This window comes from Kitasatospora sp. NPDC059577 (assembly GCF_042735475.1).
In the GTDB taxonomy this organism is placed as follows: domain Bacteria; phylum Actinomycetota; class Actinomycetes; order Streptomycetales; family Streptomycetaceae; genus Kitasatospora.
Genome location: NZ_JBHWBZ010000051.1, coordinates 1 through 54,275, shown reverse-complemented (window position 1 = coordinate 54,275; position 54,275 = coordinate 1). Strand labels below are relative to the sequence as shown.

The following is a 54,275-nucleotide window of genomic DNA, read 5'->3' as shown; positions in this document are numbered from 1 at the left end:
ACCCGGCGGACCGCTCGCGCGCCCGACCGGCGCCGCCCGTCCCGGAGCCGTACCCCGAACCGTCTCGGGGTACGGCTCCGGGGTCGTTCCGGGTCGGACACCGTCCTGTGGAGCGACGGCGGCCGCCCGAATGTCTGAGGCGGCGTCAGAAACACGGTTCCGAAGCCTGGTTGACCGATCCCGCACCCCGGACAGGGAGGCGGGCATCACCGCCGCCCCGACCGCCGTCGGGACCGCTCCGACACCCGGGCGCCGCCGCCCTGCGCTGCGCACCGCCGTCGTCGCCGCCGGCTGCGGCGACGCCCACGGCCGGATCTTGGTGCTTCTTCCGCTGGATCAGCGACCGCTGTTAGCGTGCCATCCATGATCAAGGGCAACTTAGCGGGTCGAATAGGCCGGATGGCGGGGGACAGTAGGCCGGAGCGCGTGCTGGTCGCCGCCAGTTTCGTCAACCGAGTCGGCAACGGTCTGTTCAACGCGGCGTCAGCGCTCTACTTCACCTTGGTCGTGGGCCTGCCTGCGGTGCAGGTCGGTGCCGCGCTCACCATCGCCGGAGTGATCGGTCTGTGCGCGGGGATACCGGGCGGGCATCTCGCAGATCGGCGAGGGGCTCGCACGATCATGATGTCGGCCCTCGCGGTCCAGGCCGTATCGATGGCGGCCCTCGTCCTCGTCGAGAGCTGGGCCGCGCTCACGATCATCGCGACGGTCGACCAGATCGCCGCAGCTGCTGGTGGGGCGGCGTGGGGCGCGCTGGTGGTCCGGGTCGGGGGTGAGCGCCCGGCCCGGTTCCGTGCCAAGCTGCGCACGTTCGTCAACCTGGGCGTCATCCTGGGAACGGTGGGTGCGGGGCTGGCGCTGGCCGCGAACACCCGCGGCGCCTATGTCACGCTGATCCTCGGCAACGCGGCGAGCTTCGCCCTGTGTGCGGTGCTTCTGCTCCTGCTGCCCCGCTATCCGGTACTGGCAGCACCACCGCAACAGCGGCGCTGGCCCGTCCTCGCGGATCGTCCCTTCCTCGCGTTCACCGCCCTCTACGGGGCCATGGGACTGCAGTACCCGGTGGTCTCACTACTCCTGCCGATCTGGATCTCCCAGCACACCGAGGCGCCGCGCTGGACGGTGGCCGCGCTGTTCGCCGTCAACTCCCTGTTCTGTGTGCTGATGCAGACCAGGATCGGGTCGCGTATCGAGACCCCGCACGATGGCGGCCTGGCGTTTCGCACGGCGGGGCTGCTCTTCCTCGTCAGCTGCCCGATGATGGCACTGGCGGCGCACACCCCTGTCTGGGCGGCGGCGGGACTGGTCCTGGCCGCGATCTTCGTCCACAGTCTGGGAGAGGTTTGGGAGTCATCGGCGGCCTTCGCCCTGGGCTTCGGTCTTGCCCCCGACCACGCACAGGGCCAGTACCAAGGTGTCTTCGGTCTCGGCTTCAGCACGGGCCAGGCTCTCGCCCCCGCGATCCTCACCACGGTGGTACTCGGCCTCGGCACGACAGGCTGGCTGCTGCTGGCGGTGTTCTTCGCGGCACTGGGCGCTGTCGGTCCGTCTCTTGCCCGCTGGGGCATGCGGACCCGGCCGCAACCAGGTGGTGCTGCGGAAGTGACGGGATGACCGCGAGTCAGGTGTCAGAAGCCTTCTGCCTCGCCGTCCTCGACCGGCTCCGGCCCGTCCGGCCCGCGCAGCGGGCGTAGGGCGCCGACGGACGGCCCACCGGCGGTGAAGTTGTGGTCGTACAGCGTCTGGCGCCGTTCCGTGTACCTCCTGACCACCGACGGGTCCTCCACGACCGGCTGGAGTGCCGGCTGCCGGGCATCGTGCCGAACAGCACCGCGGTCGCCGTCCGGCAGCTGCTCGACCACACCAGCGGCGTCGCCGACTGCACCCAGGACCCGGCCTTCGACCACCGCCGCCCGGAGTGGCTCTCCGGCGGCCGCTACCGGCACTACGCCCTCCGGGACCTGGTCGACATCGCCCACCGGTACCCGTCGGCCTTCCCGCCCGGCATCGACTGGCAGTACTCCAACCCCGACCACGTCCTGGTCGGCATGATCATCGAGAAGCTCACCGGCCGCAGCCGGAACGAGGAGGCGACCCGCAGGATCATCCGCCGCTCGGCCTCACCGGCACCTCGATGCCCGGCGACTCGCCCGTCGTCCCCGGCCCCCACGCCCACGGCTACGACAAGGCGGACACCGGCCCGGCCGACGTCACCCTGCTCAACCCCTCCATGGTGGGGTCGTCCGGCGCCGGCATCTCCACCACCGCCGACCTGGCCACCCTCCTTGCGGCCCTGTTCGGCGGACGCCTGCTGCGCCCGGCCGAACTCGCCGCCATGGAGCAGACCACCACCCACGGCGACGGCCGGTCCTACGGTCTCGGCCTGCAGCGGGTCGACACCCCTGCGGCACCCTCTGGGGCCCACTCCGGCGGTTTCCCCGGCTACGTCACGATGGTGGTCGGATCGGCGGCCGGCAGGCGGCAGTACGCCGGGAGCACCACCATCGACGACACGCCGGACCCGGCCGCCGCCGTCGCCGCCTGGGACGAGGTGACCACGACCGCGCTGTGCGGACCCCAGCCCGCCGCCCCCGCACCCACCTCCGCCCCCGTGCCCGCCCCCGCACCCCTGCCCGACCTCGCCCGCACGCTGTGGTGACCGACCCCCTACGCTGACCGGCGACACCACGGCCCACCGTCACCAGGAGGACGAGACATGGCAGAGCCGCTGATCGCCGCAGTCGGGGGCAAGGCGCCCGCCGTCGACCCGGACGCCTTCGTCGCGCCGAACGCCGTCGTGATCGGGGACGTGACGGTCGGCGCGGGCGCGAGCATCTGGTACGGCGCGGTGCTGCGCGGCGACGCCGAGTCGATCAGCGTCGGCGCGGGGAGCAACATCCAGGACAACTGCACCCTGCACGCCGACCCCGGCTTCCCCCTGGTGGTCGGCGAGCGGATCTCGGTCGGCCACAACGCGGTGCTGCACGGTTGCGCGGTCGAGGACGACGTCCTGGTGGGCATGAACGCCACGGTGCTGAACGGCGCCCGGATCGGCACCGGCTCGCTGGTCGCGGCCGGCGCGGTCGTCCCGCAGGGCATGGTGGTCCCGCCCGGCTCGCTGGTCGCGGGCGTCCCGGCGAAGGTCCGTCGGGAGCTGAGCGAGGAGGAGCGGAGCGGCATCGAGGCCAACGGCGAGGGCTACCGGCTGCTCGCCGACGCCCACCGGGACATCGAGAGGCGGTAGCTCCCGGTCCTCGACAGCTCCGGCCCTCGGTAGCTCCCGGTCCTCGGACCCCGGCCGTCCGGGCGGACGACGGAGGGTCGACCACGGACCCTAGACCCCGGTCACCGCGGCAGGGGCCGGCGCAGGGGCGGCCGGCTCCGCGGCCACAGATGCGGGCCGCCGGCGGTCGGCCGCCCAGGCGAGCACCGCGACCAGCGCGCCCGAGGCGGCCAGGCCCGCGCCCACCAGGGTCGGCGAGGTCCAGCCGAGTCCGGCGTCCAGCGCCAGCCCGCCGAAGTAGGCGCCCTGGGCGTTGGCCAGGTTGAAGGCGCCCTGCACGGTCGCGGAGGCCAGCGTCGGCGCGCTGCGGGCCTTCTGCAGCACCAGGGTCTGCACCGCCGGCACGATCGCGAAGCCGAACAGCCCGATCAGCACCACCGTCACGGCCGCCGGCCACCGGGCGTGGGCGGTCACCGCGAACAGCGCCAGGGTGGCGGAGAGCAGCACGAAGGCCGCGCAGACGGTCGGCCGCAGGGCCCGGTCGGCGGCGAACCCGCCGAGCACGTTGCCGATCGTCATCCCGACCCCGAACAGCGCCAGCACCAGGGTGACCGAGCCGGTGGCGTACCCGGAGACCTCGGTGAGCAGCGGCGCGATGTAGCTGTAGCAGGCGAAGAAGCCGCCGCAGCCGAACACCACCGTGGCCAGGGCCAGCCACAGCTGCCCGCTGCGGAAGGCCCGCAGCTCGTGCCGCAGCCCGGACTGGGCGGGGGCGGGCAGCTCGGGCACCAGCCGGGCGATGGCGAGCGTCCCGGCGGCGGCGATCAGCACGACCACCAGCATGGTCGCCCGCCAGCCCAGGTGCTGCCCGAGCAGGGTCGCGGCCGGGACACCGACGATGTTGGCGACGGTCAGCCCGGAGAACATCACGGCCACCGCCCGGGCCCGCCGGTCGGGCGCGACCAGCTCGGCCGCGGCGACCGCGCCCGCCCCGAAGAAGGCACCGTGCGGCAGCCCGGTGACCAGTCGCGCGGCGGCCAGCGTCCAGAAGTCCGGTGCCAGCGCGCACAGCAGGTTGCCGGTCGCGAACAGCCCGGCCAGTGCCACCAGGACCGCCTTGCGGGGCCGCCCGGAGGCCGCCACCGTGAGCAGCGGCGCGCCGATCACGACGCCCAGCGCGTACGCGGAGATCAGCCAGCCCGCCTGCGGGATGGAGACGTGGAGGTCGTCGGCGACCTGGGGGAGCAGCCCCATGGCGGCGAACTCGGTGGTGCCGATGGCGAACGCGGTGACGGCCAGCGCGAGCAGCGCGAGAGGCAAGGCGGTGACTCCGGGGTGATGCCGACGACCGGGGAGCGCGCGGCGGACGAATTCGTTCGCCCGGCATCCTAATCCTGCCGGATGACGCCCCCGTGAGGAGTGCGTGACGATAGGGGGTCGCCAGTACGGCCCGCGCGCGCGAGACTGGGGGCATGTGCCGCAACATCAAGACGCTGCGACCGCCCGTGACGCCCGACGCCGACGAGGACGACTTCCGGGCCGCCGCGCTGCAGTACGTCCGCAAGGTGTCCGGGTTCCGCGCCCCGGCGGCGCACAACCGGGAGGCCTTCGACCGGGCCGTGGACGCGGTGGCGGAGGCCACCGCCCGGCTGCTCGGCGAGCTGGAGGTCCGCGGCTCGCACGCCCGGGCCGCCGAGGCCGCAGCCGGGTGACGGGCCCGGTGCGGCCCGCAGCGGACGCCGACGGCGGCCCGCGACACCCGCCGACAGGGAGCAGGAACCGGTGATGAACCCCGCCCAGCGTTATGCCCTCACCTTTCCCGGCAACCCCGGTACCCAGGCCCCGCAGGACGTCGTCGTGGTCACCCGCACCAGCGCGACCGGCCCGGGCGGCCACCCGGTGTACGAGGACGACAGCGGCATCGTCCGCGCCGAGATCAGTGACTCCGGCGAGGTCCGGATGCTCGCCAGCGGCGGCCACCAGAGCCCGCACCTGCCGGTCCACGCCCACCCGCTGCCCTGACCGCCCGCTGCCCTGGCCGCCCTCCGTCCCGCCCGCCCGCTGCGCCGCCCGCCCGCTGCGCCGACCCGGCGCCGGCCCGACCGCCCGACCGCCCGGTTTCCCGGTTTCCCGATTCCCCGGACCGCCGGTCGGGGTGATCGTCCGTGGGGCACAATCACCGCATGACCACAGCGAGTTGGCAGGGCGTCGTGATCGCCGAGAGCGCGGACACCGTCGTCGTCGAGGGCAACCACTACTTCCCGGCCGAATCGGTCCGCACCGAGTACCTGCGGCCCTCCGGGACCACCACGGTGTGCGGCTGGAAGGGCACCGCCGGCTACTGGACCGTCGAGGTGGACGGGCGGACCAACCCCGACGCGGCCTGGTTCTACACCGACCCGAAGCCGGAGGCGGAGCACGTGCGCGGCCGGGTGGCGTTCTGGCGCGGCGTGCAGATCACCGCGTAGCGCCCGGCCCGGGCGGGTACGTGATCCGCATGGCAGTCTTCCGCAGACCGCGGCGCTCGCCGCCGACCCCCGAGCCGGACCTGGGCGAACAGCTCGCCGAACTGGTCGAGGAGGCCGAGCAGCCCGTCGACGAGGGGCCGGCCGCCGCGTACGAGGCCGGGCAGCGCGGGCGCGGCCGGGCCGTGGTCGCGCACACCGCCCGGCTGCTCGGCAGCGGCGGCCGGGCCGCCAAGGGCGCGGCCAGGGGCGCCGCGTACGGCGGCCGGGCCCTCACCGAGCAGCTGGTGCGGGCCGCGCCGCGGATCCCGGTGCGCGACCTGGCCGCCCTGCGGGCGCAGCACCCGGGCGCGGGCTTCCCGGAGCAGCTGGCCGACCTGCTGGTCACCGGCGCCGTCCGGGCCTCCGGCGCGCTCGGCGCGGGCGTCGGTGCGGCGGCGATGATGCCGGTGCCGCCCGCGATGCCGGTCGAGATCGCAGCCGAGACGATCGCGGTGGCGGCCGTGGAGATCAAGCTGATCGCCGAGCTGCACGAGGTCTACGGCGTCCCGGCGCAGGGCACCGTGACCCAGCGCGCCGGCGCCTACCTGGGCGCGTGGGCCAACCGTCGCGGGATCGACGCGACGCTGCTGGTGCGCCCGGCGGGCTTCGCCGCGCTGGCGATCGGCGCGGAGGTGCGCCAGCAGGTGCGCCGCCGACTGACCCGCAGCTCGCTGCGCCACCTGCCCTCGGTGACCCCGCTGCTGGTCGGCGCGGGCATCGGCGCCACCATGAACCGCCGCGAGACCCGCCGGCTCGCCGACGAGATCCGGGCGGACCTGCGCGAGCGCCGGCCGGCGAGCTGGACCTACTGGACCACGGCCGCGCCGGTGGTGAAGGGCGAGACGGTGGGGAAGCGGGGAACGGTGGTGAAGGGCGAGTCGACGGGGAAGGGCGGAACGGCGGTGGCGGACGGGGCGGTGCCGGAGGACGAGGCCCCGTAGGACCGGCTGCCCCGGCACCGCCCGGAGCCTAGGTCGTCAGCGGCGGCGGGGCGCTGGCACCCCTGCCCGTTTTCACGCCGTTCACCATCGCCTGGTGGATGGCCCGCGCGGTGATCTCGTCGGGGGCCGGCACCGGACTGCCGGACACCGTGTACCAGTCCAGCGCGCCGGTGTACTGGACGGTCAGCCGCGCCTCGCCGTCCACCCAGGTGGTGTGCACGGTGAGGTCGCCGGAGATCGGGCCGACCTCGGCGGTGGTGACACCGCCGGGGCCGCTGATGATGGATTGGGTGGTCCAGGTCGCCCACGACGCGCGCGGGTCTGCGGGCGGTCGGGCCTGCCGATGGCCTTGGTCGTGTTCGGTCATGCGCCTATCCTCCCCCGCCGGTGATTCGCCACCAGGGCAGCGACACCTGCGGTCGCGGCGACCGCCCGGTCCCACCGGGCGGTCGAGTCGGTACGGTGGACGGTCAGTCGAGCCGGCCGGGTGCGTCCGGCACGGTGTCGCCCTCCGCCTGCGAGGTGTCCTGTGCGTGCAGGTTCTGCATCGAGGTGATGCCCTCCTCGGGGTCCGCGGCGCGGATGTCCTCGTCGCGGTCGGTGCTCACCTCGGACCGTTCGCTCATGTCGGTCATCGCGGGCTCCGTCTCCTCGGCCGGTCCGGCGGGCCGGGCGGCGGGTGCGGCCGGGCCGGGTGTCTCTTCGCCCTTCCAGCCTGCCTCCGCCCCGTCGCCGGGGCCAGCCGGGTGAGCGGAGTCCCGCGTTCCGGCGGCCGGATCCGGACCTGGTGACGTCACCAGGTCACGGGCAGTGACCGCATGCCGTAGATGAACGAGTCCGTGCGGAAGGCCGGCGTGCCGGGCGGGCCGGCCGGCCGCAGTCCGGGCAGCCGCCGGAACAGGGTGGCCAGGGCGATCTGCAGCTCGGCACGGGCCAGCGGCTGGCCCAGGCACTGGTGCACGCCGAAGCCGAAGGCCATGTGCCGCCGGGCGTCCCGGTCCAGGTCCAGTTCGTCGACCTGCCCGGGCCCGCTGCCGCCGAACACCGTCCCGTCCCGGTTGGCGGTGGAGATCATCGCGATCACGCCCTCGCCGGCCCTGACCGTCGTGCCGCCCAGCTCGACGTCCTCCAGGGCCACCCGGGGCAGGCCGGAGTGCACGATGGTGAGGTGGCGCAGCAACTCCTCCACCGCGCCGGGCACCGCGGCCGGGTCGGCCAGCCTGGCGGCCTGTTCGGGCCGGTCCAGGAGCAGGGCGGTGGAGAGCGAGATCATGTTCGCGGTGGTCTCGTGGCCGGCGATCAGCAGCAGGATGCCGGTGCCCGCGGCGTCGCGCGGGGTGAGGTCGTCCCGGGCGGCGAGTCGGCTGAGGATGTCGTCCTCCGGCTGCTCCCGTTTGCGGGCCGCCAGTTCGCTCAGGTAGTCGAGCATCTCGTCCTGGGCCGCGGAGAGCTGCTCCGGGGTACTGGTGTTGTTGAGCAGGGTCCGGCTGACACCCTGGAAGAACTCCCGGTCCTCGTACGGGACGCCGAGCAGCAGGCAGATCACCAGGGAGGGGACCGGCAGGGCGAAGTCGGGGACCAGGTCGGCCTCGGTCCGGCCCTCGGTCATCCGGTCCAGGGCGTCGTCGACGATCCGCTGGACGGCCGGGCGCATCGCCTCGACCCGCTTGACCAGGAAGTCCCCGGTGACCATCCGTCGCAGCCGGGCGTGCTCGGGGTCGTCGAGGCGCAGGAAGCTCGGGTTCTCGGTGATCAGCTTCCGGATGCCGGGGACCAGGAGCGGGAAGTTCGGGTGGCGGGCGTCCGCGCTGAACCGGCGGTCGGACAGGACGGTGCGGACCTCGGCGTAGCCGGTGGCCAGCCAGCAGGACTCGCCCCCGGGCAGGTCGGCGCGGGTGAGGGGTCCGGCGCCGGCGGCCTCGGTGTAGGCGGGCGGCGGGCCGAACGGGCAGGCGGCGGAGTGCGGGGCGGGAATCGGGACGGCGGTGGTGGGCGTGCTCGTCAAGGTGGGGGTCTCCTTGCGTCGCGGTGTTCTCCGGTGGGGGTGGGGTGCCGGGCGGTCCACCGGCTGCGCGGCGGTCCGTCGGAGACGGTGCGGTGACGGCGGTGAAAGCGGCCCGTCGGTGGTGGTCCGTCGGTGGTGGTCCCGCGGTGGGGGGCGTCAGCCGTCGATCTCGGCGGGCTCGTCCTCGGTGACGGTGATCGCGCCGCCCGGGCAGAGCTGGGCGGCCAGTCGCAGATCGGCGAACTGTGAGGGCAGGAAGGTGGTCTGACGGAGTCTCACCAGGCTGTCCTCGTCGTCCTGGTCGAACACCTCGGGAACGTTCATGACGCACATCCCGGAGCTGCAGCAGCGGTCCCGGTCGACGCTCACCCGCATGGTCGGGCACCTCTCGCCAGTGCGCCGCCGGCTGCCCGGCGGCTGCCTCTCGTTGTCATTGCCAACCTAACCGCCGCTGTTCCGTCCACGGAGGGTGCGGTGCGGGATCGTCGAGAATGGCCGATTCGGTCCCTGTCCCGGCGCCCGGGCGCCGCCGCAGGTTTGAATTGACGTCACCCCGACAAGCGGTGGCCGGGCCGTCCCGGACACGGGATCAGGAGGACAGCCCCTCGGCGGCGGCGATCTCCCGCACGGTCGCGACGGTGTCGGCCTCGGCGGCTGCCTTGTCCGGCCGGTAGCGCACCACCCGGGCGAACCGCAGGGCGAGCCCCGCCGGGTAGCGGGAGCTGCGCTGCAGACCGTCGAAGGCGATCTCGACCACCAGTTCCGGACGGACCCGCACCGTCCAGGCGTCCCGCTCGGTCTCCCGGGCCAGCAGTTCGGTGGTCTGCCGGGCCAGAGTCTCGTCGGTCAGGCCCTTGAAGGTCTTGCCCAGCATCACCCACGGGCCGAGCCCCGGCTCACCCGCCGCCCGGGCACCCAGGTGCAGGTTGCTGAGGAACCCGCGCCGCCGCCCGCTGCCCCACTCGGCGGCCAGCACGACCAGGTCCAGGGTGTGTCGGGGCTTCACCTTGATCCAGCCGATCCCGCGCCGCCCGGCCGCGTACGGGGCCGCCGGGTCCTTCACCAGGACGCCCTCGTGGCCGAGGGCCAGCGTGTCGCGGAAGAAGGCCAGCGCCCGCCCGGGATCCCCGGTCTCGGTGCGCGCCACCCGCAGATCCGGCGGCGCCGACCCGGCCAGCGCAGCCCAGCGCTCCCGGCCCGGACGATCCACCAGGTCCTCGCCGTCCCGGTGCAGCAGGTCGAAGAAGTGGACGCTGAGCGGGACTTCGGCGCGCAGCCGCTCCGTGTCCCGCCGGGCGGCGGCGCGCGCCGCGGTCTCCTGGAACGGGCGCGGCCGCCCGTCGGGACCGAGCGCGATCGCCTCGCCGTCCAGCACTACCGAGCGCAGCGGCAGCGCGAGCGCGGCCTGCACCACCTCGGGGACGCGCGCGGTGATGTCGTCCAGGCTCCGGGTGAACACGGCGACCTCGTCGCCGTCCCGGTGCACCTGCACCCGGATACCGTCCAGCTTCCACTCCAGCGCGGCCGGGCCGGTGCGCTCCAGTGCCGAGGCCACGTCCGGTGCGGAGGCGGCCAACATCGGGCGCACCGGTCGTCCGACCTCCAGCCGGAACGCCGCCAGGGCGTCCGCCCCACCGGTCAGTGCGGCCTGCGCCACCGCGCGCGCCGAGCCCCGGAACATCAGCGCCCGCCGCACAGCCGAGGCCGGGACCCCTGCCGCCTGCGCCACGGCGTCCCCGACCACCGCGTCCAACGCCCCCTGTCGCAGGTCCCCGACCAGCACTGCCCGCAGGAAGCCCTGCTCCGCCCCGGTCGCCCGGGCGAACAGCCCGTGCAACAGCCGGCGCCGCTCCGCCTGCGCCCCGGCCCCGTGCACCCCCGCGATCCGCTCCAGCTCCCGCTCCACCTCCCGCACCCCGAGCGACGCCTCGCCGGTCGGCGCCGGCAGCCCCCGCAGCGCCGCGGGCCCGACCCCCGTCCGCAGCCGCTGCGACTCCCCGGACAGCAACGCCACCGCCGCCGGCGCCTCCACCGGCCCCGCCTCGCCCAGGTACCCGGCCAGCAGACCCGTCTTCGCCCGCCGCCCCGGCTCCGCCGCCACCGCCCGCGACACCTCCGCCAACCGCAGCAACCCCGCCACACCACCACCTCCTTCCTCCAGCATCGGCGCCCCCGGCGGCCCGCGCCTCAGCAGCGCCGCGGGAGGGCGCTCCGGTGTGGCGACGAGCGGGGTGTGACGGGCCGGACGGCGGTCGGAGCGGGGCCGGACCGGGGCCGGAGCCGTCCGAAGCGGGGTCGGAGTGGGGTCGAAGCGAGCGTTCCGGCGGGCTCCGCCGCCGCGTTTCCCGAGGCGACCGACGCACGGGGTGCGCGCGGTGGCGGCCCGGGGCTGGTCCGCACCCGCGTGACGTCGGCACGGACGCACGCTGCCGGGCGTTCACCCGGGCCTCCACCGCGAGCTCTGTCCCCCTCGGCCTCACCACGCCCGGGGCCCGCTGGGCACGGTCCGGGGCCGGGCCGGGGTCGGCGGTCTGCCGTCCAGCGGAGTGCCCACGACGTCCGGGTGACGCCGGAGAGCACCCGGCCGCCGGGCACCGGGCATCGGGCGAGTGCCCCGTGCCGCGATACCTGGCGGCGGAGGCACCCCCGGGCGGACGGATCCGGTGTCGGCGCGGGTCCGGTGCCGCTCGGTTTCCAAGCGCCGGAGTGGAGCGGGCGGCCGTCGGTCTTGGCCGGGGTGGTGATCGGATCCGGGCCGACGGGACGTCATGCTGGGCACGCCCGTCGAGCCGTGACCCCGAGGAGACCGAGATGAGCAGCACCCCCGCCGACCGCTGGAGCGTCGGCGCGCCCGAGGCCGACGACTTCGCCGCCTGGCGCGAACTCTTCCGCGGGTACTGCGACTTCTACCGGGTGCCGTGCCCGGAGGAGAAGGCTGCGCTGGTGTGGTCCTGGCTCACCGACGAGGACCACGAGCTGTCGGGGCTGCTGGTGCGGGACGGCGACGGGCGGCCGGTCGGGCTCGCCCACTACCGGCCGTTCGCCAGGCCCCTGCACGGGGCCGTCGGCTGCTTCCTGGACGACCTCTTCGTCGCGCCGGACGTGCGGGGCGGCGGCGCCGTGGACCTGCTGCTGGCCGGGTTGCGGGAGATCGCCGCCGAGCGAGGCTGGAACACCGTCCGCTGGATCACCTCGGAGACCAACTACCGGGCGCGTGGAAAGTACGACCGGGTCGCCACCCGGACGCAGTTCCTGACCTACGACATGGCCCCGGACGCCCCGGTGCGCTGACGCGGCGACCGGGCCGCCGGACATTCGTTCGGACTTTCTGTTATCGGCGCGTCGCCGGGGGGTCTCCCAGGTGTCGGCACCCGACCAGCCGACCCGGAAACAGGAAGCGTGACCACGTGAACAGCGACGACAGGACGACCATCCTCCCGGCCACCGGCGGCGACGGCGGCGCGGATGGCGCCCACGGCCGGTCCGGTGGCCGGGCCGCGCGGCGGGCCGCCGACCGGCACGCGGGCCAGGGCCGCCGGGGTCGCCGGCGCGGTGGGTTCGTGCCGGTCACCGCGGTGGTCGCGGCCGTGGCCGGGACCGGGCTGATCGCCGCGCTGGCGGGCGCCGGGTACGCCGCGTACGGCGGCAAGCAGTCAGACCGGGACACGATGGGCCAGGCGATGGCCGCCGACGCGCTGATCGCCGCCGAGATCGGCACCCACGAGGGCATCCAGGTCCCCGGCGCCGGGGGAGCGAACCCGGCCGCCGCGGTACCGTCGGCCGGCGCGTCCGCGAGCGACCCGGCGGCGACCCCGAGCGCCTCGGCCACCCCGACCCCCACCGCCTCGGCCACCCCGACGGCCACTGCCACCGCCACCCCGACCCCCACCGCGTCCGCCACGCCCGCCAAGGCGACCGCGAGCGAGACCCGGAGCACCGCGGCCGCGGCGACCTCCGCCAAGCGGACCGCCACCGCGCCCGCCACCCCGGTCGGCGGCGGCGCGGCCCCGTCGGACGCCCAGGCGGTCGTGGACCTGGTCAACGCCGAGCGCGCCAAGGCCGGCTGCGGACCGGTCGCGTCCGAACCGCGACTGGCCACGGCGGCCCAGTCGCACAGCGACGACATGGCCAACCGCAACTACTTCGATCACGCGAGCCCCGAGGGTTACCACGCCGACCACCGGATCGAGGCCACCGGCTACCGGTGGAGCACCTGGGGCGAGAACATAGCCCGGGGCCAGAAGGACCCGGCGGCCGTGATGGACGCCTGGATGAACAGCCCCGGCCACCGGGCCAACATCCTGAACTGCGCGTTCAAGCAGCTCGGCGTGGGTGTGCGGACCGGGTCCGGCGGCCCGTGGTGGACCCAGGTCTTCGCCGCCCCGGCCTGACCGACCCCGGCCCGAGCCGCCCCGGCCCCCGTTTCGACCGGAACCGCACCGGCCCGCCTGACCCGACCTGACCCGAACACACCTGACCCGAACAGACCGACCCGAGCAGACCCGTAGCCCGGCCCGATCCGGGCTCCGGGCCGGGCCGATTTTCCGATTCCGCGCACATTGTTGTTATCTGATCACTCCCCACAGGTCTCCGAGGAGGCAGCGGCGGACGGAAACACGGCAAGACGGAGTGCGGACCATGAACGCTGATGTGCAGAACAGGACCGGAAGCACCCTGGTGCTCGCGGCGCAGGCCGGCGACCGGCAGGCCCAGGAGGCGCTGGTCGCCGCCTGGTTGCCGCTCGTCTACAACGTCGCGGGCCGCGCCCTCGGCGGCCACGCGGACGTGGACGACGTCGCGCAGGAGACCATGATCCGGGCGCTGGACGGTCTGGACGGGCTCCGTGACCCGGACTCGTTCCGCTCGTGGCTGGTCGCCATCACCATGAACCAGGTCCGCCGTCGTCACGCCGCCGGTCTGCAGCAGGCCGTCGGCGGGCTGGACGAGACCTGGGAGGTCGCCGACCCCAGGGCCGACTTCACCGACCTCACCATCCTGCGGCTCGGCCTCTCCGGCCAGCGCCGGGAGGTCGCCGAAGCGACCCGCTGGCTCGACCCGGACGACCGCGAACTGCTCGCCCTGTGGTGGCTGGAGGCCGCGGGCGACCTCACCCGCGCCGAACTCGCCGAGTCCCTCGACCTGAGCCCCGCGCACACCGCCGTCCGCGTCCAGCGGATGAAGAAGCAGCTCGAAGCCGGCCGCGTCGTCGTCCGCGCCCTCAGCGCCTACCCCCGCTGCCCCGAACTGACCGAGCTCACCGCCGGTTTCGACGGCACCCCGAACTCGGTCTGGCGCAAGCGCATCGCCCGTCACATCCGCAGCTGCGCCGGCTGCGACGGCCTCGGCCGTGACCTCTTCCCCGCCGAAGGACTGCTGGCCGGCCTCGCCCTGGTGCCGATCCCGCACGGCTCGCCCCTCCTGCTGCACTTCCAGCACACCGCGGCCGCCGCCGCCCAGACCGCCGCCACCGGAGCCGGTTCGGGCGCGGGCCTGGGGAGCGGTTCCGGCGCGCACGCCGGTGCGGGAGGGCACGGCGGCTGGGCCGGCACCGCGGCCCGCAAGGCCGTCCTGGTGAGCGGCGCGGCCGCGGCGGTGGCCGTGACCACCCTCGCGCTGGTCTGGCCGCAACACGGTGAGCCTCCGCTGCCGACCGCCCCGGAGCCGACCGCCCCGGCGGCCGCCCAGGACACCCCGACCGTTGCCGCCGCTCCCGTGGCCGTGGTCCCGACGCCGGTGCCCACACCGACGCCCACGGAGACCCCCACCCCGACGTCGACCCCCACGCCGACCCCGACCCCGACCCGCGTGGTCACCGCCGCACCGGTGCCCAACCAGGAGCGCCAGCTGGTGGACCTGATCAACGCCGAGCGGGCCAAGGCGGGTTGCGCACCCCTGCGGATCGACCCCCGGCTGCACACCGCCGCCCAGAAGCACGCGGACGACATGGCCACCCGCGGTTTCTTCGACCACGTCAACCCGGACGGCGTCCGCGCCGACGCCCGGATCACCGCCGCCGGCTACCGGTGGTCGCAGTGGGGTGAGAACCTCGACCGGGGCACGGCCAGCCCGGCCACGGTCTTCACCCACTGGATGGACGGCGGCATCCACCAGTCGAACATGCTGGACTGCGGCTTCAAGGACATCGGCGTGGGCCTCGCCACCAGCCAGGCCGGCACCCCGTACTGGACCCAGGACCTCGGAGCGCCGATGTCCTGAACGGGCGGGTTCCGTCGCGTGGCGCCTCGGCCTCGCACGGCCCGGAGCGAGCCGACCCGACCTGGACCGGACTGGTTGGCGGGACTAGGCGGGGGTGACCCCGACCAGTCCGTTCGCCGTTCCGGTCACGAAGCCCGTGGGCTGCCCGACGACACCGCCGGCGTCGCCGACCTGGCCGGGCAGCACGTCGGGCGCGCTGCTGAGCGACCCGGGCAGGCCCTCCTGGCCGCCCACGACGCTGGCGTGCGCACTCGGCGCGGTGAGGGAGGCCACGACACCCACGGCGAGCGAGGCGACGGCGAGCATGCTGCGCTTCTTCATGGCCGGTCCAACGAGGCTGCGCCGGAAGGGTTACGGCGGGCGGCCCGCACGGGCCGCCCGCCGCGCTCCCCGCACCCGTGTCGACGGTGCGTCAGGCCCGGTAGAACGTCCGCCCGGCGGAACCGGAGGAGACCGACCAGACCTCGGTTATCAGCCCGCCGTCGACCCGCAGGATGTCCGTCCCGCTGCGCGCCACCGTGCCGCCCTCGCCGTCCGAGAAGCTCGCCAGGTAGGGCCGGGCCACCAGGCCGGACACGGCCCCGTCGACCGACTCCAGATCAACCACCGCGACGCCCTCGGCTTCGAACCGCAGCTCGGACCGCTTGGCGTGCCACTGCCGGATCACCTCGGCCAGCCCGGCCGGCGTCCGCACCTCGTCGAACAGCTCCGAGCCCGCCTGCGTGTACCGCAGGGTGAAGTCGGGCGCCATGATCTTCTCGGCCAGCTCCAACTCGCCATTCCACAGCGCCGTCCAGCGGTCGTAGACCTCGACCCCGAACTCCCGCAGCCCAACATCCATGAGAAGACCCCCCGTTCGTTCCCGACCGTTCCTCGATCGTGGTCGGAACGCTAGCACCGGCCACTGACAACCGGGCGAGAGCGGGGACGCGGAAGGCCCCGGAGCGCGGCGGTCGCCGACCGTGCCGGCCTCCGACCGCGCCGCGCGCACCGCGGCGAGGACCCGCGCGGAGACGTTGGACGGCCCGCGAACCGACCGGGACTCAGGCCGGGCGGCGGGCGGGCCGTGGGAACCACCATGGCCCCACCCGCCCCGGCCGGTCAGGGCGCGTACACGGCGACCGGACGCGAAGCGGCGCGCCGGGGCGTGCACCGGCAGCCCCAGCGGCGCCGTCAGAGCGTCCCGGAGCCCCGGGCCACCCCGGTCCCGCCCGCCCCCGCCGCCCCGTCCTGACGGCCCGCCGGGCCCGCCGTCCCCGTAGCCGTGGCCGTGGCCGTGGCACCGCCCGGCACGGCCCCCGCCGGCCCCACCGCCCGGTCCGGGTGCCCCGGCAAGGGGGCGTGCCCGACCCGGACGGCCGGTCGCCGAGGAGCCCGCCCAGGTCCTCCCCGGACACCTCGGAGGCGGTGCGGACGTCGTCCGCGGTGGCCGCGCACCGCGTACGTGGGCCAGGGCGCCTCCGGGCCCGGTGCCAAGCGATCCGGAGGGCCCGACGACACCCCGTCGTCCCCCGGACGGCCCACGGTGATGGCGGGGCCCCCGGCGGCCGTCTAACGTCAGGAGTGCTTCGTCCCCTGACGGACGGGGCCACGGCCGCCGGAGTTCCTGGACCAGGTCCGGCGGCCGTACTTCCGTGCCCGGGCACGGCCCGTGCGGACGCACCCCGTAGGCTGGCGGCCGAGTCGAGCCCCGCCCCGGATGCCAGGAGCCGCCGTGATCAGCCCGGATTCGCACGTTCTGGTGATCGGCGAGTGCGTCGCGGACGTCGTCCGCACGGACGGTGCCCCGGACCGGGTGCACCCCGGCGGCAGCCCCGCGAACGTGGCGTACGGCCTGGCCCGTCTGGGCCGCCCGGCCACGCTGCTCACCGAGCTGGGACCGGACGAAAACGGCCGGTTGATCCGGGCCCACCTGGAATCGGCGGGCGTACGGGTACGGGCCGCCGGGGTCGCGCGGACGCCCTCGGCCGTGGTGCGGCTGGACGACCGGGGGCGGGCGCAGTACACCTTCGACATCGGCTGGACGTTCCCCCCGACCGCGCTGCCGGGGGCGAGCGCGCCGACCGGGCCGGCCGACCCCGCGGGGACACCCGCCGCGATCCACGTCGGCTCGATCGGCGCGGTCACCGAGCCGGGCGCGGCCGCGGTGCTGGCGCTGGTGGAGCGGTGGCGCGGACGGACGCCGATCAGCTACGACCCCAATGTGCGCCCCGCGCTGATGGGCGAGCGGGCCGGTGCCGTCCGGCGGGTCGAGCGCTGCGTGGCACTGAGCGAGCTGGTCAAGGCGAGCGACGAGGACCTGGCCTGGCTCTACCCGGGCGAGCGGCCCGACGCGGTCGCCGAGCGCTGGCTGGCGCTCGGCCCCGCCGTCGTCGCGGTGACCCTCGGTGCCGACGGGGCGTTCGCCCGCACCGCCGAGGGCGTCCGGGTCGAGGCGGCGGCCGTCCCGGTGCCGGTCGCGGACACCGTCGGTGCCGGGGACTCCTTCACGGCCGCCTTCCTGCACGCCCGCGTGTCCGGCGAGGACCTGCGGACCTGCCTCACCCACGGGGTGACGGCCGCCGCCCTGACCGTCGCCCGCCCGGGCGCGAACCCGCCCTCGGCGGCGGAACTCCGGACCGCCCTGACGGACGGCCGGGAGCGCCGCTCCGAGGCCGGCGCGCGCTAGACCCGAACCGTTCCCGGCGACCGCCGCCGGGTTCGGCCGGCGCCCGGCGTCGGGGCGTCCGGACCGGTGGTGCTCAGCGCACCTGCTGATCGGGGGCGCCGAGTTCCTTGCCGTACCAGACCTCGGCGTACGGGCCGCTCTTGTAGGCCGGGATCTCCCGGTAGCCGTTCCGGAGGTAGAGCGCGCGGGCCTCGACCAGGTCGAGGCGGGTGTCGAGGACGATCCGGTCGGCGCCCAGGGCCCGGGCTCCCTCGTCGACGGCGGCGAGCAGACGGGCACCGCCGCCGGTGCCGCGCAGGGCGGGCCGGACGTACACGCGGGTGAGTTCGACGGTGGTGGCGTCGAGCCGCCGCAGGCCCGCGCAGGAGTGGGCGGCGCCGTCGTGACGGCCGATCAGGAACAGGCCGTCCGGGGCGACGAGGTCGCCGCTGGGGGAGTCGGCCAGCCCGGACTCCAACTCCTCGGGGGCGCCCTCCCGGCCGAAGTGCAGGCGGTAGTAGCGGTTGGCCACGTCGTAGAAGTACTCGCGCAGCAGCTCCAGGGCCTCGTCGGAGGTCACGTCGGCCGTGGCGACGGCCCAGAGGTCGGAGCGGCGGGGCGAGGTGTTCGTCATGCGCGCATGATCCACTCCGCCCTCCCCCCGTCGCAATCGGTTTTCGGTGCGCCTCCGGGCCCGGTCGGTGCGGCCGGGTACGGCCGGGCGACCGGTGCGGCGGCCCGACGGGGTCGGCGGACGGGCGGTCGGCAAAGGAAGGGCAAGGACCGCGGTGCGCCGTTGCCCCGCACGGGTGATGGGGGGATTGACGGGGGTGCGCGGTGGGGGAGCAGTGCAGCTATGGATAGACCATCAGATTGTCGGATTAATGGGGGTTTGAGGGGGAGTCAGAAGGGCCGGAGCGGTGTGCGGACCGGCCTGCTGGCCACCGTCTGCCTCTCCGCCGTCCTCGTCGGCTGCGCAGCCCCGGCCGCCCCCGCCGGGCCGAAGGCCGCACCGGCCGGGACGGCGCCGGCCGGTGCGGACGCGGCACCCGCCGTGGAGGCCGCCGCGGCCCCCGCGGGAGCGGACGCCGCAGGGCACGGTGCGGGCCGCCCGCCGGCGGCGCCACCGATGCTGCCCGGCGCGGCCCGCCTGGAGGAGGAGACCAGCAGCGAGGCGGCCGCCCGCCAGGAGGCGGACGCCCGGACCGCCCTGGAGACCGCGCGGCGCTGGGGCCTGGAGAGCACGCCGCTGAAGGCCCCGCCGCGCCCGGCGACCAGGGCCCGGCTCACCCCCGTCCAGGGCGTCAAACTCGCCGAGGGCCGCCCGCCGGTGGTCTACCGGGTGCCGACCGACGACAAGGTGGTCTTCCTGACCGTCGACGACGGCGCGGAGAAGGACCCCGCGTTCTCCCGGATGGCCGAGGAGCTGGGCATCCCGCTCAGCGCCTTCGTGTCCGACTACCTGGTCCGCGAGAACTACGGCTACTTCCGCGACCTGCACGCCCAGGGCGTGGAGATCAACAACCACACGATCAACCACCGCAACCTGAAGGTCCTGGACTACGAGACCCAGCGCCAGGAGGTCTGCAACCAGCAGGACCAGCTGGAGCAGCAGATCGGCGTCCGCCCCCGGCTGTTCCGGCCGCCGTACGGCGAGTACAACGACGACACGCTGCGCGCGGCGGCCTCCTGCGGGGTGCAGGCGGTGCCGCTGTGGAACGAGGAGGCCTTCCCGGACCACATGGAGTGGCGCTACGACGACCGCAAGCTGCACCCGGGGGACATCATCCTCACCCACTTCCGGGGCCAGGACATCTGGAAGGCCTCCATGCCGGACCTGCTGCGCAAGGTCGTCAACGACGTCACCGCGGCCGGCTTCGCCCTGGGGCGCCTCGACGACTACCTGTAACGACGGCGGGGCGGGCTCAGCCGAGCGAGAGGGCGTCGACGTAGACCCAGGCGCCCTCGTGCCGCACGAAGCGGCTGTGCTCGGTGAGCACGCCCTCCTCGCCGCCCTCGGTCCAGTGCGCGCGGAAGGCGACGGTGCCCGTCGCGTGGAACGCGCCGCCCTCGGAGGTGGAGACCACCTCCAGCCGGGTCCAGCGCAGCGCCGGGTCGAAGTCGACCTCGGCGGGACGGGTGTCCGGGTGCCAGGTCCGCAGCAGGTACGCCTCGTCCTGCGCCGCGAAGGCGCTGAACCGGGAGCGCATCAGCGATTCGGCGGTGGTCGCCGCCGCCTGGCCGCGGTGCAGCCGGCCGCAGCAGTCGCCGTAGGCGGCCGACAGGCCGCACGGGCAGGGGGAGGAGGGCAGCAGCCGCGGGGCGGCGGAGCGGGGCGCGGAACGACGTCGGGACATGCGGTCCATTCTCCCCCACCGCGGGTGCCTCCGGTCGCCAGGGACCGGGCGCGCGAAGGGCCTGCCCCCGCCCGGCGCACCGGGCGCGGGCAGCCCCTCCCGCGTTACGCGGGGCGCCGGAACGAGTAGTTGAACTCGGCGCTGCCGAAGTGCCCCATCATCCGGAGCCAGAACGGCATCAGCATCTCCGTCGCACGGGCGGCCGTGATGTCCCCGAGGTCGATGATCCACTCGGCCGGCCAGCCGAAGCCGCCGAGCAGGGCGACGGCCTCCGCCTTGGCCGCCGCGTCATCGCCGGCGATGAAGAGGTTGTGCTCGCCGCTCAGCCGGCCCGGCTCCACCATCAGGTCGCAGTTGACGGTGTTGAGCGCCTTCACCACCCGGGCCTCGGGGAACTCGCGCTGGATCCGCTCGCCGACGCTGTCGGTGTTCACCGGGTCGAGGGAGACCTGGCCCTCGGGGCCGAAGACCAACGGGTTGGAGACGTCGATCAGCAGCTTCCCCGCGAGGTGCTCCGCCCCGGCGGCCCGCAGTGCCGCCAGGGCGACCGTCCCGCCGGTGGCGTTCAGCACCACCTCGCCGAAGGCGGCCGCGTCGGCGAAGGTCCCGCACTGGGCGCCGGGGCCGGCCTCGGTGGCCCAGGCCAGCCCCTTCTCGTTGTCCTTGGTCCGGGAGCCCAGCGTCACCCGGTGGCCGAGCGAGACCAGCTTGCTCCCCAGCGTGCGTCCGACCGTGCCCGTGCCGATGATTCCGATGCGCACCGTTTCCCCGTCTCGTCAGGAGGTGGCCCGCCCACGCCGGACGTGCCGGCGACGACCATAGTTGACCCGGCGTCAGTCCTGTGGAACGCCCGGATCAGGTGTTCCCCTCGATGGTGAACATCGCGACCACGGCGACCGCCAGTGCCACCGCGGGGAGCAGCGTGACCAGCACCCGGCCCCGGCGGACCAGGCGGACGACGGGCCACTGGAGGACGACCAGGGCCAGGCTCGCGAACAACCCGCGGTCCGCCAGGGCCAGATGGGCGTAGGTCGAGGGGCAGGCGGCCGGGGAGGCGCAGGCGTCGGTCATCATCTCGGCGAGGCCGCGGACGACCGCCGCCAGTGGCAGGAGGACCAGGTACACCGCGGTGGAGATCGTCACGGCGTTCCACCACTGCCCGCGGGCGGAGACGGTCGTGCGGCCGGAGGTGCGCGCGAGTTCGCTCATACGGCCCATGCTGCTGCCTCACCCCGGCCGCCGGGCAGCGGCGGGGTACTCGGTCGGCCTGGGTACGCGTACTCAGGTCCGGGCGTCGCCGCACCAGGTGCGCAGCGCCCGGGTCCGGCCGCCCGGGTCCGGCGCCCGGGCGACGTACCCGTCGGGGCACGGCAGCAGGGCACCGGCCGGGGCGCGGGCCGTGGCGCACCCGGTCCGTCGAGCGGTTCGTCCCGGCCCCGGTGGTCGAGCAGCCGGATCACCTCGCCGACCAGGCCGTCGGCCTTCTGCGCCCCGGAGCGTTCGGGCAGTCGCTCCGGCACCACCGGCGGAACCCGGCCAGTGCCCGTTCGCAGGCCGGCAACCGCCCGTTCGGGCCGACGCCGGCGATGACGACGTGGCGGCCCGTCTCGATTCCCCCGCCGGGAGCACGGGTTCGGTGTGACGACGGGTCGGGCACCGGTACGGCACCGGTGGATCGGCTTTCACGAACCGGTCGTTGGCAGCCTTGAGCGCCGCGAGCGCGGCCGCGGCGACGAGCTTCGGGTAGTGGACCCGGGCCGCGTCGGTCCCGGTCCGGGCCGCCACGGCCGCCGCGAGTCCGGCCTCCGTCTCCGCGCCGCCGCGGGTCAGCTCGGCCTGGAGCACCGGTTCGCGCAGCAACAGCCGTACGGCGGCGGTCCACTGCGGGGTCGGCTGCTCGGCTGCGCCGTGGAACGAGTCGAGCAGGGGCCGGGTGAGCGCCCCCCGAGCGGTTCCCCGGCCGGCCGTTCGCGCAGTGCTGCGACGGCCTGGCTGATCCGTCGTCATGGCAGCCACGGTCGCGGAAGTTGCGCGTCGAGCAGGAGTGCGGGGCGCGCAGCCTTTTCGACCGGGGGCGGGCCCGGGTTGTGCGGAGGCTCGGCGAGTCGCCCGACGCCCCCAGTCGGTCACTGATAGTAGTTTCCTGGTTGCGGAGCGGTCTGCCGCAGAGCCGACTCCCGCGCGGCCGACCAGGCGGGACGACTGGACACGAGGAGCGGTCATGGGTGGCAGACAACGTCCGCCGGGCGCGCGGAACCCGCGTCGGGGCAGGCCCGCCGGCACCGGCGGCCGGGCGGACTCCCGGGTGGAGTTCGCCCGCATCGAGGGCTTCCTGGCCTGGGAGGCGGAGGTCGCGGCGGCCGAGCGGGACGCCCGTGCCTTTGCCGGGCAGTTCCCCTGGCTCCCGGCCGCGGAACGGGAGAACCTCGAACAGGCCTACACCGCGGACCGGTTGCGCTACGCCGAGGAGGTCGTGGAGCGCGCCGTCGAACGCTGCCGCCGGCTGGCCGCCCGGTACCGCGCCGAGTGCCGCCGGATCTGCGCCCGCTGGGCGGCGCTCTGCGCCTCCGTCACGCTGGCGGCGGCGCTGTTCGCCGTCGTCCCGGCAGTCCTGCGGGGCTGAGCCCGCGGGGCCGTCCGGACCCGCACGCACGACGAGGGCCCGCCGCGCCGGCAATGGCGCTGCGGGCCCTCGTCGTGCCCGGAGCGGGGGTCAGTGGTGGCCGTGGCCGCTGGTGACCTCCGCGTGCTCCTCGGCGGTCGGCTTGGCGATCTGGCTGCCCTGGCCGTAGAAGCCGCGGGACAGCTTCACCCGGGCGCGGGTGAACAGTCCGGCCTTGCGGACCACCCCGTTCTCGTCCACCTCCGGCGGTAGGACCGTCGGCTGCGGCTGGTCGTGCGCGGTGAGGGTGAAGAGCCGGCCCGGCGGCAGCGGGGCGTGGACCTCGACGAACTCGCCGTGCTGGAGCCGCTGGATGACGCCGGTCTCCCGTCCGTGCAGCACCTTCTCCCGGTCCCGGCGCTGCAGGCCCAGGCACCACCGCTTGGTGATCACGAAGACGATCACCGGCACGGCGAAGAAGCCGATCCGCACGGCGTAGGTGATGGTGTTGATCGAGAGGTGGAAGTGGGTGGCCAGCAGGTCGTTGCCGCCGCCCGCCAGCAGGCTCAGGTAGAGGCCCATCCAGGCCGCGCCGAAGGCCGTGCGCACCGGCGCGTTGCGCGGTCGGTCCGCGATGTGGTGCTCACCGCGGTCCCCGGTGACCCACGCCTCCAGGAACGGCCAGGACCAGATGGCCATCAGCACGGTCGGGAAGACGACCAGCGGGATGAACACCCCGAGGTTCAGGGTGTGGCCGCCCCAGACGCTGACCTCCCAGCCCGGCATCACGCGGACCAGGCCCTCGGAGAAGCCCATGTACCAGTCCGGCTGGGCATCGGTGGACACCTGGTCGGGCCGGTACGGGCCGTACGCCCAGATCGGGTTGACCGTGGCGATCGCCGACATGACCGCCACCACGCCGAAGACCAGGAAGAAGAAGCCGCCCGCCTTGGCCGTGTAGACCGGCAGCAGCGGCATGCCGACCACGTTCTTGTTGGTGCGGCCGGGCCCGGCGAACTGGGTGTGCTTGTGGTAGAAGACCAGGATCAGGTGCGCCGCGAGCAGGCCCACCATGATCCCCGGGATCAGCAGGATGTGGACGGTGAACAGCCGCGGCACGATGACGAAGCCGGGGAACTGTCCGCCGAAGATGAAGAACTGCAGGTAGGAGCCGACGATCGGGACGGCCAGGATCGCGCCCTCCATGAACCGGATGCCGGTGCCGGAGAGCAGGTCGTCCGGCAGGGAGTAGCCCATGAAGCCGTCGAACATGCCGAGGAACAGCAGCAGGGCGCCGAAGATCCAGTTGATCTCGCGCGGCTTGCGGAACGAGCCGGTGAAGAAGACGCGCATCATGTGCGTCAGCATCGCGGCGACGAAGACGATCGCCGCCCAGTGGTGGATCTGGCGGATCAGCAGGCCGCCGCGGATGTCGAAGCTGATGCCGAGCGTCGAGGCGTAGGCCTCCGACATGGTGACGCCCTTGAGCGGTACGTACGAGCCCTCGTAGACGACCTCGCTCATGCTCGGCTGGAAGAACATGGTCAGCCAGACGCCCGTGATGATGATGATCACGAAGGTGTAGAGCGCGATCTCGCCCAGCATGAAGGACCAGTGGTCCGGGAAGATCTTGCGCAGGTTGGACTTGGCCAGGGCGTAGATGCCGAGCCGGCCGTCGGTCCAGTCGGCGAGGGCCTCGGCCGTGTTCGCGGGTTTGGCGCGCGTGCTGGTCACCGGTCCCGGCTGCGACTGCTGGTCGGCTCTCACGACGGGCTCCCCGGCGTCCTCGGCGTGCCGTGCTGGAGCCCCGTCGGCGGGAACGCCGGCCGGCGAAGTGTTGTGATCATGGGACCTCTCGATACGGGCCCGCCGGTCGAGCCGGCGCGCGGACCGGGCCGGCCCGCTGGACACGTTGCTCAGGGTGATGGAGCGCTTACTCTGACATGCTGTCGGCAGGGGGCCGACTGTGCACGTCCATCGGCCCGTCCGGCCGCTCGTGTCGGGCCGGACGGGCGTTCCTGACGCCCGATCGGCTGGCCGCCGGTCGGCCCAACGGGTGCCGATGCTGCGGTCGGGTGCCGTTGGACCGGTCCGGCGCGTGCCGCGCCCGGGGGTCGTGCGCTCCACGGCCTACGCTGCGCCAATGGTGGATCACCGTGAACTCTTCGAGGACGTCACCGAAACCCTGGCCCGCGCCGGGTTCGACACCGCGCCGGGCCCCTCACCGCTGTGGATCGACCGCCACCCCGAGGGCGTGGTGGTCGGCTGGAAACCGGGCGCGGAGCCGGACGGGCCGCCCACCCGGGAGGCGTGCGCGGCATTGAGCGGCGCGGCCGCGCTCGTGCTGCGCGAGCGCGGCTACCTGGTCGCCGAGACCGAGTCCGGCGACCTGCTGGTGCGCTCCGCCGAACCGGTGACGGTCCCGGCCGAGCCGGAGCCCGTGCCCGAGCAGTGGTGGGGGTGACGGTGCGAGCGCGGGCGGGGTGACGCGCACCACCCCTCGACCGCTCCGACGCGCCGGTTTGGTGAACGCACGGGAGTACCCATACCGAACCCTTACCCGAAGCGGGGGTGCAGTTGACCAGCGCGGCCCTAAGGTTTGCCTAAGCTAAGCCGAAGCGCCCTGGACCACGACGTCCGGGGCGTTCGGCTGTGCCGCTCCACCGCCACCGCGGCGGGGCGAGACAGGTGACGGCCCGGGGCGGCCCGGGGGAGGAGCCCGCTGCATGTGGGATGAGGCGTTTCCCAGCTTCCTGATCGGGTTGCGCGAGGGTCTGGAAGCCGGACTGATCGTGTCGATCCTGGTCGCCACACTGGTCCGGGCGGGTCAGAAGGCCCGGCTGCCCCAGGTGTGGACCGGCGTCGCGGCGGCCGTGGCGCTGAGCCTGAGCTTCGGCGCCGTGCTCACCTTCACCGCCGCCAACCTCTCCGGCCACGCCCAGGAGGCGTTCGGCGGGGTGCTCAGCCTGATCGCGGTCGGCTTCGTCACCGCGATGGTGTTCTGGATGCGCCGCTCGGCGCGCACCCTCTCCGCCGAACTGAAGGAGAAGGTCCAGGCCTCGCTGGCGGTGGGCGCCGGCGCACTGGTCCTCACCAGCTTCCTCGCGGTCGCCCGCGAGGGCCTGGAGACCTCGCTCTTCCTGTGGACCAACGTGCGCACCGCCGGGGAGTCCACCGGCCCGCTGCTCGGCGCGGCCGTCGGCCTGGTGCTCTCCACCGGACTGTGCTGGGGCCTGTACCGGCGGGCGCTGAAGATGAACCTCACCCGGTTCTTCACCGTCACCGGGGCCGGGCTGATCGTCGTGGCGGCGGGCGTGCTCGGCTACGGCCTGCGCGACCTGCAGGAGTCCGGCCTGGTCGGCGGCGGCAGCACGTACGCCTTCGACCTGAGCGGGCACCTGGACGCCTCGTCCTGGTACGCCACCCTCGTCCAGGGCACGCTCAACCTGACCGTCACCATGACGGTGCTGCAGGTCGTCGGGTACGTCGCGTACCTGGGCGTGGTGATGACGATGTTCATCGAGGGCGTCCGCGGCGGTGCGGGTGCTCCGGCGCCCGCGAAGGACGCTGCGAAGGACGCCGGGAACGGCGCCGGGAAGGAAGCCGGGAACGACGCGAAGGACGACGCGACCGCGGCGCCCGCCGGGGAGCAGGCCGGGCCGGTGCGCCCCGGCCGTCCGCGCTGGGTGCTGCCGACCGCCCTGGTCGCCGTCCCGGTCGTGGTGGCCGGCGCCGTGATCGCACTCGGCGACGGCAAGCAGAACGGCTCCGCCACCGTCACCGTCTCCGAGCGGGACTGCGGCCGGGGCTTCGGCACCCCGCAGCCCGGCCAGCAGGTCTTCCAGATGCACAACACCGGTGACAAGGTCTCCGAGGTGTACCTGGTCGACCCGGGCACCGGCGCGGTCTACGGCGAGGTCGAGGGTCTGGCCCCCGGCACCACCCGGGCGCTCACCGCCACCATCGGCTCGGGCGACTACGCCTGGCGCTGCGTTCCCACCGGCGGGAACGCCGTCACCTCCGCCGCCGTGCACATCGCCGGCGGCAGCGAGGCCAAGGCCGTCAAGCCGGTCTCCGAGGACGACCTCAAGGGCCCGCTCGACAGCTACAAGGCGTACGTCGAGCAGGGCCTCGCGACCCTCATGACGCAGACCCAGAAGCTGCAGGCCGACGTGCACTCCGGCGACCTCGCCACCGCCAGGACCGACTGGCTCACCGCACACCTGCAATACGCCTCGCTCGGCGCCGCCTACGGCACCTTCGCCGACCTCGACGGCAAGATCGACGGACGCCCGGACGGCCTCGCCGACAAGTACCGGGACCCGGGCTTCACCGGCTTCCTGCGCCTGGAGTACGGCCTCTGGCACGGCCAGTCCGCCGCCGACCTGACGCCCGTCGCGGACGAGCTGGCGCAGAACGTCGCCAAGCTGGTGCACGACTTCCCGGCCCAGGACTTCGACCCGGCCGACCTGCCGCTGCGCGCCCACGAGATCCTGGAGAACACCCTCCAGTTCGAGCTGACCGGTGACACCGACATGGGCAGCGGCACCAACCTGGCCACCGCCCAGGCCAACCTGGCGGGCACCCAGGAACTGCTGACCCTGCTGCAGCCGCTGCTCGACGACCGGGACCCGCAGCTGTCGGTCCGGGTGAACGCCGGGATGAAGCGGGTCGGCGACCTCGTCGCCGCCGCCCGCACGCCCGACGGCTGGACCCCGGTCGACCGGCTGCCCGCCGACACCCGCCGTCAGCTCAACGGTGCCACCGGCCAGCTGCTGGAGGACCTCGCCCCCATTCCCGCCCTGCTCGAGATCCGGAAGGCCGCCTGATGACCGACCACACCGCAGCCGCCGGCTCCTGCCCGTTCCCGCACGCCGCCCAGGCCGTCGCCCCGGCTTCCGGGGCTCCCGCAGCTCCGGCGGCTCCCGCGGAGAGCGGCTGTCCGGCCGGACCGGCCCGGCGCAGCTTCGTCCGGGCCGCGCTCGGCGCCGGTGCCGGCGCGGCCGTGCTCGCCGGCGGCGGCCTCACCCTCGCCGCCGGTCCGGCCGCCGCGGGGGACGCCCACCCGACGAAGGGCGGGGCGGTGCCGTTCCACGGCGCCCACCAGGCCGGGATCACCACCCCGGCCCCCGGCTACGCGGCCTTCGTCTCCTGCCAGGTGATCGCCCAGGACCGCACCGGACTCGAAGGCCTGCTGAAGACCCTGACCGAGCGGATCCGCTTCCTCACCGCCGGCGGCACCCCGCCCGACGCCGGTGTCGGCGCGCCGCCCGCGGACAGCGGCATCCTGGGCCCCACCGTCCCCACCGACAACCTGACCGTCACCGTCGGCGTCGGCGCCTCGCTCTTCGACGACCGCTACGGGCTGGCCAAGGCCAAGCCGCTCAAGCTGACGCCGATGAAGACCTTCCCCAACGACAACCTGCAGGCCGCCGAACTGCACGGCGACCTCTCGCTGCAGATCTGCGCCGACCGCCAGGACACCGTGCTGCACGCGCTGCGCGACATCACCCGGCACACCCGCGGTGCGATGCAGATCCTCTGGCGGATCGACGGCTTCCAGAACCAGTCCCGCCCCGACGGCGCCCAGCGCAACCTGCTCGGCTTCAAGGACGGGATCGTCAACCCGGACACCGGGTCGGCCCGGGAGATGGACCGGCTGATCTGGGTGAACGGTGCGACGGGCGAGCCCGCCTGGGCCGTCGGCGGCAGCTACCAGGTGATCCGGATCATCCGGATGCTCATCGAGTTCTGGGACCGGGTCACCCTCACCGAGCAGGAGAAGATGTTCGGCCGCCGCCGCGACACCGGCGCGCCGCTCGACGGCCACCAGGAGACCGACGCGCCGGACTACGCCAAGGACCCGGACGGCAAGGCGATCCCGCTCGACGCGCACATCCGCCTCGCCAACCCGCGCACCTCCGACACCGACGACTCGCGCATCCTGCGCCGCGGCTTCAACTACGACCGGGGCGTCGACAAGGCGGGCAACCTGGACATGGGCCTGGTGTTCTGCTGCTACCAGCAGGACGTGGTGCGGCAGTTCGAGGCCACCCAGACCAGGCTGATCGGCGAGCCGCTGGTGGACTACATCTCGCCGACGGGTGGCGGGTACTTCTTCGTCCTGCCGGGTGTGAAGGACGAGTCCGACTGGCTCGGGCGGGGGCTGATGACATCCGTCGGGGTTTGACGTCCGTCGGGGCCTGATGTTCGTCCGGGCTTGACGTCCGTCGGGGCCCGGTGCCGCTTCCGCGCACCGGGCCCGTCCGCGTCCGTCAGTCGCCGAGGGTGAAGCCGATCACCGCACCGCCGCCCTCCCGGTTGGCGGCGAACGCGGCGCCGCCGTGCGACCTGGCCACCTCGTGCACGATCGCCAGGCCCAGCCCGGAACCGGGCAGGCTGCGGGCGGCGGTGGCCCGGTAGAAGCGGTCGAAGACCCGGTCGAGGTCGGCCTCGTCGATGCCCGGGCCGCGGTCGCGCACCTCCACCCGTGGGCCGCGCACCACCACCTCGATCGGGCCCGCGCCGGCCGGGTCGAACTTGGCGGCGTTGTCGAGCAGGTTCCCCACCGCGCGGGCCAGCGCGTCGGGGCGGGCGGTGACCACGGTGTCGTCCGCGTCCACCAGGATCTCCCGGTCGCTGCGCCGCCCGGCCTGGGCGGCGGCCCCGCGGACCACATCGGCCAGGACCACCTCGGTCGGCAGCTCGTCCGCCCGGCGGTCCGCGGCCAGCGCCACCAGCTCCTCCACCAGCTGGGTCAACTCCCTCGCCTCCTCGGCCAGATCGGCCATCAACGCGGCGCGCTCGGAGGGCGGCAGCCGGTCCAGGGCGGGGAGCACCGCGAGATTGGTGCGCAGGCTGGTCAGCGGGGTGCGCAGCTCGTGCCCGGCGTCCTGGACGAGACGGCGCTGGTTCTCCTTGGCGGTGGCGAGCCGGACCAGCATCCGGTCGAAGGCACGGCCGAGCCTGCCCACCTCGTCCGTACCGGCGGCGGGCACCGGGACGTCCAACCGGCCGCTGGCGGCGACCAGTTCGGCCGCGGCGGTGAGCCGGACCAGCCGGCCCGAGATCCCCCGGGCCAGCAGCCAGCCCGCCCCGCCCGCGAGCACCGCGACCATCGCCACCAGGAGGGCGGTGCGGATCCGCAGCACGGCCAGCAGGTGCTCGGTCGGACCGACCTGCTGGATGATCTGGACCGCGCCCCGGTGGCCGCCGAGCGAGACGACGCCCACCCGGAGGGTGTCGCCGTGCAGGACGCGCAGCCCGGTCGCGGTGCGGCCCGGCTCGTCGGACCGGGCGAGTCGGAGGTCCTCCGGGGTCGACGGCAGGTCGAGCCGGGCGGTGCCGGGGAGCACCCGGGCATCGGGGTCGAGCGCCTGCGAGGTCACCCGGATCGGGCGCAGCAGGTCGTCGCTCAGGCCGCTGGGGCCGGCGAAGTCGCCCGGGAAGAGGACCTCCTGTTCGACCTGCCGGTCGACGGAGGCGACGGCCGCGCCGAAGTCGGCGGTCTCGTCGTCGCGGATCAGCCGGGCGGCGGCGTGGTAGCCGAGGGCGCCGATCAGCACGGCGACCAGGGCGGCGATCGCGGCGAAGGCGAGCGAGAGAGCGGCGTGCAGGCCCGGGCGCGGCAGGCGCGGGCGGCGTGCCTGGCCGGTCACGGCTCGCGCAGCGTGTAGCCGACGCCGCGGACGGTGTGGATCAACGGGAGCATGCCGGGGCGGTCGAGCTTGCGGCGCAGGTAGCCGATGAAGACGGCGAGGTTCTTCGAGCCGGGTCCGAAGTCGTAGCCCCAGATCCGCTCGTACAGGGTGGCCTGGTCGAGGACGGCGCCGGCGTGCCGGGTCAGCAGCTCCAGCAGATCGAACTCGGTGCGGGACAGCTCCAGCTCCTCGCCGTCCCGCCAGGCCCGCCGGGCGGGCGGCTCGATCCGCAGGTCGGCGACGGTCAGGACCTCGACGACGGGCGGGCCCCCGGTCGTGGGCGTCGGCTCGTGGCGACGCAGCAGGGCGCGCAGCCGGGCGAACAGCTCGTGTACGTCGAAGGGCTTGACCAGGTAGTCGTCGGCACCGGCGTCGAGCCCGGCGATCCGGTCCGGGACCTCGACCCGGGCGGTGAGCATCAGCACCGGGGTGCGGTCGCCGGCGGCGCGCAGCCGGCGGCAGACCTCCAGGCCGTCCGGCTCGGGCATCATCACGTCGAGCAGCAGGACGTCCGGGCGCTGTTCGGCGAGGACGGCCAGGGTCTGGGTGCCGTTCGTGGCGATCCGCACCCGGTAGCCCTCCAGCATCAGCGCGCGGACGAGCGAGTCGCGGATGGCCCGGTCGTCCTCGGCGATCAGCACGGTGTGGGTCATGACGAGGATTCTCCCTGGCGTGCTCACGACGGCCCGGGGCGGGTCGGTGGAGCCGGTCGGACGGGTACGTCCGGTCGCCGCTTTCGCGTGCTGCTTCGCGGGCGTACGGTGGCCACACGGTGGCGTGCCGCCGGGCGGGCCGCCGGGTCAGTGTCGGCACGCCCTGCCGGAGGCCGCGATGGCAGACCGGATGGCCTTCTTCACCACCCCCCGTGCGGAGCGGGCGCGGCGGGACGCCCGGGACCGGCTGGGGGACCGGCGGGAGGTGTACCGGCCGGGGGCACTGCTGCCCGTGGTCGGCGGGCAGGCGGAGCGGTGCATGGACTGCGGACTGCCCTTCTGCCACAGCGCCTGCCCGTTGGGGAACCTGGTGCCGGACTGGAACCGGCTGGTGGCGGCAGACGACTGGCGGGCCGCGGCGGCCCGGCTGCTGGCCACGAACAACTTCCCGGAGTTCACCGGGCGGCTCTGCCCGGCGCCCTGCGAGAGCGCCTGTGTCCTGGCGATCGGCGGAGCCGCGGTGACCATCAAGAACGTGGAGCTGGCGATCGCCGACCGGGCCTGGGAGGAGGGCTGGGACGGCCCCCTGCCGCCCGGGCGGGGCGGTGGGCGCGACGCCGGGCGGCGGGTCGCGGTGATCGGGTCGGGCCCGGCCGGGCTGGCCGCCGCCCAGCAGCTGACCCGGGCCGGACACGCCACCACGGTCTACGAGCGGGCCGACCGCGCGGGTGGACTGCTGCGGTACGGCATCCCGCCGTTCCGGTTGGAGAAGCACCGGCTGGAACGCCGGCTCGACCAGCTGCGGGCCGAGGGCACCGACTTCCGCACCGGGGTGTGGGTCGGCCGGGACGTGCCCGGGGAGGAACTGCGGTCCGGGTACGACGCGTTGGTCGTCGCGGTGGGCGCCACCGCCTGCCGGGAACTGCCGGTGCCCGGACGCGAACTGGCCGGGGTGCACCAGGCGATGGACTACCTGACCTGGGCGAACCGGACGGACGAGGGCGACTGCCCGGCCTCGCCGGTCTCCGCCGAGGGCCGCCACGTGGTGATCGTCGGAGGCGGGGACACGGCGGCCGACTGCCTGGGCACGGCGCTGCGCCAGCGCGCCGCCTCCGTCACCCAGTTGGACATCAACCCGCGCCCGCCGGAGCGCCGGGCACCCGGGCAGCCCTGGCCGGTCCACCCCAAGGTGTACCGGGAGACCACCTCGCACGAGGAGTCCGGCGCCGTCGCAGCCGGGCCCAGGGTGTTCGCGGCGACCACCGTGGGCTTCGAAGCGGGCCCGGACGGCCGGCTCGCCGCCGTCCGCTTCGCCGAGACCGAACCCGCCGACCGCAGCCCGCGGCCCGGCACCGAGCAGACCCTCCCGGCGCAGCTCGTGCTGCTTGCCCTGGGCTTCACCGGGCCGGAACCGGACCAGCGGCTGTTCGCCCAACTCGGCCTCGCCATCGGGCCGGAGGGCGCCCTGGCCAGGGACGACGGCTTCGGCACCGCGGCGGAGGGCGTCTTCGTGGCGGGCGACGCCGGGCGCGGACAGTCCCTCGTCGTCTGGGCGATCGCCGAGGGTCGGGCGGCCGCTGCCGCGGTGGACCGCTACCTGCGGGGGCGGACCGAACTCCCGTCGCCGATCCGGGCCTCGGAGCGGCCGCTCACGCCGTGAGGGCCGTCCTGATCGGGGTCGGGAGTCCGGCCGGAGCCGCCGGACCGGGTGTCAGACCAGTGGCAGACGGCGGAGGAAGACGTCCGGGACGTGGTTGGTGTCACCGGGGACGAGGGAGCCGTCGGACGAGGTGAACACCACCGCGGTGCCGAAGGCGTCGACGAACGGGGCGTCCGAGCCGGCGCCCTGGGAGCCGTCGTCCGCCAGGTCGACCCGCTCGGTGCGGCCGGTCCACAGGTCGCGGCGAAAGACGTCCGAGGCCTGGTCGGTGTCGCCGGGGACGAGGTTGTCCGCCTCCGAGGAGAAGAAGACCCAGCGGTCGTCCGCCGTCATCCGGCCGGCGTAGGAGCCCGCGGTGGTCTTCGTCCCGGGCAGGCCGACGCTGACCAGCGTCTCGGTGCCCAGCGCGAGGTCGCGGGCGTAGACCTCGAAGTGGCGGTCCCACTCGCTGTCGCCGTGCAGGACCCAGGAGGAGTAGACGGCGTAGCGGCCGTCCGGGCTGATCGAGGGGTTGACCACGCCCCGGTAGCCGCCGCTGCCGTCCGGGCTGGCCAGGCGGGTCCGCGCGGCGCGCAGGTCGCGGACGTACAGCGGGTAGGTGCGCGGCTTGAGGATGTTCGCCTTGTCATCGGACCGGACATCCTGGCGGACGTTCGGTCGGACATCCTGCCGGACGCCCTGTCGGACGTTCGGCTGCAGGGTGTCGGCGGTGAACTCCGCGTCGGAGCCGGCGGCGAGCCGGGCGACCGCGTCCGGGGAGAGGGCGTCGGGCCGGCCCGCGCCGATGATGTTGGTGGCCTTGGAGATGAAGACGACGGTGCTGCCGTCGGCGCTGATCTCGGGGTCGGTGGAGGAGGCGTCCGCCTCCTTGCCGTCCGCGCCGACGCTGACCAGGGCCGTCGTGCCGGTGCGTAGGTCGGAGACGTAGATGTTGCCGCCGAACCAGGTGACCGTCCCGGGGGCGAGGTCGCTGCGGTTGGACTGGTAGGCGACGGTGAGGCCGTCCCAGCTGATCGAGGGCTGGGCGGACACCTTGTTCGGCTGCGGCGCCCCCGGGGTCCTGGCGGTGGAGACCAGCCTGGTCCCGCCGGTCCAGCGGTCGTGGACGTAGACGTCCTGGGCGCCGAGGACCGCGCCGGGCGCGAGGTTGGTGGCGGAGGAGCTGAACGCCACGTAGCGGCCGTTGCCGCTGATCGTGGCCTCGTAGGAGGCGCCGTCGGCCTGTGCGCCGTCCGGGCCGGTGTCGACCCGCTCGGTGCGGCCGGTCCACAGGTCGCGGACGAAGACGTCGGACTTTCCGTTGGTGTCACCGGGGACCAGGTTGGTGGCGTCCGAGGTGAAGACGGCGTAGCGGCCGTCGGCGCTCAGACCACCGGCCTGTGAGGCGCCGTCGGGCTGGGCCTGGCCGAGGCCGACGGACACCCGTTCGGTCCGGGGGGTCGGCCGGCCGGGCCGGGACGGGGTGGCCTGCGCGGGTGCGGCACCGGCGACGGCGAGTGCGGTGGCCGCGAGGATGCAGGCCGCGCGCAGTGGGCGGCGGAAGCGGGTCATCTGGTTCCCTCCCCTGGGATCGGCCGTGCCGCGTCGGCGGTGGCGCCGAACTCCCCGGCGGCCGGCTCGGGGTGAGCCAACCGTCGGGAGGGGCGGACGGTCAACGGTTGCGCGCCGGGAGTGGCGCATTCACGCCACGACGCCCTGGACACGGACGGGTCGAGCACGTACGGGCCGTGCTGCGATCCGGTGAGGCGGCGATCGGGAGATGTGCGTACGGTGATCGGGGCTTGGGGCGCGGGGCTTGGGGTGCCGGGTGCCGGGTGCGGACTCGGACTCGGGGCATGGGGTGGGGGCTCGGGTCTTCGGTCCGGGGCTCCGGCTCTGGACGTGGGTGGTCGGCGGTCGATGGTGCCGACGGTGCGGCGCGTCAAGGGGCGGGCCCGGTGAGCGGCTCCGCGGAGGGGGCGGTGGAGGTGTCGGTGGCCGACCTGACGCGGTGCTCGCGCTGGTCGTAGCGCCAGAGTGCGGGAACCGCGGCGGACAGCACGGCGGCGCTGCCGAAGCAGAGCAGGCCGCCGGTGCGCAGCGCGGCCCGGATGCCCTGCCGGGCGGCGAGACCGCCGGCCCGCAGGTCGCCCAGGGCGGGCCCGGCCGCGCCGATCAGCATCTCCCACCCGGCGGCGCGACCCCGGAGCCCGTCCGGTACGGACTGGTTCCAGATCGCGCTGCGGAAGGTGTCGCCGATCCAGTGCGCGCTGCCGGCGACGACGAGGCAGAGCAGCACGGTCCACGGGCCCGGGGCGAAGGCGGCCGCGGCCGTCGTGGCACCGACCAGGGCGGCGGAGAGCACGACCGGCCGGCCGTGCCGGTGCACCCGCCCGGTCCAGCCGCTCGTCGCCGCGGCGATCAGGCTGCCCACCGCACCGGCCGAGTAGAACAGGCCGAGCGCCCACGTCGCGTTCAGCTCCACGGCCAGGAACGGGAACAGCGCGGTGGGCAGGGCGAAGACGGTGGCCGCGAGGTCGGCCAGGTAGGTGCCGATCAGATCGGGCCGCCGAGCGGCGTACCGGGCGCCCTCGACGAACGCGCCCAGCCGCGGCTTCTCGGCGTCCCGCTCCGACGGGACGGGCCGGACCCGGGCGAGCAGGGCGATCGAGAGCAGGAAGGTGCCGAGGTCGACGAGGAAGGCCGCCGGCACTCCGGCCGTCGCGATCAGCAGCCCGGCGGCGGCCGGGCCCACCACCCCGCCGACGCTCCAACGCAGCGAGAGCAGGGCGCCCGCCGCCACCAGCTGGTCGTGCGGCACCAGCCGCGGGACCATCGCCTCCACCGCGGGCTGCTGGACGCCCTGCAGGGCCGCCGCCAGTCCGGCGGCGACGTAGAGCGGCCAGACGGCGGGGGTGTCGAGCAGCGCGTCGGCCAGCAGCAGGGCGCTGAGCGCGGCCAGGGCGACCTCGGAGACCAGGGCCACCGTGCGGCGGTCCGCGCGGTCCGCGAGGACGCCGCCGTACAGGCCGAACAGGACGGCGGGCACGAGTTCGACCGCGCCGACCGCGCCCACGGCCCACGGCGAGCCGGTGAGGTCGGCGATCTGCAGGGGGATCGCCGTCATCGTGAAGATCGAGCCGAACAGGGTGACCGTGCCGGCGGTCCAGGTCAGGCGGAAGTCCCGGGAGGACCGCCAGGGCGCGGTGTCCGGGAGCAGCCGGGACCGGAAACGGTCGGGGGCGGAGGTCATGCGGGCGTTGGTCCCTTCGTGGCCGACGCGTGGCGCGCCGGTGGCGCGGCGGCGGCCGGTCCTTATCGCTGATAAATTCCAGCTCGGGAACTTATCGGCGATAAGGTGGGCCTGGCAAGCGATTAACCGGGAGGCCGAACGGATGGCGCTGCAACGCGACGAGGTGGTGCGCACCGCGCTGCGCCTGCTGAACGAGGAGGGCATCGAAGGGCTGACCACCCGACGGCTCGCCCGCGAACTCGGCGTCCAGTCGCCGGCGCTGTACTGGCACTTCAAGAGCAAGCGGGAGCTGCTCGACCTGATGGCCGAGGCGATGCTCGCCGAGGCCCTCCCGCCGGACCGCGAGCCCGGCCCGGACCGCTGGCCGGAGTGGATCGCCGCCGACGCCCGGGCCAAGCGCCACGCCCTGCTCGCCTACCGCGACGGTGCCCGGGTGCACGCCGGCACCCTGCCCACCGAGGACGAACTCCCGGCCGTGGAGGCCCAGCTGAGCGCCCTCTGCACGGCCGGCCTGCGGCCGCGCACGGCCCTGCGGCTGCTGCTGACCGTCGACCGGTACGTCATGGGCTGGGTCACCGAGGAGCAGGCCTGGCAGCAGGACGCCGAGAGCCAGGAGCGGCCGCCGTTCCCGGACGATGCACTGCGCGGGCTGCCGCTGTTGCGCGAGGCGGCCGACGTGCTGCGGATGACCGACCACGACGCCGACTTCGAGTACGGGCTGCGCGTGCTGGTCGAGGGGTTCCGGGCGGAGATCGCCCGGGAGACGGGCGAGCGGGCTCCGGAGGGGGAGCCCGGTCCGGCGGGGGAGCCGGCTCCGGAGAGGGAAGCAGGGGCGGCGAGGGAAGCGAGGCCGGCCGGCGCGGAGGATGGGCTAGGTTGGCGCCATGACCGCCCTTGATCCCCGCAGCACGGCCCTGGTCCTGATCGACCTGATGGACCGGATCGTCGCCAACCCGCTCGCGCCGCACGCCGGTTCGGAGGTGGTCGCGACCTCGCTGGAGCTCGCCCGGACCTTCCGGGCCGCCGGGGCCCCGGTCGTCGCCGTTCGGGTCGAGCGGCCGAACGTCGCCGAGCAGCCGCCCGGGAGCGACCTGCTCGCGGAGGTCGAGGCGGTGGCCGACGAGATCGTGGTCAAGCGCACCATCGGCGCCTTCCAGGGCACCGGCCTGCACGAACTGCTCCGGGCACGGGGCGTGGAGACCCTGGTGTTCGCCGGGATCGCCACCAACCTCGGGGTGGAGTCGAGCGCCCGCGCCGCCGCCGACCACGGGTACGAGCTGGTGTTCGTCGAGGACGCGATGACCGGGCTCACGGCGGAGGAGCACCGGGCGGCGGTGGAGCTGGACTTCCCGCGCCTCGGCGAGGTCGTGGTGGCGGAGGACGTGCGGCTGGGCTAGGCGGTCGGCTTCGGGCCGTCGGGCCGTCGGGGGCCTGCCGGGACGTCGGGTCAGCGGGTCAGCGGGCCGTCGGGGGCCTGCCGGGACGTCGGGTCAGCGGGTCGGTGGGTCGGTGGGTCGGTGGCGGCGCTTGACCTTGACACCGTGACAAGGCCTTCACTGTGGCCGAGGAGGTGGTCCCGATGACCATGACGACGAAGGACACCGCCACGGTGCGAGCCCTTCGGGGCTTGGAGAACGACGACCCGTCCGTCCGGCTGCGGGCGGCGCTGGCGATCGGCACGGCCCCGGACCCGGGGTCCGTCGGAACGCTCGTCGAGCGGTGCGCGGTCGAACCCGACTTCTCCGTGCGCGAGATGCTCACGTGGGCGCTCACCCGCCACTCGGCGTCCGCGACGGTCCCGGTGCTGGTCGACGAAGTCCGCTCGGAGCGCGCGCAGGCGCGGAGCCAGGCCCTGCACACGCTGTCCAAGATCGGGGACCGGCGGGCGTGGCCGGTGGTCACGCCGGAGCTGCTGGCCGACGCCGACGAGGACGTGGCCCGCAGCGCCTGGCGGGCCGCGGTCGTGCTCGTACCCGACGGTGCGGAGCACCGGCTGGCCGTAGGGTTGGCGACGCAGCTCGGGCGCGGCGGGCGCGAGACGCGACTGAGCCTCAGCCGGGCGCTGATCGCGCTCGGGGAGGCGGCGGTGCCGGCCGTGGACGCCGCGGCGACGGATCCCGACCCCGGCGTGCGCGCGCACGCGGTCGCCACGGAACGGCTGCGGCGCGACCCGGACGCCGGATTCGAGCTCGCGGTCGAGGAGGCCAAGCGCGTCGCGGTCCTCGGCGGGCCGGGCCGGGAGGAGCGGTAGGCAGTGTTGATCGGTGACGTCGCCCAGCGGTCCGGGGTCAGCGCCCGCATGCTCAGGCACTACGAATCGCTCGGCCTGGTGCGGCCGTCGGGTCGCACCGGCTCGGGCTACCGGGAGTACTCCGAGGAGAACATCCGGCGGATCTTCCACATCGAGAGCCTGCGGTCGCTGGGCCTGTCGTTGAGTGACGTCGGGCGCGCGCTCGACGACCCCGGGTTCGCGCCCTCGGAACTCGTCGACGACCTCATCCGAAGGACGCTGGACCGCATGGCGGCCGAGACCGAACTGCTCACCCGGCTCCGGCGGATCGGCGCCGCCGGACCCGCCGGCTGGGAGGACGTCCTCCGGATCGTCTCGCTCCTCCAGGCGTTGCAGTCGACGAGCCCCGGGGCGCGGCAGCGCGCGGCCCTGTCCGCCGCGGACGACGTCGCCGTGCCGGTGGAGGCGTTGGCCGAGGCCGCGCTGAACGAGTCCGACCCGAACGTCTCCGGGGCGCTCCGCTGGGCCCTCGCGCAGGCGGGCGCCGACGCGCTGGCACCGCTCGCGGAGGGCCTCGGCTCACCCGTGGCCGAGGTGCGCGAACGCGCCGTCCGGTCCATCGCCGAGATCGCGGACGACGCGGCGACCGCACTGCTGCGGGACGCCCTCACCGGCCCCGACGCGGTGGTGCGGGGGTACGCGGCGCTGGCGCTCGGGGCCCGCGGCGTGACCGACGCCGTTCCCACGCTCATCGACATGGTCGACGGGGCGAGGAACGACGCCGACGCGGCCGACGCGCTCGGCGCGCTGGCGGCCGACCCCGCCGCGGCGGACCGGATCGCCACCGGGCTCGTCGACTGTCTCGCACGCGCCGCCCCCGGCTCCTCGGCACGCCGACGGCTGACCCAGGCCCTCGCGGACATCCCGGGGGCCACCGCGGCAGGTGCCCTCGCCGGTCTGACGCATGACGGGGACCCGGCCGTCGCGCTCACCGCGACCTACGTCCTGCGGCTGCGCGGGGCGCCGTGACGGACCTCGTTCAAGGGGCGTCCGCCGCGGTCCTCGGGCTCACCCGCATGCGGACGTCGTCGGCGGCCCGGAGGACGAAGCGGTCGACCGGGACCACCCGGTGGCCCGGCTCGGGCCGGAAGCGGAAGCGCTTGAGCAGGACGGCCAGCACCGACAGGGCCTCCACCGTCGCCAGACCGGCCCCCTCACAGCCGCGCGGGCCCACGCCGAACGGGATCCAGGCCAGCCTCGGGCGTCCCGCCGACTCCTCCGCGCCGAACCGCTCGGGCCGGAACCGCTCCGGCTCGGGCCAGTACGCGGGGTTCAGGTGGACGGCCCAGAACGGGTAGAAGACCACCGCCCCGGCGGGGACCACGTACCCGCCGACGGCCAGCGGCTCCGGGGTCAGCCGGGCGCCGTACGGGCCGGGCGGGCAGCGGCGCAGCGACTCCCGGAGCACCATCTCCAGGTAGGGCAGCCGGCGCAGGTCGGCGTAGTCCGGCGCGGCTCGGTCGCCGAGGACGCGGTCGAGTTCCCCGGCGACGCGGGCGGCCGCCTCCGGATGCCCACCGAGCAGGTGCAACGTCCAGGAGACGGCCACGCCCGTGGTGTGGTGGGCGGCCAGCATCACCGCGAGGACGGTGTCGCGGATCCTCGCGGGGGGCTCGCCGGCCTCGACGAGGGCGCCGACGAGGTCGCTGCGGTCGCCGGGGAGGCCCGGGCGGTGCGCCGCGATCACCCGGTCGACCGTCGCCCGCAGGTGGGCGAGCGCCCGAGCGGTCCGTTCGGCGTTCCGCGGCGGGGCTGTGCCGGCCCCGGGCGGCACCCGGTAGAGGCGCTCCAGGTGGTCGGTGAGGACCACGTCGAAGGCTTCGACCACACCGTCCGGGTCGTCGGGGCCGCCGTCCGGGCCGTCGGCGTCTCCGCCCAGCGCGAAGGCGCAGATCATCCGGAGGGACAGCCCGGTGAGCTCCCGCTGGAGTTCGATCGGCCGGTCGGCGGGCCGGGCGGCCCAGCGGTCGGCGAGTCCGGTCGCCAGGGCGGTGAAACGGGCGAAGTGCCGTTCGTGCGAGGGCCGTCCGGCCAGGACCGTGAGCAACAGCCGGCGCCACCGGGCGTGCTCCCCGGCCGGGAGTACCTGGAGGTTGCCCGCCTCGAACAGCGGGTCCAGGAAGGAGAACAGCCGCTCCGGCCGCTCGTCGAGGCGGACCGTCGCCTCCAGCAGCACCGGATCGGCGATCGACACGGCCGTCTCGGCACCGGGCAGTTGGAACCGTACGACGGGCCCGAACTCGGCGTGCAGCCACAGCTGGTAGGTGTGCAGTCCGCCCGCCCGCGCGATGGCGCCCACCCCGCCGTCCGGCTGGGGCTCGGGACCGGGGATGTTCATCGGACCTCCTCGTGACGACCGGTCGGATTCTGCCTGCCCGCCGGTCCCGCGGGTCGGTGCGGCCGGCGCGGGTCGCACGGTGTGCCCGGCGCCGACCGTCCGCCCGTGGTGCCCGACCGCCGTGTGGCGTCGGCCCGTTCGGGTCCGCTGCTCCCGCCCGGGTCGGGCGCGGCCGTTCCGGCGACATCACCCGCAGGGGTGTTCCGTCGTGATGCGCCGGCACCGCCCGGCCGTTCCGCTCGCGGGGTACGGGGGCGGTCCCTGGTGTTGCACCGGCACCGGCACCGGCATCGGCATCGGCGACGGCTTGGCCGTCCGCTCGGCCGCGGACGTCCGGTCCGTGCGGGTGCCTCCGGGGCCGGTGCGTCCGGGGCGGGTGCGTCCGGGGCGGGTGCGTCCGGGGCCGGTGCGGACATCCGCGGCTCCGGCGATCCTGCGAAGATCATCGGTGTGACCCGGATTCCCGTCGACCGCGGCGGCGACCACCCCTTCTCCGAGCTCGGCGATCCCGTGCTGGCCGTCGCCGACAAGCGCCGCGGCCTGCTCGCGGTGGCCGGCGCGGACGAATACGACGAGGCGAGGACGGTCGGCGTCTTCCACGTCACCGATCGGGCCAGGCGCCGCCGGCTGCTGCGTTCCGGGTACCCCGTGCACGCGATGGCCTTCCATCCGACGCGCCCGCTGCTCGCCGTGGGGACGGGCGACTACGACGGCGGCTACTTCTTCGAGGGCGAGCTCCTGCTCGTGGACCTGGAGACCGGCACCGTGCGCTCGCTGATCGAGCACGACCGTGGCCGACAGGTCCTCGGGGTCGAATGGCTGGACGACCGGGACGTGCGGGTCCTGATGGCCCCTCCCGATGACTGGAAGGACTCGAAGGCGCACCGGGAGGGCCATGTCGCGGTGGTGAGCCGCACGGACTGGTCCGCCGTCGGCGCCGGGACGCTCACCGGCCGTGACCTCGCGGGCCCGCGGGTGCCGGCACCGCGCCCCGACGGACGTGCGGCCGCGCGGAGGCTGGTCGCGGGGCTGACGGCACCGCAGAACCGGCGACACCACGCGAAGGGGAAGCGCGACTGAGACCGGGGGGAGGCGGGGGAGACGGGGGAGGAGGCGGACCGGTCCGGATCAGCCGGTCCGGGCGGCCCGCAGGGCCTCGCGCAGCCGGCCGTCGGCGGCCGTGAGGAGTCGGGAGGCGGTCGGGGCGTCCACATCGGCGAGCAGGAGCAGGACCGCGTCCTTGGCCCGTCCGCCGGTCGCGGTGAGGGCGCGGCGGACGGCCGCCTCGTCGGCGCCGGTGGCCTCGGCGACGATCCGCCGGGCGCGCTCGCGTAGCTTGGCGTTGGTGGCCCGGACGTCGACCATCAGGTTTCCGTACGTCCGGCCGAGGCGGACCATCACCGCCGTCGACAGCATGTTGAGCACCAGCTTCTGCGCCGTGCCCGCCTTGAGCCGGGTCGAGCCGGCCAGCACCTCGGGGCCCACCTCCACCTCGACGGCCAGGTCGGCGGCGGCCGCCAGTGCCGAACCGGGGTTGCAGGCCAGAGCGACGGTCAGCGCGCCGGTGGCCCGGGCGGCCCGCACCGCCGCCACCGCGTACGGGGTGCGGCCGGAGGCCGAGACCCCGACCAGGGTGTCGGCGGGTGTGAGGGCCAGTGCGGCCACGTCGGCCCCGGCGAGTTCGGGGCGGTCCTCGGCGCCCTCGACGGCCTCCGTCACGGCCGTCCGGCCGCCCGCGATCAGGGCCACGACGAGTGCCGGATCGGTGCCGAAGGTCGGTGGGCACTCGGCCGCGTCCAGCACCCCGAGGCGGCCGGCCGTGCCCGCCCCGGCGTAGACCAGCCGCCCGCCACCCGCCAGCCGGCCTGCCACCGCGTCGACCACGGCGGCGATCCGCTCCACCTGGGCGGCGACGGCCGCCGGGACAGTGCGGTCCTCGGCGTTCATCAGGCGGAGCAGGTCGACGGTGGGCAACTCGTCGATGGCGGCCCAGTCGGGGCGGATCGCCTCGGTGGGCGCCTCGGTGGGTGGCGCGGAGGGCGGGCCGGGGTGGCCGGGGTGGCCGGTCTCGGGCCCCGGGGCGGTCGGCGGGGCGGTCGGCCGGTGTGTGCGGTCGTGGGCCGCGGTGTCCTGGTCCATGCGGCGAAGCGTCCCCCGGTGCGCCGGGCCCGAATCGGGGCAAGCGTGGAGGCAGGAGGTGATGGCCGTGGGCACGACCGTTTCCGAGCTGTTGGACCGGTTCGGCCGCACCTATGCGGAGGAGGCCGGGATCACGCTGCGCGACGAGCCCTCACCGCTCTACCGGCTGCTCGTGCTGACGGTCCTCTGCTCGGCCCGAATCAGCGCCGGCACCGCCACCGCGGCGGCCCGTGAGCTGTCGGCCGCCGATCTGCGGACACCGCGCGCGATGGCCGGCGCCCGGCGTGGCACGCTCGTCGCGGCACTCGGCCGGGCCCACTACGTGCGCTACGACGAGAGCACCGCCACCGCACTGGTCCGGGGCGCCGAACTGCTGCTCGACCGCTGGAACGGCGATCTGCGGCGGCTGCGGGAGGAGGCCGACGGCGAGCCCGAACGGATCGGCGGGCTGCTGCGGGAGTTCCCCCGGATCGGGCCGGTCGGGGCCGGGATCTTCCGGCGCGAAGCGCAGGCGGTCTGGCCGTCGCTGCGGCCGTACTTCGACGAGCGGGTGCTGGCGCGGGCCCGGGCGCTCGGGCTGCCGGGGAGTCCGGCGGGCCTGGCGGGGCTGGTCGGGGCGGAGGATCTGGCCCGGCTGGCGGCGGCGCTGACGCGGGCGGGACCGGCGCACGTCGGGGCCGCCCGAGCCGGAATGTCAGGGCGTCGGGCCGTCGCTCGGCGTCGGGCTGTCGGTCGGTGAGGGGCCGGCCGACGATGAGGGACCGTCGGCCGGCGTCGGGCCGTCCGACGGGGTCAGGCCATCCAGAAGAACACCGCCGTCATCCGGCGGTCCGCCAGTTCGTCGCCGTAGTACGTGGTGGCGCTGTGGATCAGATTGGCGTGGTAGAGCAGCAGTTGGTTGTAGCGGTTGGGGACGCGGACGTCCTCGACGAAGTGGTCGGCGGGCACGCGGCGGGTGCCGAGCGCCTCGACCAGGTTGGTGTGCGGGGCGTCGACCAGATTGCCGCCGAGGCGGCCGCCGGGGAACTGCTGGCGGTAGAAGCTGGTGCCGGCGTCCTTGGGCGCGCCGGGGCTGAGGTAGAGCACGGCGGCGTAGCGGCAGAGCGCGCGGGAGTCGGTGTGCGGGCGGGACTCGGACTCTCCGGCGCCGACGACCTGGACGCAGTTGTGATTGAGCGTGCCACCGCCCGGGGTGCTCTGCACCCAGAGCCGGGAGGCGCCGGTGGCCTTGCGGACCAAGGCCTCGACCCGGGTCAGCTCGTCGGGCTCCAGGCCCGGCATGGTGCGCAGGCCGGGCCAGGTCTCGGGGCGGTGCGGGTAGCCCTCGGTCCACTCGCCGCGGGCCAGGCAGCGCTCGCGGACGGCGTCCGGGTCGGACAGGACGTCGTTCAGGACCCAGTAGTCCCGGCCCCGGGTGGGCTTGCGGTACGGCAGGACCGGCAGCGTGGTGGGCCTGATGGGCTGTGAGGGCATGGGCCGACGATAGAGGCGGTGATCGTCAACCTTCTGCCGTGAGCAGGTCAACTTTTCGTCAAGGGTGCTCCGGGTCGGGTGAGCCGCTCGGCCCCTGTCCGGTGCTGGGCGCCGGGCTCACCGTCGGTTCATCGCCGGGCCCAGGGTCAGGCTCACCGTCGGTTCATCGCCGGGCCCAGGGTGTCAGGCTCACCGCTGGGCTCACTGCCGGGCCTCGCGCACGGCGAAGCCACCCAGTGCGCCCTCCAGTCGGCCGTAGGCGTGGACGGCGGACGGGCGGACCGCGGCGGCGATCGCGGCCTGCTCCTCGCCGGCCAGGGTGCGGCGCAGAACCTCGCCGAACACCGCCCGGTCGACGGCGGCGAGCAGTGCGGCGGCGACCCGGCTCTCGAAGCCGACGGGTCTCTCGTGCACGGCCTCGGCGAGCGCCTCGGCGAGCGCGGTCTCGCTCTGCTCGTGCACCTCGCGCAGCCGGGCGACCAGGGCCGGGCTGTCGAAGACCGTACGGGCGAAGGCGGGGCCGGAGAAGCCGAGCCGGGGGTCGTGCCGGTCGAGTCTGGCCAGGCAGTCGCGACGCAGCGCGGCGAGGGCGGACTCGCCCGGCACGCGCTCGGCGACGACCCGGGCGAGCCGGTCGACGAGCTCCTCGTGCAGGTCGAAGAAGAGGTCCTCCTTGCGCGGGAAGTGGTTGGTGACGGTCATCTTGGCGACGCCTGCGGCGGCCGCGACCTCGGCGATCGTCGTCCGGTCGAAGCCCTGCTCGATGAAGAGCCTGGTGGCGGCGTGCGAGATCGCCTCGCGGGTGCGGCGCTTGTTGAGCTCGCGGAGGTTCGGCGGTGTCCCGGTCTCGGTCATGGCGGGAGCCTAGCGCAGCTCGCTGGGTCGAGCACAGTAATTAGGCTTGACCCAGAGACTGGGTCCGTCCTAAGTTCTTCTCGGGCGGCCGAGGAGGTCGCCGGGGTGGCCGCCGGATGGCACGGGGGCGACTCGACCGAGGCACGTCTCAGGGGAGGGGCGCATGAGCACACCAGTCACGGCGGAGGGCCGGCGAGGGGGAGTCCGGGGGGAGGGCGAGCAGTCGGAGCCGATTCCGCCGGGCCTGTGGAAGATGGGCGCGGTGCTCGCGCTGGGTCCGGTCCTGGCACTGCTGGACACGACGATCGTCAACGTCGGCATCGACTCCGTCGGCCGCGACCTGCACAGCTCGATCGCGGCGGTGCAGTGGGTGGCCACGGGGTACCTGCTGGCGATCTCGCTGACCATGCCGCTCTCCGGCTGGGCCGCGGGCCGCTTCGGGGCCCGGCGGGCGTGGCTCGCCTCGGTCGTCCTGTTCGTCCTCGGATCGGCGCTGTGCGGCCTGGCCTGGTCGACGGGCAGTCTGATCGCCTTCCGAGTGCTGCAGGGAATCGGCGGCGGGATGATTCAACCGCTCGGCCAGACCATCATCATACAAGCGGCCGGTCCGTCCCGGATCGGGCGGGTGATGGGCACCCTGATGCTCCCGATCAGCCTGGCCCCGGTCCTGGGGCCCATCCTCGGCGGGCTGGTGCTGGAGCACCTCGACTGGCGCTGGATGTTCCTGCTGAACGTGCCGGTCGGCCTGCTGACCCTGCTGCTGGCGGCCCGTTGGCTGCCCTCCGACGAGGCGTCCGACGCACCGAAACCCCGGCTGGACGTGACGGGCCTGGCGCTGCTCTCACCCGGCTTGACCGGCCTGGTCTACGGGCTCTCGACGGTCGGTGACGGCGGAACGGCCGGCTTGGTCGCCCTGGTGGCGGGCGCGGTGCTGGTGGTGGCCTACGGCTGGTACGCGCTGCGGGTGGGGCGCGATGGGGTCCGGGCGCCGCTGATCGACCTACGGCTGTTCGCCCGGCGCGGTTTCAGCGTGGCGACGGCGAACAGCTTCCTGCAGGGGGCCGCGCTCTACAGCTCGATGTTCCTGGTCCCGCTCTACTACCAGCAGGTGAAGCACGCCGGGGCGGTGGAGGCCGGCCTGCTGCTGGCACCGCAGGCCCTCGGTACGGCGGTCACCGCGATGCTGGCCGCCCGCATCACGGACCGCGTCGCGCCGCGCCCGCTCATCATGATCGGCATCGCCTGCTCCCTGGCCGGCACACTCGCGTTCACCCGGCTGGGCAGCGGTTCCGAACCGGCCGCCTGGCTGATCGCCGGCTCGCTGGCGCTGCGCGGCGCGGGCATGGGGATCATCGCGATACCCGGCCTGGCGGCGGTGTACGGGAGCGTCGAGAAGGCCCAGGTGCCGGCGGCGGCCGGTGCGGTCAACGTCCTGAACCGGGTCGGCGGGGCGCTCGGCACGGCGGTGCTGACCCTGGCCCTCCAGCAGGCGCAGAGCGGTCACCAGGACCGGCCGGGCGCGGCCTTCGGGGAGACATTCTGGTGGGTGCTGGCCCTCTCGGCGATGGCGATCGCGCCGGCCTGGCTCTATCCGAACACCCGCAAGGAGGCCACCTGAGCGGCCGTCAGCCCGGCCGTTAGCCCGGCCGCCGAACGGCTCTCGACCGCGGCTCTCGGCCCCGGCGGCTTCCGACCGGAGGCTCTCGACCGGCGGTGCGCGACTCCGGCGGTGCTCGGCGTCGGCGCTTCTCGACCGGCTGTTCCGCAGCCGGTCCCGCGAACGGCAGAACTCTCGACCGACGTTTGACCGACTTTCGATTGACTCCCACGGAGACCCCCATGTTCACCAAGCACCCCGGCGGCCTGCGCCTGCTCAGCGTGCACGCGCACCCCGACGACGAGTCCAGCAAGGGCGCGGCCACGCTCGTCCGGTACGCCACCGAGGGAGTGGAGGTCCTGGTCGCCACCTGTACCGGCGGTGAGCGAGGTTCGGTGCTCAACCCGGCGTTGGACCGTCCCGAGGTCCGGGCCGACATCGCCCGGATCCGGCGCGAGGAGATGACGGCCGCCCGGGAGATCCTCGGGGTGCGTCAGCGGTTCCTCGGCTTCGTCGACTCCGGCATGCCGGGGCCGGACGAGCCGCTGCCGGAAGGCTGCTTCGCCGCACAGCCGGTCGAGGTCGCGGCGGCGCCGCTGGTCGCGCTGATCCGCGAGTTCCGCCCGCACGTGGTCATCACCTACGACGAGACCGGCGGGTACCCGCACCCCGACCACGTGATGACCCACCGGGTCGCCGTGGCCGCCTTCGAAGCCGCCGCCGACCCGGCGCGCCACCCGGGGACGGGCGAGCCCTGGCAGGCGTCCAAGCTCTACTACCACCTGGCGCTCTCCCGGGCCTGGTTCCAGACCCTGCACGACGCCATGACGGAGCGCGGTGTTCCGTCGGCCATGGGCGAACTGCTGGCCGAGTGGCCCGATGTGCCGCCAGCCCTGCCGACCACCACCCGGATCGCGTGCGCCGAGCACTTCGCCGTTCGGGACGCGGCGATGCTGGCGCACGCCACCCAGGTCGCACCCGGAACCGCGTTCATGGCCCACCCCCGGGACATCGAGCGGGAGGTCTGGCCGACCGAGGACTACCACCTGGCCCGGAGCCTGGTACCCGTCGCTGCCGGTGCGGTCGGTGGGGCTACCGGTGGTGCGACCGGTGGGACGGCCCCGGCCGGCGCGGTCGAGAGCGACCTGTTCGCCGGGCTCCGGGAGGACCAGGGGGGCTCGGCCGTGTCCTCCTGACCATCTGTCGTGCCGCCCTGCGAAACGCTGCTCGCCCGAAGGGCGTCAGCGCGGCGGATGGCGGTGGTGATCACCACGCAGGACGAGGGCGGGCGCATCGGGGTCGTAGGCTCCGCAGGCGGTGGCGGACCAGACCGACCACTGCTGCGGCACGGTGTAGTAGGGCACCAGGTGCGGCCCGCTGCCCCGGTCGGTGGCCCCGGCGGGAAGCAACGCCGGAAGCACGTCCGGGGTCTGGCCCGCCAGGATGGCGTTGCGGCAGGACCGGCAGGCCGGACGCCGGTCCGCGGCGGCCTCCCGGGCACCGTGGGTGGGGCGCTGGCGCTGCTTCTTCCCGGGCCGGGGGGCGGTGGCGGCGGGGAGGGCCGGGCCGTGCAAAGGGTTGTAGAAGCAGCGGACGGTCGGCTGCTCGGGGCGGTGCCCCGCCAGCAGGGCGTGGGCGGCGGCGAGCCGCTCGACGGCCTGTTCTGCCAGCACGACCGCGGCCGCGAGGCCGGGGAGGTCGGTGTGGGGGTCCTCGGCCTGCTCCAGCAGCCGCCCGGCGGCCTCGAACGTCTCCAGGGCCCACAGGTACCCGGCGCGTGCGGCGGACTGCGTGGAGCCGGTGGTCTCCTCGGCGGAAAGCCGTAGTTCGGCGGCCCGGAAGAGTTCGCCCGCGGCGGTCACCCGCTGCGCGGCGAGCCGTGCGAGCCGGTCGCGGAGCACCTCCCACTCGCCCAGCACCAGCTCCCGCCGCTCCCGCTCGGCGCGCTGCCGCTCGGCCCGCGTACGCCTCGGGCCACGCCGATCGGTCTGCTCCTGCGGAACCGTCAGCAGTCTGACGAACCACCAGCGGCGAAACACCATGCCTCCGACACACCACCACGGGCCGACACCCTGACCAGGACCAACGGGATCATTCTGCGCCCGCCGCTCCGAACGGGTGACACCGGCCCGGTTCCGATCCGCAGGACTCGCCCTGGCGACCATCCTCAGGGCCGCACAAGGGCCGTACAAGAGCCGAGCGAGGCGGTGTGATTGTGGGGGCGAGTGTTCGGCCCGTCGAGAAGGTTGCGGGGAGCCGGGGCGGGGAGGCCGGCAGCGGTTGCCCTGCCGTACCGCGGAAGGCACTTGAGACGGATCACCGAACCGGGCAGGTTGATCCCATGACGACTTCAGAGATCGACTCCGACAAGCCGCAGCAGAAGCCGCAGCAGAAGCCGCAGCAGAAGCCGCAGCAGAAGCCGCAGCACCCGTCCGACCGGGAACTGCGCACCCGGACCCACACCTGGACGGCCGGTCCGCCGATCGCCGAGTACTCCCACCTGACCGGGGAGGAGATCCTGCTGGAGTGGATCGCCGGGCGGATCCCGGAGCCCTCGATCTGCAGCACCATGGGCTTCCACCTCACCGAGGTGAAGCCGGGCACGGCGGTGTTCGAGGGCCACTTCGGCGACCACCTCCACAACCCGATGAACACCGTGCACGGCGGCTACCTGGCCACTCTGCTGGACTCGGCGCTCGGCTGCGCCGTGCTGAGCAGGCTGTCGGCCGGCCTCGGTTACACGACCACCCAGCTGAACGTGCACATGCTGCGCCCGTTGTTCGCGGACTCGGCGCCGGTGCGCTGCGAGGCCGAGGTGCTGCACCTGGGCCGGACGATGGCGACCGCCGAGGCCAGAGTGATCGGTGTGGAGAACGGAAAGCTCTACGCGCACGCCACCACCACCTGCGCGATCCTGGCGCCCCGGCCCGCGGCCTGACGGGTCGACGTCCCGAGCGGGCGGAACGACCTGGTCCCGGCCGCCGAGGCTGCCGGGACCAGGCCCGAGGAAGGTCCCGGACGTCGGGGGCGCTCAGAGCGCCGCGAGCACCCCGCAGAGCGCGAGGAGGCCGCAGATCCCGAAGTTGACGAGCTTGTGCGAGAGGAACACCGCCGCGAACTCGCGGATGGTCGCGCTCGGCCAGTAGTACCGCGCGGTGGGCGAGCCGAGGACGTGCCCGTTCACTCCGGTCTTGCGGGCGAGCAGCGCCGCCCGGAAGGCGTGGAAGTCGTTGGTGACCACGACGCAGCGGTAGTCGGGCTTGGCCCGCTCCATGATGGCCTTGCTGAAGAGCAGGTTCTCCTCGGTGGTGCGCGAGCGGTCCTCCCGCTCCAGCTGCCCGGCAGGGAAGCCGCGTTCGGCCAGGTAGTCGGCCATCGCGTGGGACTCCGGCAGCTTCTCGTCCGGCCCCTGACCGCCTGAGGTGATCAGCACCGGGGGGTTGCCGCGTGCGGCCTGCTTCTCGTACGCCTGGCGGCCCCGCTCCAGTCGGCTGGCCAGCAGCGGCGGGACGCGTTCGCCGCCGATCAGCCCGGAGCCGAGCACGACCACGAAGTCGACGTTCCGGCGCGGTCGGTGGCGGCTGTAGAGGAAGGCGTAGCCGACGAAGCAGACGAACAGGAACGAGACGTAGAGGACGACCAGGACGGCGGTGCCCGCCAGCACGGCCAGCGACTTGGAGCCGGTGACGAGGGCGGCGAGCAGCAGCCCGATCACGCCGAGCATGCCCGATCCGGCGAGCAGGGACAGCAGGTTGGCGGGCCGGGTGCCCTCCTTGCGGATCATGGTGATGCCGTTGGAGATCAGGAACCAGATCAGGGCCACCGTGCCGAGGGCCGGCAGCAGGATGATCGCCACCGCGACGACCTCCACCACGAGAGTGGGGGCCTTGCGGAGTCCGGCGAGCAGAGCCAGCAGGAGGAGTGAGACGGCGATGCCGAGGAGGACGGCGTTGCTGAACTGACGGCGGTCGCGCAGTACCCCGATTCCGAACAACAGGAAGAACAGCGCGGCCGGGGCGTAGGCGATCATGCGTCGTATCGTAGGGGTTCATCGGAATGGGCCAGGGGTGACGGATGGCCGGGACCTCTAGGCCGGTACCGGCGCCCCCGACGTCCACGCCGCCCCCGACTCGCGCTTCGCCTCTCGCGCTTCGCCCCGGCCGGTCCCGGATGGTCAGGCGAACCGCTCGATCGCGGCCAGGACCGCCTCCGTCATCCGCGGGCTCCCGGTGTGCCCGGATTCGTCGATGACCGTCAGTCGGGCGTCCGGCCAGGCCTTGGCCAGCTTCCAGGGGATGCCGAGGGGGGCGCCGAGGTCCAGCCGCCCGTGGATGAGCTCGGCCGGGATCCCGGCCAACAGCCCGGCGTCGCGGAGCAGTTGACCGTCAGTCAGGAAGGCCCGGTGGGAGAAGTAGTGTGCGGTGATCCGGGTGAAGGCCATGAGGGCGTCGGAGGGTCGGTCGCTGTAGGCGTTCGGCTTGCCCAGGGCCTCGTGCGCGATGACCGCGTCCTCCCAGGTGGCCCAGGCGTTGGCGGCGGCCCGTCGGACCGTCTCGTCGGAGTCGTCGAGCAGCCGGCTGTAGGCGGTGAGGAGGTCGCCGTCCCGGTCGGCGGCCGGCAGGAAGTCCCGGAAGTCCTCCCAAGGTCCGGGGATCAGTCGGCCGACGCCCCGGTAGAGCCAGTCGAGTTCGTCGGCGTCGGTCATGGTGACCCCGCAGATCACGATCCCGGAGACCCGCTCCGGGTGTGCCTGCGCGTACGCGAGGATCAGCGTGGAGCCCCACGAGCCGCCGTACAGCAGCCACTTGTCGATGCCGAGGTGTTCGCGCAGCCGCTCCATGTCGGCGATCAGGTGCGCGGTGGTGTTGTGCTCCATCCGGGTCGACGGGTCGGCGGCGTGCGGGAGGCTCTGCCCGCAGCCGCGCTGGTCGAACTGGACGACGCGGTAGCGCTCCGGGTCGAAGTACCGCCGGGAGCCCGGGCTGTGGCCGGATCCGGGCCCGCCGTGCACCACCGCGGCCGGGGTGCCCGCCGGGTTCCCGGAGGCGTTCCAATACATCCGTTGCCCGTCACCGACGTCCAACAGGCCCTGGGCGTACGGCTCGTAGAGGGGGTAGGTGGCGGGCATCGGTGACTCCTCCGTGGTCGTACGGACGGGGGTGCCCGGTGAGCCTACCCCGGGGCCGGGCGCCGCCGTACGGCCTGTCGAGCCGCCGGATCAGCGCCGCTCCGGCGGGAGCAGCGTGGCGAGCCCGTCGAGGATGCGCTCCACGCAGAACTCGAAGCGGACGTCGAGATCGGGTTCGGTGAGGTCGGCGGCGAGCTCGACCAGGTTGGGGAAGGTCTCGACGGGCAGGGCGCGGAAGCGGTCGCGGACCTCGCCGACGACCTCCAGCCGACTGGCGCCGTCGGCCTCGGCGGCCGACAGGGGTGACTGCTCCTGGAGGACGAAGCCCTGCACGAAGGAGCTCAGCAGGTAGGTGGTCAGGGCGGCGTGGGCGTCGGAGAAGCCGGCCTCCCGCAGCCGGTCCAGTTGGTCCTCCAGCAGTCCGAACAGGTGGGGGCCCGGGGCGAGGCGGCCGGCGACGACCTTCGCGGCGTCGCGGTTGTCGTGCAGGAGGCTGCGGTAGCGCCAGCAGTAGCCGCGCAGCTGTACCCGCCAGTCGCCCTCGCGCGGCGGGGGTTCGGCCGACGCCATGATCGCGTCGTTGAGCAGGTCGAGCAGCTCTTCCTTGTTGCGGACGTGCCAGTACAGCGAGGCCGCCTTGACGCCGACCTCGGTGGCGACCTTGCGCATCGACAGTCCGGCCAGGCCGTCCCGTTCCAGGACCCGGAGGGCCGCCCGGGCGAGGGCGTCCCTGGTCAGGGCGGGGGCCTGGGCCGGCTTTCCGGGCCCAGCGGCCGCCTTTCCCGGTCCGGCGGTCCCGCCCCCCGGTCCGGCCGTCCCGTTTCCGGCCCCCGCTGTTCCGTTCCCCGGCGTGGTCGTGTCGTTCTCCGGCATGGCTGTGCGGACGCCTCCAGCGCTGTCGTGGAAATTCCCGCTTGCAATCTAACACCGTTAGGGGCACTCTGTGGCTGCCGAACCAATCCCTAACAGTGTTAGATGCTCATCTCCGGGAGGGGATCCATGGACGGGTCGAGTGCCCGCCGACGGCGGCTCGCGCTGCTCACGCTCTGCGTCACCATGTTCATGTCCATGCTGGACAACGTCATCGTCAACAACGCCCTGCCCCGGATCGGGCAGGACCTGCACGCAGGGATCAGCGGCCTGCAGTGGATCGCCGAGGGCTACAGCCTCGTCTACGCCGCCCTCCTGCTGACCGGCGGCACGCTCGGCGACCGCTACGGCCGTACCCGGGTGTTCCGGCTCGGTCTCGCCCTGTTCACGGCGGGCTCCGCCGTCGCCGCCCTCGCCGGGACGATCGGGGTGCTGGTCGGCGCCCGGATGCTGCAGGGCGTCGGGGCGGCCCTGCTCACCCCCGGCAGTCTCGCCCTGCTGCGGCACGTCTTCACCGACGAGCGCGAGCGGGCCGGCGCCGTCGCCACGTGGTCCGGGGTCTCCGCGCTCGGCCTCTCGGTGGGCCCCGTGGTCGGCGGCCCGATGGTCGAGCACCTCGGCTGGGCCAGCGTGTTCTGGATCAACGTGCCGATCGGGGCCGTCGGGCTGCTGCTCGCCGCCCGCGTCCTGCCGGACATCCCGCCGCGCCCGCGCCGCATCGACCTCGGTGGCCTCGCACTGTCCGCCACCGGGCTGACCCTGCTGGTCCACGCCCTGGTCGAGGGTCCGTCCTGGGGCTGGACGGACGCCCGGGTGCTCGGCGGCGGCGCGGCGGCCGCCGTTCTGCTGCTCGCCTTCCTGGTGCTCGAACTGCGCCTCGCGGAGCCGATGCTGGAGCTGCGGCTGTTCCGGGACGGCGCACTGGCCGGTGCGCTGCTCAGCGGGTTCATGGTCAGCTTCGGGATGTTCGGCGCCCTGTTCTTCCTGCCGCTGATGATGCAGGGCACCCTCGGGTGGTCACCGGCCGCCGCGGGCTACGCCGGACTGCCGATGACCGCGATGCTGGTGGTCGCCGCGCCGCTGTCCGGCCGGCTGACCGCCCGTCACGGCCCGCGGCCGCCGCTGGTGCTCGGCCTGGCGCTGTGCGCGGCGGGTCTCGGCGGGCTGGCGCTGTACGGCGACCACGCCCGCTACCCGGAATACCTGTGGACGCTGTTCGCGATGGGCCTCGGGATGGGGCTGACCTTCACCCCGGTGTCGATCGCCGTGATGATGCGGGTCCCCCCGGAACGAACCGGGATGGCCTCGGCCGCCGTCAACACGCTGCGCGAACTCGGCGGCGTGCTCGGGATCGCCGTGCTGGGCGCCGTGCTGACCGACCGGCTGACCGGTTCCCTGACGGCCGCCCTGGACCGGCTCGGCGTCCCGCCGGACGTGGTCGGCCCGGTCGCGGACGCGCCCACCGGCGCGCTGCACGGGGGCGGACCGGGAACGGCGGCCCTGCCCGGCCCCGTCCGGGACGCCGTGGACGGGGCGTTCATCGACGGCATCCACCTCGCCGTGCTGTGCGGGGCGGCCGCGCTCGCCGTCACCGCCGTGCTGGTCGCCGTCCTGCTCGGCCGGGCCCGACCGGTCGTCCCGGCCGGTGCCGCCGCCGGGCGGCGGCCGCACCCGGCGGAGCCGGCCGGATCCCGGCGGGCCTGACGGGCCGGGGTTGACGGGCCGGGCCTGACCGGCCGGGGTCGACCGGGCCGGGCGGGGCGGGGGGGGGGGGGGGGGGGGGGGGGGGTCCCGGGGGGGCGGGGGGGGGGGGGGGGCGCGGGGGGGGGGGGGGGGGGCGCC

Annotated in this window: 53 protein-coding genes and 1 pseudogene; 27 read left to right on the top strand and 27 right to left on the bottom strand. The window is 74.6% G+C overall.

Annotation, left to right across the window (positions count from 1 at the left end; all coding sequences use genetic code 11):
- The first annotated feature begins 363 nt into the window (after nucleotides 1–363).
- Entirely contained in the window at nucleotides 364–1,614 is a 1,251-nt protein-coding gene (locus ACFV0O_RS30585) for an MFS transporter (protein WP_380346936.1), read from the top strand.
- A gap of 14 nt (nucleotides 1,615–1,628) precedes the next feature.
- Here the strand turns inward: ACFV0O_RS30585 and ACFV0O_RS30580 are convergent, their stop codons facing one another.
- Nucleotides 1,629–1,862 (bottom strand): hypothetical protein, encoded by a 234-nt coding sequence (locus tag ACFV0O_RS30580; protein ID WP_380346962.1) that lies wholly within the window; start codon nucleotides 1,860–1,862, stop codon nucleotides 1,629–1,631.
- Here ACFV0O_RS30580 and ACFV0O_RS30575 point away from each other — a divergent pair.
- Nucleotides 1,818–2,659, top strand: a pseudogene (locus tag ACFV0O_RS30575) (serine hydrolase domain-containing protein). The gene ACFV0O_RS30580 and the pseudogene ACFV0O_RS30575 overlap by 45 nt on opposite strands.
- Nucleotides 2,660–2,716: 57 nt before the next feature.
- Nucleotides 2,717–3,244, top strand: a complete 528-nt coding sequence (locus tag ACFV0O_RS30570; protein WP_380346935.1) for a gamma carbonic anhydrase family protein — start codon at nucleotides 2,717–2,719, stop codon at nucleotides 3,242–3,244.
- 90 nt (nucleotides 3,245–3,334) lie between these two features.
- Here ACFV0O_RS30570 and ACFV0O_RS30565 read toward each other — a convergent pair whose 3' ends face one another.
- On the bottom strand, nucleotides 3,335–4,543 hold the full coding sequence (locus ACFV0O_RS30565) for an MFS transporter (RefSeq protein WP_380346934.1): 1,209 nt from the start codon (nucleotides 4,541–4,543) through the stop codon (nucleotides 3,335–3,337).
- Nucleotides 4,544–4,695: 152 nt separating this feature from the next.
- Between ACFV0O_RS30565 and ACFV0O_RS30560 the strand changes: the two genes are divergently transcribed.
- From ACFV0O_RS30560 to ACFV0O_RS30545, 4 genes are all read left to right on the top strand, one after another.
- Complete coding sequence (locus tag ACFV0O_RS30560; RefSeq protein WP_360255648.1) at nucleotides 4,696–4,935, top strand: DUF2277 domain-containing protein; 240 nt, start codon at nucleotides 4,696–4,698, stop codon at nucleotides 4,933–4,935.
- A 73-nt stretch (nucleotides 4,936–5,008) separates the two neighbouring features.
- Nucleotides 5,009–5,245, top strand: coding sequence for a DUF6296 family protein (locus ACFV0O_RS30555; protein WP_360255646.1), 237 nt, complete (start codon nucleotides 5,009–5,011; stop codon nucleotides 5,243–5,245).
- A gap of 161 nt (nucleotides 5,246–5,406) precedes the next feature.
- Nucleotides 5,407–5,691: a DUF427 domain-containing protein gene (locus ACFV0O_RS30550; protein ID WP_380346933.1), complete on the top strand. Its 285-nt coding sequence runs from the start codon at nucleotides 5,407–5,409 to the stop codon at nucleotides 5,689–5,691.
- Between the two features lie 29 nt (nucleotides 5,692–5,720).
- Nucleotides 5,721–6,671, top strand: coding sequence for a hypothetical protein (locus tag ACFV0O_RS30545; protein WP_380346931.1), 951 nt, complete (start codon nucleotides 5,721–5,723; stop codon nucleotides 6,669–6,671).
- Between the two features lie 28 nt (nucleotides 6,672–6,699).
- On the opposite strand, the gene ACFV0O_RS30540 is transcribed toward ACFV0O_RS30545, so the two are convergent.
- From ACFV0O_RS30540 to ACFV0O_RS30520, 5 genes are all read right to left on the bottom strand, one after another.
- Nucleotides 6,700–7,038 carry a hypothetical protein gene (locus ACFV0O_RS30540; RefSeq protein WP_380346929.1) on the bottom strand — a complete coding sequence of 113 codons (339 nt, stop codon included), beginning with the start codon at nucleotides 7,036–7,038 and terminating at the stop codon, nucleotides 6,700–6,702.
- Between the two features lie 103 nt (nucleotides 7,039–7,141).
- Nucleotides 7,142–7,306: a hypothetical protein gene (locus ACFV0O_RS30535; protein ID WP_380346927.1), complete on the bottom strand. Its 165-nt coding sequence runs from the start codon at nucleotides 7,304–7,306 to the stop codon at nucleotides 7,142–7,144.
- A 158-nt stretch (nucleotides 7,307–7,464) separates the two neighbouring features.
- Entirely contained in the window at nucleotides 7,465–8,676 is a 1,212-nt protein-coding gene (locus tag ACFV0O_RS30530; RefSeq protein ID WP_380346926.1) for a cytochrome P450, read from the bottom strand.
- 156 nt (nucleotides 8,677–8,832) lie between these two features.
- Nucleotides 8,833–9,051: a ferredoxin gene (locus ACFV0O_RS30525; protein WP_380346925.1), complete on the bottom strand. Its 219-nt coding sequence runs from the start codon at nucleotides 9,049–9,051 to the stop codon at nucleotides 8,833–8,835.
- 214 nt (nucleotides 9,052–9,265) lie between these two features.
- Nucleotides 9,266–10,840, bottom strand: a complete 1,575-nt coding sequence (locus ACFV0O_RS30520) for an ATP-dependent DNA ligase (protein ID WP_380346923.1) — start codon at nucleotides 10,838–10,840, stop codon at nucleotides 9,266–9,268.
- A 647-nt stretch (nucleotides 10,841–11,487) separates the two neighbouring features.
- Between ACFV0O_RS30520 and ACFV0O_RS30515 the strand changes: the two genes are divergently transcribed.
- From ACFV0O_RS30515 to ACFV0O_RS30505, 3 genes are all read left to right on the top strand, one after another.
- A complete protein-coding gene (locus ACFV0O_RS30515; protein ID WP_360255630.1) occupies nucleotides 11,488–11,967 on the top strand; it encodes a GNAT family N-acetyltransferase in 480 nt (159 codons plus the stop codon).
- A 116-nt stretch (nucleotides 11,968–12,083) separates the two neighbouring features.
- On the top strand, nucleotides 12,084–13,067 hold the full coding sequence (locus ACFV0O_RS30510; RefSeq protein WP_380346921.1) for a CAP domain-containing protein: 984 nt from the start codon (nucleotides 12,084–12,086) through the stop codon (nucleotides 13,065–13,067).
- A gap of 247 nt (nucleotides 13,068–13,314) precedes the next feature.
- Nucleotides 13,315–14,892 (top strand): sigma-70 family RNA polymerase sigma factor, encoded by a 1,578-nt coding sequence (locus tag ACFV0O_RS30505; protein ID WP_380346920.1) that lies wholly within the window; start codon nucleotides 13,315–13,317, stop codon nucleotides 14,890–14,892.
- 84 nt (nucleotides 14,893–14,976) lie between these two features.
- On the opposite strand, the gene ACFV0O_RS30500 is transcribed toward ACFV0O_RS30505, so the two are convergent.
- Nucleotides 14,977–15,213, bottom strand: a complete 237-nt coding sequence (locus ACFV0O_RS30500; protein WP_380346918.1) for a hypothetical protein — start codon at nucleotides 15,211–15,213, stop codon at nucleotides 14,977–14,979.
- A 91-nt stretch (nucleotides 15,214–15,304) separates the two neighbouring features.
- Nucleotides 15,305–15,733 (bottom strand): nuclear transport factor 2 family protein, encoded by a 429-nt coding sequence (locus ACFV0O_RS30495; protein ID WP_380346917.1) that lies wholly within the window; start codon nucleotides 15,731–15,733, stop codon nucleotides 15,305–15,307.
- A gap of 876 nt (nucleotides 15,734–16,609) precedes the next feature.
- Here ACFV0O_RS30495 and ACFV0O_RS30490 point away from each other — a divergent pair.
- Nucleotides 16,610–17,560 carry a carbohydrate kinase gene (locus tag ACFV0O_RS30490; RefSeq protein WP_380346961.1) on the top strand — a complete coding sequence of 317 codons (951 nt, stop codon included), beginning with the start codon at nucleotides 16,610–16,612 and terminating at the stop codon, nucleotides 17,558–17,560.
- Between the two features lie 73 nt (nucleotides 17,561–17,633).
- On the opposite strand, the gene ACFV0O_RS30485 is transcribed toward ACFV0O_RS30490, so the two are convergent.
- On the bottom strand, nucleotides 17,634–18,173 hold the full coding sequence (locus tag ACFV0O_RS30485; RefSeq protein ID WP_380346915.1) for a GNAT family N-acetyltransferase: 540 nt from the start codon (nucleotides 18,171–18,173) through the stop codon (nucleotides 17,634–17,636).
- A gap of 258 nt (nucleotides 18,174–18,431) precedes the next feature.
- Here ACFV0O_RS30485 and ACFV0O_RS30480 point away from each other — a divergent pair, with 258 nt between their 5' ends.
- Complete coding sequence (locus tag ACFV0O_RS30480; RefSeq protein WP_380346914.1) at nucleotides 18,432–19,448, top strand: polysaccharide deacetylase family protein; 1,017 nt, start codon at nucleotides 18,432–18,434, stop codon at nucleotides 19,446–19,448.
- 16 nt (nucleotides 19,449–19,464) lie between these two features.
- Here the strand turns inward: ACFV0O_RS30480 and ACFV0O_RS30475 are convergent, their stop codons facing one another.
- The 4 genes from ACFV0O_RS30475 to ACFV0O_RS30460 form a co-directional block, all read right to left on the bottom strand.
- Complete coding sequence (locus ACFV0O_RS30475; RefSeq protein ID WP_360255615.1) at nucleotides 19,465–19,896, bottom strand: YchJ family metal-binding protein; 432 nt, start codon at nucleotides 19,894–19,896, stop codon at nucleotides 19,465–19,467.
- Nucleotides 19,897–20,000: 104 nt separating this feature from the next.
- Nucleotides 20,001–20,657: an NADPH-dependent F420 reductase gene (locus tag ACFV0O_RS30470; RefSeq protein ID WP_380346912.1), complete on the bottom strand. Its 657-nt coding sequence runs from the start codon at nucleotides 20,655–20,657 to the stop codon at nucleotides 20,001–20,003.
- Nucleotides 20,658–20,751: 94 nt separating this feature from the next.
- Nucleotides 20,752–21,105 carry a hypothetical protein gene (locus tag ACFV0O_RS30465; protein WP_380346911.1) on the bottom strand — a complete coding sequence of 118 codons (354 nt, stop codon included), beginning with the start codon at nucleotides 21,103–21,105 and terminating at the stop codon, nucleotides 20,752–20,754.
- A gap of 72 nt (nucleotides 21,106–21,177) precedes the next feature.
- Nucleotides 21,178–21,903: a hypothetical protein gene (locus tag ACFV0O_RS30460; protein ID WP_380346910.1), complete on the bottom strand. Its 726-nt coding sequence runs from the start codon at nucleotides 21,901–21,903 to the stop codon at nucleotides 21,178–21,180.
- A gap of 214 nt (nucleotides 21,904–22,117) precedes the next feature.
- Here ACFV0O_RS30460 and ACFV0O_RS30455 point away from each other — a divergent pair, with 214 nt between their 5' ends.
- Nucleotides 22,118–22,519 carry a hypothetical protein gene (locus tag ACFV0O_RS30455; protein WP_360255605.1) on the top strand — a complete coding sequence of 134 codons (402 nt, stop codon included), beginning with the start codon at nucleotides 22,118–22,120 and terminating at the stop codon, nucleotides 22,517–22,519.
- Nucleotides 22,520–22,609: 90 nt separating this feature from the next.
- Here ACFV0O_RS30455 and ACFV0O_RS30450 read toward each other — a convergent pair whose 3' ends face one another.
- Nucleotides 22,610–24,232, bottom strand: coding sequence for a cytochrome bc complex cytochrome b subunit (locus ACFV0O_RS30450; protein WP_380346959.1), 1,623 nt, complete (start codon nucleotides 24,230–24,232; stop codon nucleotides 22,610–22,612).
- Between the two features lie 409 nt (nucleotides 24,233–24,641).
- Here ACFV0O_RS30450 and ACFV0O_RS30445 point away from each other — a divergent pair, with 409 nt between their 5' ends.
- The 3 genes from ACFV0O_RS30445 (at nucleotide 24,642) to efeB (ending at nucleotide 28,688) form a co-directional block, all read left to right on the top strand.
- The gene (locus tag ACFV0O_RS30445) at nucleotides 24,642–24,962 is read left to right on the top strand and encodes a hypothetical protein (RefSeq protein WP_380346909.1); all 321 of its coding nucleotides are present in this window, start codon (nucleotides 24,642–24,644) and stop codon (nucleotides 24,960–24,962) included.
- Nucleotides 24,963–25,224: 262 nt separating this feature from the next.
- Nucleotides 25,225–27,327 (top strand): iron uptake transporter permease EfeU, encoded by a 2,103-nt coding sequence (gene efeU, locus ACFV0O_RS30440; RefSeq protein WP_380346907.1) that lies wholly within the window; start codon nucleotides 25,225–25,227, stop codon nucleotides 27,325–27,327.
- Nucleotides 27,327–28,688, top strand: coding sequence for an iron uptake transporter deferrochelatase/peroxidase subunit (efeB, locus tag ACFV0O_RS30435; RefSeq protein WP_380346905.1), 1,362 nt, complete (start codon nucleotides 27,327–27,329; stop codon nucleotides 28,686–28,688). The genes efeU and efeB overlap by 1 nt, the downstream gene beginning before the upstream one ends.
- An 85-nt stretch (nucleotides 28,689–28,773) precedes the next feature.
- Here efeB and ACFV0O_RS30430 read toward each other — a convergent pair whose 3' ends face one another.
- Both ACFV0O_RS30430 and ACFV0O_RS30425 read right to left on the bottom strand, forming a co-directional pair.
- Nucleotides 28,774–30,156, bottom strand: a complete 1,383-nt coding sequence (locus ACFV0O_RS30430) for an ATP-binding protein (RefSeq protein ID WP_380346903.1) — start codon at nucleotides 30,154–30,156, stop codon at nucleotides 28,774–28,776.
- Nucleotides 30,153–30,851, bottom strand: a complete 699-nt coding sequence (locus tag ACFV0O_RS30425) for a response regulator transcription factor (protein ID WP_380346901.1) — start codon at nucleotides 30,849–30,851, stop codon at nucleotides 30,153–30,155. Before ACFV0O_RS30425 ends, ACFV0O_RS30430 begins: the two co-directional genes overlap by 4 nt.
- A gap of 178 nt (nucleotides 30,852–31,029) precedes the next feature.
- Here ACFV0O_RS30425 and ACFV0O_RS30420 point away from each other — a divergent pair, with 178 nt between their 5' ends.
- Entirely contained in the window at nucleotides 31,030–32,511 is a 1,482-nt protein-coding gene (locus ACFV0O_RS30420; protein ID WP_380346899.1) for a glutamate synthase subunit beta, read from the top strand.
- 51 nt (nucleotides 32,512–32,562) lie between these two features.
- Here ACFV0O_RS30420 and ACFV0O_RS30415 read toward each other — a convergent pair whose 3' ends face one another.
- Both ACFV0O_RS30415 and ACFV0O_RS30410 read right to left on the bottom strand, forming a co-directional pair.
- Nucleotides 32,563–34,062 (bottom strand): hypothetical protein, encoded by a 1,500-nt coding sequence (locus ACFV0O_RS30415; protein WP_380346898.1) that lies wholly within the window; start codon nucleotides 34,060–34,062, stop codon nucleotides 32,563–32,565.
- A gap of 370 nt (nucleotides 34,063–34,432) precedes the next feature.
- The gene (locus ACFV0O_RS30410; protein WP_380346896.1) at nucleotides 34,433–35,743 is read right to left on the bottom strand and encodes an MFS transporter; all 1,311 of its coding nucleotides are present in this window, start codon (nucleotides 35,741–35,743) and stop codon (nucleotides 34,433–34,435) included.
- A gap of 142 nt (nucleotides 35,744–35,885) precedes the next feature.
- On the opposite strand from ACFV0O_RS30410, the gene ACFV0O_RS30405 reads away from it, so the two are divergent.
- The 4 genes from ACFV0O_RS30405 (at nucleotide 35,886) to ACFV0O_RS30390 (ending at nucleotide 39,002) form a co-directional block, all read left to right on the top strand.
- Complete coding sequence (locus ACFV0O_RS30405; RefSeq protein WP_380346895.1) at nucleotides 35,886–36,641, top strand: TetR/AcrR family transcriptional regulator C-terminal domain-containing protein; 756 nt, start codon at nucleotides 35,886–35,888, stop codon at nucleotides 36,639–36,641.
- Nucleotides 36,628–37,140 carry an isochorismatase family protein gene (locus tag ACFV0O_RS30400; protein ID WP_380346893.1) on the top strand — a complete coding sequence of 171 codons (513 nt, stop codon included), beginning with the start codon at nucleotides 36,628–36,630 and terminating at the stop codon, nucleotides 37,138–37,140. The genes ACFV0O_RS30405 and ACFV0O_RS30400 overlap by 14 nt, the downstream gene beginning before the upstream one ends.
- Before the next feature lie 182 nt (nucleotides 37,141–37,322).
- Nucleotides 37,323–37,994 carry a HEAT repeat domain-containing protein gene (locus ACFV0O_RS30395; RefSeq protein WP_380346892.1) on the top strand — a complete coding sequence of 224 codons (672 nt, stop codon included), beginning with the start codon at nucleotides 37,323–37,325 and terminating at the stop codon, nucleotides 37,992–37,994.
- A 3-nt stretch (nucleotides 37,995–37,997) separates the two neighbouring features.
- Nucleotides 37,998–39,002 (top strand): MerR family transcriptional regulator, encoded by a 1,005-nt coding sequence (locus tag ACFV0O_RS30390; protein WP_380346890.1) that lies wholly within the window; start codon nucleotides 37,998–38,000, stop codon nucleotides 39,000–39,002.
- 10 nt (nucleotides 39,003–39,012) lie between these two features.
- Here ACFV0O_RS30390 and ACFV0O_RS30385 read toward each other — a convergent pair whose 3' ends face one another.
- The gene (locus ACFV0O_RS30385; RefSeq protein ID WP_380346888.1) at nucleotides 39,013–40,371 is read right to left on the bottom strand and encodes a cytochrome P450; all 1,359 of its coding nucleotides are present in this window, start codon (nucleotides 40,369–40,371) and stop codon (nucleotides 39,013–39,015) included.
- 450 nt (nucleotides 40,372–40,821) lie between these two features.
- On the opposite strand from ACFV0O_RS30385, the gene ACFV0O_RS30380 reads away from it, so the two are divergent.
- A complete protein-coding gene (locus ACFV0O_RS30380) occupies nucleotides 40,822–41,451 on the top strand; it encodes a hypothetical protein (protein ID WP_380346887.1) in 630 nt (209 codons plus the stop codon).
- Nucleotides 41,452–41,499: 48 nt separating this feature from the next.
- On the opposite strand, the gene murQ is transcribed toward ACFV0O_RS30380, so the two are convergent.
- Entirely contained in the window at nucleotides 41,500–42,510 is a 1,011-nt protein-coding gene (gene murQ / locus ACFV0O_RS30375) for an N-acetylmuramic acid 6-phosphate etherase (RefSeq protein ID WP_380346886.1), read from the bottom strand.
- A gap of 61 nt (nucleotides 42,511–42,571) precedes the next feature.
- Between murQ and ACFV0O_RS30370 the strand changes: the two genes are divergently transcribed.
- On the top strand, nucleotides 42,572–43,249 hold the full coding sequence (locus tag ACFV0O_RS30370) for an endonuclease (RefSeq protein WP_380346884.1): 678 nt from the start codon (nucleotides 42,572–42,574) through the stop codon (nucleotides 43,247–43,249).
- 53 nt (nucleotides 43,250–43,302) lie between these two features.
- Here ACFV0O_RS30370 and ACFV0O_RS30365 read toward each other — a convergent pair whose 3' ends face one another.
- Together ACFV0O_RS30365 and ACFV0O_RS30360 are read right to left on the bottom strand one after the other, a co-directional pair.
- Nucleotides 43,303–43,983, bottom strand: a complete 681-nt coding sequence (locus tag ACFV0O_RS30365) for a DUF6445 family protein (RefSeq protein ID WP_360255563.1) — start codon at nucleotides 43,981–43,983, stop codon at nucleotides 43,303–43,305.
- 201 nt (nucleotides 43,984–44,184) lie between these two features.
- Nucleotides 44,185–44,838: a TetR/AcrR family transcriptional regulator gene (locus ACFV0O_RS30360; protein ID WP_380346882.1), complete on the bottom strand. Its 654-nt coding sequence runs from the start codon at nucleotides 44,836–44,838 to the stop codon at nucleotides 44,185–44,187.
- A gap of 163 nt (nucleotides 44,839–45,001) precedes the next feature.
- On the opposite strand from ACFV0O_RS30360, the gene ACFV0O_RS30355 reads away from it, so the two are divergent.
- Nucleotides 45,002–46,456: an MDR family MFS transporter gene (locus ACFV0O_RS30355; protein WP_380346880.1), complete on the top strand. Its 1,455-nt coding sequence runs from the start codon at nucleotides 45,002–45,004 to the stop codon at nucleotides 46,454–46,456.
- Nucleotides 46,457–46,677: 221 nt separating this feature from the next.
- Nucleotides 46,678–47,631, top strand: coding sequence for a mycothiol conjugate amidase Mca (gene mca, locus ACFV0O_RS30350; protein ID WP_380346879.1), 954 nt, complete (start codon nucleotides 46,678–46,680; stop codon nucleotides 47,629–47,631).
- A 45-nt stretch (nucleotides 47,632–47,676) separates the two neighbouring features.
- On the opposite strand, the gene ACFV0O_RS30345 is transcribed toward mca, so the two are convergent.
- On the bottom strand, nucleotides 47,677–48,477 hold the full coding sequence (locus ACFV0O_RS30345; protein WP_380346878.1) for a hypothetical protein: 801 nt from the start codon (nucleotides 48,475–48,477) through the stop codon (nucleotides 47,677–47,679).
- Nucleotides 48,478–48,776: 299 nt separating this feature from the next.
- Here ACFV0O_RS30345 and ACFV0O_RS30340 point away from each other — a divergent pair, with 299 nt between their 5' ends.
- Nucleotides 48,777–49,373, top strand: coding sequence for a PaaI family thioesterase (locus ACFV0O_RS30340; protein WP_380346876.1), 597 nt, complete (start codon nucleotides 48,777–48,779; stop codon nucleotides 49,371–49,373).
- 93 nt (nucleotides 49,374–49,466) lie between these two features.
- On the opposite strand, the gene ACFV0O_RS30335 is transcribed toward ACFV0O_RS30340, so the two are convergent.
- From ACFV0O_RS30335 to ACFV0O_RS30325, 3 genes are all read right to left on the bottom strand, one after another.
- Nucleotides 49,467–50,465 (bottom strand): YdcF family protein, encoded by a 999-nt coding sequence (locus ACFV0O_RS30335; protein ID WP_360255549.1) that lies wholly within the window; start codon nucleotides 50,463–50,465, stop codon nucleotides 49,467–49,469.
- A gap of 144 nt (nucleotides 50,466–50,609) precedes the next feature.
- Nucleotides 50,610–51,563 carry a prolyl aminopeptidase gene (gene pip, locus ACFV0O_RS30330; RefSeq protein WP_380346875.1) on the bottom strand — a complete coding sequence of 318 codons (954 nt, stop codon included), beginning with the start codon at nucleotides 51,561–51,563 and terminating at the stop codon, nucleotides 50,610–50,612.
- A 90-nt stretch (nucleotides 51,564–51,653) separates the two neighbouring features.
- Nucleotides 51,654–52,436 carry a TetR/AcrR family transcriptional regulator gene (locus tag ACFV0O_RS30325; RefSeq protein ID WP_380346873.1) on the bottom strand — a complete coding sequence of 261 codons (783 nt, stop codon included), beginning with the start codon at nucleotides 52,434–52,436 and terminating at the stop codon, nucleotides 51,654–51,656.
- A 126-nt stretch (nucleotides 52,437–52,562) separates the two neighbouring features.
- On the opposite strand from ACFV0O_RS30325, the gene ACFV0O_RS30320 reads away from it, so the two are divergent.
- The gene (locus ACFV0O_RS30320) at nucleotides 52,563–54,137 is read left to right on the top strand and encodes an MFS transporter (protein WP_380346871.1); all 1,575 of its coding nucleotides are present in this window, start codon (nucleotides 52,563–52,565) and stop codon (nucleotides 54,135–54,137) included.
- Nucleotides 54,138–54,275 lie beyond the last annotated feature (138 nt).

Coding starts and splice junctions, on each gene's coding strand:
- ACFV0O_RS30585 (WP_380346936.1), top strand. CDS start 364: ATGATCAAGGGCAACTTAGCGGGTCGAATAGGCCGGATGGCGGGGGAC.
- ACFV0O_RS30570 (WP_380346935.1), top strand. CDS start 2,717: ATGGCAGAGCCGCTGATCGCCGCAGTCGGGGGCAAGGCGCCCGCCGTC.
- ACFV0O_RS30560 (WP_360255648.1), top strand. CDS start 4,696: ATGTGCCGCAACATCAAGACGCTGCGACCGCCCGTGACGCCCGACGCC.
- ACFV0O_RS30555 (WP_360255646.1), top strand. CDS start 5,009: ATGAACCCCGCCCAGCGTTATGCCCTCACCTTTCCCGGCAACCCCGGT.
- ACFV0O_RS30550 (WP_380346933.1), top strand. CDS start 5,407: ATGACCACAGCGAGTTGGCAGGGCGTCGTGATCGCCGAGAGCGCGGAC.
- ACFV0O_RS30545 (WP_380346931.1), top strand. CDS start 5,721: ATGGCAGTCTTCCGCAGACCGCGGCGCTCGCCGCCGACCCCCGAGCCG.
- ACFV0O_RS30540 (WP_380346929.1), bottom strand. CDS start 7,038: ATGACCGAACACGACCAAGGCCATCGGCAGGCCCGACCGCCCGCAGAC.
- ACFV0O_RS30535 (WP_380346927.1), bottom strand. CDS start 7,306: ATGACCGACATGAGCGAACGGTCCGAGGTGAGCACCGACCGCGACGAG.
- ACFV0O_RS30525 (WP_380346925.1), bottom strand. CDS start 9,051: ATGCGGGTGAGCGTCGACCGGGACCGCTGCTGCAGCTCCGGGATGTGC.
- ACFV0O_RS30520 (WP_380346923.1), bottom strand. CDS start 10,840: ATGCTGGAGGAAGGAGGTGGTGGTGTGGCGGGGTTGCTGCGGTTGGCG.
- ACFV0O_RS30515 (WP_360255630.1), top strand. CDS start 11,488: ATGAGCAGCACCCCCGCCGACCGCTGGAGCGTCGGCGCGCCCGAGGCC.
- ACFV0O_RS30505 (WP_380346920.1), top strand. CDS start 13,315: ATGAACGCTGATGTGCAGAACAGGACCGGAAGCACCCTGGTGCTCGCG.
- ACFV0O_RS30500 (WP_380346918.1), bottom strand. CDS start 15,213: ATGAAGAAGCGCAGCATGCTCGCCGTCGCCTCGCTCGCCGTGGGTGTC.
- ACFV0O_RS30495 (WP_380346917.1), bottom strand. CDS start 15,733: ATGGATGTTGGGCTGCGGGAGTTCGGGGTCGAGGTCTACGACCGCTGG.
- ACFV0O_RS30485 (WP_380346915.1), bottom strand. CDS start 18,173: ATGACGAACACCTCGCCCCGCCGCTCCGACCTCTGGGCCGTCGCCACG.
- ACFV0O_RS30475 (WP_360255615.1), bottom strand. CDS start 19,896: ATGTCCCGACGTCGTTCCGCGCCCCGCTCCGCCGCCCCGCGGCTGCTG.
- ACFV0O_RS30465 (WP_380346911.1), bottom strand. CDS start 21,105: ATGAGCGAACTCGCGCGCACCTCCGGCCGCACGACCGTCTCCGCCCGC.
- ACFV0O_RS30460 (WP_380346910.1), bottom strand. CDS start 21,903: ATGACGACGGATCAGCCAGGCCGTCGCAGCACTGCGCGAACGGCCGGC.
- ACFV0O_RS30455 (WP_360255605.1), top strand. CDS start 22,118: ATGGGTGGCAGACAACGTCCGCCGGGCGCGCGGAACCCGCGTCGGGGC.
- ACFV0O_RS30445 (WP_380346909.1), top strand. CDS start 24,642: ATGGTGGATCACCGTGAACTCTTCGAGGACGTCACCGAAACCCTGGCC.
- efeU (WP_380346907.1), top strand. CDS start 25,225: ATGTGGGATGAGGCGTTTCCCAGCTTCCTGATCGGGTTGCGCGAGGGT.
- efeB (WP_380346905.1), top strand. CDS start 27,327: ATGACCGACCACACCGCAGCCGCCGGCTCCTGCCCGTTCCCGCACGCC.
- ACFV0O_RS30425 (WP_380346901.1), bottom strand. CDS start 30,851: ATGACCCACACCGTGCTGATCGCCGAGGACGACCGGGCCATCCGCGAC.
- ACFV0O_RS30420 (WP_380346899.1), top strand. CDS start 31,030: ATGGCAGACCGGATGGCCTTCTTCACCACCCCCCGTGCGGAGCGGGCG.
- ACFV0O_RS30415 (WP_380346898.1), bottom strand. CDS start 34,062: ATGACCCGCTTCCGCCGCCCACTGCGCGCGGCCTGCATCCTCGCGGCC.
- ACFV0O_RS30410 (WP_380346896.1), bottom strand. CDS start 35,743: ATGACCTCCGCCCCCGACCGTTTCCGGTCCCGGCTGCTCCCGGACACC.
- ACFV0O_RS30405 (WP_380346895.1), top strand. CDS start 35,886: ATGGCGCTGCAACGCGACGAGGTGGTGCGCACCGCGCTGCGCCTGCTG.
- ACFV0O_RS30400 (WP_380346893.1), top strand. CDS start 36,628: ATGACCGCCCTTGATCCCCGCAGCACGGCCCTGGTCCTGATCGACCTG.
- ACFV0O_RS30395 (WP_380346892.1), top strand. CDS start 37,323: ATGACCATGACGACGAAGGACACCGCCACGGTGCGAGCCCTTCGGGGC.
- ACFV0O_RS30385 (WP_380346888.1), bottom strand. CDS start 40,371: ATGAACATCCCCGGTCCCGAGCCCCAGCCGGACGGCGGGGTGGGCGCC.
- murQ (WP_380346886.1), bottom strand. CDS start 42,510: ATGGACCAGGACACCGCGGCCCACGACCGCACACACCGGCCGACCGCC.
- ACFV0O_RS30370 (WP_380346884.1), top strand. CDS start 42,572: ATGGCCGTGGGCACGACCGTTTCCGAGCTGTTGGACCGGTTCGGCCGC.
- ACFV0O_RS30365 (WP_360255563.1), bottom strand. CDS start 43,983: ATGCCCTCACAGCCCATCAGGCCCACCACGCTGCCGGTCCTGCCGTAC.
- ACFV0O_RS30360 (WP_380346882.1), bottom strand. CDS start 44,838: ATGACCGAGACCGGGACACCGCCGAACCTCCGCGAGCTCAACAAGCGC.
- ACFV0O_RS30355 (WP_380346880.1), top strand. CDS start 45,002: ATGAGCACACCAGTCACGGCGGAGGGCCGGCGAGGGGGAGTCCGGGGG.
- mca (WP_380346879.1), top strand. CDS start 46,678: ATGTTCACCAAGCACCCCGGCGGCCTGCGCCTGCTCAGCGTGCACGCG.
- ACFV0O_RS30345 (WP_380346878.1), bottom strand. CDS start 48,477: ATGGTGTTTCGCCGCTGGTGGTTCGTCAGACTGCTGACGGTTCCGCAG.
- ACFV0O_RS30340 (WP_380346876.1), top strand. CDS start 48,777: ATGACGACTTCAGAGATCGACTCCGACAAGCCGCAGCAGAAGCCGCAG.
- ACFV0O_RS30335 (WP_360255549.1), bottom strand. CDS start 50,465: ATGATCGCCTACGCCCCGGCCGCGCTGTTCTTCCTGTTGTTCGGAATC.
- pip (WP_380346875.1), bottom strand. CDS start 51,563: ATGCCCGCCACCTACCCCCTCTACGAGCCGTACGCCCAGGGCCTGTTG.
- ACFV0O_RS30325 (WP_380346873.1), bottom strand. CDS start 52,436: ATGCCGGAGAACGACACGACCACGCCGGGGAACGGAACAGCGGGGGCC.
- ACFV0O_RS30320 (WP_380346871.1), top strand. CDS start 52,563: ATGGACGGGTCGAGTGCCCGCCGACGGCGGCTCGCGCTGCTCACGCTC.